57 protein-coding genes (2 of these 57 cut by a window edge) are annotated in these 54,195 nt (G+C 72.9%); 36 read left to right on the top strand and 21 right to left on the bottom strand.

From position 1 onward, the window contains the following. Nucleotides 1-568: the 5' portion of an alpha/beta fold hydrolase gene (locus ACI6QG_RS03625; protein ID WP_407023200.1), read on the bottom strand. 272 nt of this gene lie to the left of the window's left edge; 568 of the gene's 840 nt are visible here — the first part of the coding sequence; its start codon is at nucleotides 566-568; its stop codon lies off the left edge, out of view. 136 nt (nucleotides 569-704) lie between these two features. Between ACI6QG_RS03625 and ACI6QG_RS03620 the strand changes: the two genes are divergently transcribed. From ACI6QG_RS03620 to ACI6QG_RS03585, 8 genes are read left to right on the top strand one after another with little or no spacing between them, the layout of a single operon-like run. Continuing rightward, nucleotides 705-1,157 carry an SUF system Fe-S cluster assembly regulator gene (locus ACI6QG_RS03620; RefSeq protein ID WP_407023199.1) on the top strand — a complete coding sequence of 151 codons (453 nt, stop codon included), beginning with the start codon at nucleotides 705-707 and terminating at the stop codon, nucleotides 1,155-1,157. Between the two features lie 14 nt (nucleotides 1,158-1,171). Continuing rightward, a complete protein-coding gene (gene sufB / locus ACI6QG_RS03615; RefSeq protein ID WP_407023198.1) occupies nucleotides 1,172-2,671 on the top strand; it encodes a Fe-S cluster assembly protein SufB in 1,500 nt (499 codons plus the stop codon). Further along, a complete protein-coding gene (sufC, locus tag ACI6QG_RS03610; RefSeq protein ID WP_407023197.1) occupies nucleotides 2,671-3,411 on the top strand; it encodes a Fe-S cluster assembly ATPase SufC in 741 nt (246 codons plus the stop codon). Before sufB ends, sufC begins: the two co-directional genes overlap by 1 nt. Continuing rightward, nucleotides 3,408-4,664: a Fe-S cluster assembly protein SufD gene (sufD, locus tag ACI6QG_RS03605; protein WP_407023196.1), complete on the top strand. Its 1,257-nt coding sequence runs from the start codon at nucleotides 3,408-3,410 to the stop codon at nucleotides 4,662-4,664. The genes sufC and sufD overlap by 4 nt, the downstream gene beginning before the upstream one ends. A 2-nt stretch (nucleotides 4,665-4,666) precedes the next feature. After that, the gene (locus ACI6QG_RS03600) at nucleotides 4,667-5,911 is read left to right on the top strand and encodes an aminotransferase class V-fold PLP-dependent enzyme (RefSeq protein ID WP_407023195.1); all 1,245 of its coding nucleotides are present in this window, start codon (nucleotides 4,667-4,669) and stop codon (nucleotides 5,909-5,911) included. Continuing rightward, nucleotides 5,908-6,351 (top strand): Fe-S cluster assembly sulfur transfer protein SufU, encoded by a 444-nt coding sequence (gene sufU, locus ACI6QG_RS03595; RefSeq protein ID WP_407023194.1) that lies wholly within the window; start codon nucleotides 5,908-5,910, stop codon nucleotides 6,349-6,351. Before ACI6QG_RS03600 ends, sufU begins: the two co-directional genes overlap by 4 nt. Next, on the top strand, nucleotides 6,344-6,694 hold the full coding sequence (locus ACI6QG_RS03590; protein ID WP_407023193.1) for an SUF system Fe-S cluster assembly protein: 351 nt from the start codon (nucleotides 6,344-6,346) through the stop codon (nucleotides 6,692-6,694). The genes sufU and ACI6QG_RS03590 overlap by 8 nt, the downstream gene beginning before the upstream one ends. Nucleotides 6,695-6,709: 15 nt before the next feature. Next, nucleotides 6,710-7,078, top strand: a complete 369-nt coding sequence (locus ACI6QG_RS03585) for a HesB/IscA family protein (RefSeq protein WP_407023192.1) — start codon at nucleotides 6,710-6,712, stop codon at nucleotides 7,076-7,078. A gap of 1 nt (nucleotide 7,079) precedes the next feature. On the opposite strand, the gene ACI6QG_RS03580 is transcribed toward ACI6QG_RS03585, so the two are convergent. After that, nucleotides 7,080-8,369 (bottom strand): hypothetical protein, encoded by a 1,290-nt coding sequence (locus tag ACI6QG_RS03580; RefSeq protein WP_407023191.1) that lies wholly within the window; start codon nucleotides 8,367-8,369, stop codon nucleotides 7,080-7,082. Nucleotides 8,370-8,442: 73 nt separating this feature from the next. On the opposite strand from ACI6QG_RS03580, the gene ACI6QG_RS03575 reads away from it, so the two are divergent. From ACI6QG_RS03575 to ACI6QG_RS03565, 3 genes are read left to right on the top strand one after another with little or no spacing between them, the layout of a single operon-like run. Continuing rightward, the gene (locus tag ACI6QG_RS03575) at nucleotides 8,443-9,351 is read left to right on the top strand and encodes an SDR family NAD(P)-dependent oxidoreductase (protein WP_407023190.1); all 909 of its coding nucleotides are present in this window, start codon (nucleotides 8,443-8,445) and stop codon (nucleotides 9,349-9,351) included. After that, the gene (locus ACI6QG_RS03570; protein ID WP_407023189.1) at nucleotides 9,348-10,148 is read left to right on the top strand and encodes a nitroreductase family protein; all 801 of its coding nucleotides are present in this window, start codon (nucleotides 9,348-9,350) and stop codon (nucleotides 10,146-10,148) included. Before ACI6QG_RS03575 ends, ACI6QG_RS03570 begins: the two co-directional genes overlap by 4 nt. Continuing rightward, complete coding sequence (locus ACI6QG_RS03565) at nucleotides 10,141-10,761, top strand: NUDIX hydrolase (RefSeq protein WP_407023188.1); 621 nt, start codon at nucleotides 10,141-10,143, stop codon at nucleotides 10,759-10,761. The genes ACI6QG_RS03570 and ACI6QG_RS03565 overlap by 8 nt, the downstream gene beginning before the upstream one ends. Here ACI6QG_RS03565 and ACI6QG_RS03560 read toward each other — a convergent pair. From ACI6QG_RS03560 to ACI6QG_RS03545, 4 genes are read right to left on the bottom strand one after another with little or no spacing between them, the layout of a single operon-like run. Beyond that, nucleotides 10,729-11,619 carry an MBL fold metallo-hydrolase gene (locus tag ACI6QG_RS03560; RefSeq protein WP_407023187.1) on the bottom strand — a complete coding sequence of 297 codons (891 nt, stop codon included), beginning with the start codon at nucleotides 11,617-11,619 and terminating at the stop codon, nucleotides 10,729-10,731. The genes ACI6QG_RS03565 and ACI6QG_RS03560 overlap by 33 nt on opposite strands. Further along, nucleotides 11,616-12,506, bottom strand: coding sequence for a DMT family transporter (locus ACI6QG_RS03555; protein ID WP_407023186.1), 891 nt, complete (start codon nucleotides 12,504-12,506; stop codon nucleotides 11,616-11,618). Before ACI6QG_RS03555 ends, ACI6QG_RS03560 begins: the two co-directional genes overlap by 4 nt. A gap of 1 nt (nucleotide 12,507) precedes the next feature. After that, a complete protein-coding gene (locus tag ACI6QG_RS03550; RefSeq protein WP_407023185.1) occupies nucleotides 12,508-13,461 on the bottom strand; it encodes a DMT family transporter in 954 nt (317 codons plus the stop codon). After that, nucleotides 13,454-14,278 (bottom strand): HTD2 family dehydratase, encoded by an 825-nt coding sequence (locus ACI6QG_RS03545; protein ID WP_407023184.1) that lies wholly within the window; start codon nucleotides 14,276-14,278, stop codon nucleotides 13,454-13,456. The genes ACI6QG_RS03550 and ACI6QG_RS03545 overlap by 8 nt, the downstream gene beginning before the upstream one ends. Nucleotides 14,279-14,439: 161 nt before the next feature. On the opposite strand from ACI6QG_RS03545, the gene ACI6QG_RS03540 reads away from it, so the two are divergent. From ACI6QG_RS03540 to ACI6QG_RS03525, 4 genes are read left to right on the top strand one after another with little or no spacing between them, the layout of a single operon-like run. Further along, on the top strand, nucleotides 14,440-15,144 hold the full coding sequence (locus tag ACI6QG_RS03540; protein WP_407023183.1) for a class I SAM-dependent methyltransferase: 705 nt from the start codon (nucleotides 14,440-14,442) through the stop codon (nucleotides 15,142-15,144). Between the two features lie 8 nt (nucleotides 15,145-15,152). Beyond that, nucleotides 15,153-16,094: a glycosyltransferase family 2 protein gene (locus tag ACI6QG_RS03535; protein WP_407023182.1), complete on the top strand. Its 942-nt coding sequence runs from the start codon at nucleotides 15,153-15,155 to the stop codon at nucleotides 16,092-16,094. Beyond that, entirely contained in the window at nucleotides 16,091-16,426 is a 336-nt protein-coding gene (locus tag ACI6QG_RS03530) for a DMT family transporter (RefSeq protein WP_407023181.1), read from the top strand. Before ACI6QG_RS03535 ends, ACI6QG_RS03530 begins: the two co-directional genes overlap by 4 nt. A gap of 13 nt (nucleotides 16,427-16,439) precedes the next feature. Then, entirely contained in the window at nucleotides 16,440-17,774 is a 1,335-nt protein-coding gene (locus ACI6QG_RS03525) for an aspartate aminotransferase family protein (protein WP_407023180.1), read from the top strand. Nucleotides 17,775-17,819: 45 nt separating this feature from the next. Here ACI6QG_RS03525 and ACI6QG_RS03520 read toward each other — a convergent pair whose 3' ends face one another. From ACI6QG_RS03520 to minC, 4 genes are read right to left on the bottom strand one after another with little or no spacing between them, the layout of a single operon-like run. After that, entirely contained in the window at nucleotides 17,820-18,827 is a 1,008-nt protein-coding gene (locus tag ACI6QG_RS03520; protein WP_407023179.1) for a serine hydrolase, read from the bottom strand. Next, nucleotides 18,827-19,105 (bottom strand): cell division topological specificity factor MinE, encoded by a 279-nt coding sequence (gene minE, locus ACI6QG_RS03515; RefSeq protein ID WP_407023178.1) that lies wholly within the window; start codon nucleotides 19,103-19,105, stop codon nucleotides 18,827-18,829. The genes ACI6QG_RS03520 and minE overlap by 1 nt, the downstream gene beginning before the upstream one ends. Then, nucleotides 19,102-19,926: a septum site-determining protein MinD gene (gene minD / locus ACI6QG_RS03510; protein WP_407023177.1), complete on the bottom strand. Its 825-nt coding sequence runs from the start codon at nucleotides 19,924-19,926 to the stop codon at nucleotides 19,102-19,104. The genes minE and minD overlap by 4 nt, the downstream gene beginning before the upstream one ends. Nucleotides 19,927-19,962: 36 nt before the next feature. Further along, nucleotides 19,963-20,727 (bottom strand): septum site-determining protein MinC, encoded by a 765-nt coding sequence (minC, locus tag ACI6QG_RS03505; RefSeq protein WP_407023176.1) that lies wholly within the window; start codon nucleotides 20,725-20,727, stop codon nucleotides 19,963-19,965. Nucleotides 20,728-20,827: 100 nt separating this feature from the next. Here minC and ACI6QG_RS03500 point away from each other — a divergent pair, with 100 nt between their 5' ends. The 13 genes from ACI6QG_RS03500 (at nucleotide 20,828) to ACI6QG_RS03440 (ending at nucleotide 34,552) form a co-directional block, all read left to right on the top strand. Continuing rightward, entirely contained in the window at nucleotides 20,828-22,633 is a 1,806-nt protein-coding gene (locus tag ACI6QG_RS03500) for a heavy metal translocating P-type ATPase (RefSeq protein ID WP_407023175.1), read from the top strand. Beyond that, nucleotides 22,579-23,538, top strand: a complete 960-nt coding sequence (locus ACI6QG_RS03495) for a D-2-hydroxyacid dehydrogenase family protein (protein WP_407023174.1) — start codon at nucleotides 22,579-22,581, stop codon at nucleotides 23,536-23,538. Before ACI6QG_RS03500 ends, ACI6QG_RS03495 begins: the two co-directional genes overlap by 55 nt. Then, complete coding sequence (locus ACI6QG_RS03490; RefSeq protein ID WP_407023173.1) at nucleotides 23,535-24,236, top strand: hypothetical protein; 702 nt, start codon at nucleotides 23,535-23,537, stop codon at nucleotides 24,234-24,236. The genes ACI6QG_RS03495 and ACI6QG_RS03490 overlap by 4 nt, the downstream gene beginning before the upstream one ends. 140 nt (nucleotides 24,237-24,376) lie before the next feature. After that, entirely contained in the window at nucleotides 24,377-25,339 is a 963-nt protein-coding gene (locus ACI6QG_RS03485; RefSeq protein ID WP_407023172.1) for an ABC transporter substrate-binding protein, read from the top strand. Next, complete coding sequence (locus ACI6QG_RS03480) at nucleotides 25,339-26,124, top strand: ABC transporter permease (RefSeq protein ID WP_407023171.1); 786 nt, start codon at nucleotides 25,339-25,341, stop codon at nucleotides 26,122-26,124. The genes ACI6QG_RS03485 and ACI6QG_RS03480 overlap by 1 nt, the downstream gene beginning before the upstream one ends. Continuing rightward, nucleotides 26,117-26,875, top strand: coding sequence for an ABC transporter ATP-binding protein (locus tag ACI6QG_RS03475; RefSeq protein ID WP_407023170.1), 759 nt, complete (start codon nucleotides 26,117-26,119; stop codon nucleotides 26,873-26,875). The genes ACI6QG_RS03480 and ACI6QG_RS03475 overlap by 8 nt, the downstream gene beginning before the upstream one ends. Continuing rightward, nucleotides 26,872-27,738 carry a polysaccharide deacetylase family protein gene (locus ACI6QG_RS03470; protein ID WP_407023169.1) on the top strand — a complete coding sequence of 289 codons (867 nt, stop codon included), beginning with the start codon at nucleotides 26,872-26,874 and terminating at the stop codon, nucleotides 27,736-27,738. Before ACI6QG_RS03475 ends, ACI6QG_RS03470 begins: the two co-directional genes overlap by 4 nt. Further along, a complete protein-coding gene (locus ACI6QG_RS03465) occupies nucleotides 27,735-28,541 on the top strand; it encodes an alpha/beta hydrolase (protein ID WP_407023168.1) in 807 nt (268 codons plus the stop codon). Before ACI6QG_RS03470 ends, ACI6QG_RS03465 begins: the two co-directional genes overlap by 4 nt. Continuing rightward, a complete protein-coding gene (atzF, locus tag ACI6QG_RS03460; protein ID WP_407023167.1) occupies nucleotides 28,538-30,199 on the top strand; it encodes an allophanate hydrolase in 1,662 nt (553 codons plus the stop codon). The genes ACI6QG_RS03465 and atzF overlap by 4 nt, the downstream gene beginning before the upstream one ends. Before the next feature lie 303 nt (nucleotides 30,200-30,502). After that, a complete protein-coding gene (locus ACI6QG_RS03455) occupies nucleotides 30,503-32,329 on the top strand; it encodes a ribonucleoside-diphosphate reductase subunit alpha (protein WP_407023166.1) in 1,827 nt (608 codons plus the stop codon). A 63-nt stretch (nucleotides 32,330-32,392) separates the two neighbouring features. After that, a complete protein-coding gene (locus ACI6QG_RS03450; RefSeq protein WP_407023165.1) occupies nucleotides 32,393-33,445 on the top strand; it encodes a ribonucleotide-diphosphate reductase subunit beta in 1,053 nt (350 codons plus the stop codon). Between the two features lie 32 nt (nucleotides 33,446-33,477). After that, on the top strand, nucleotides 33,478-34,179 hold the full coding sequence (locus ACI6QG_RS03445; protein ID WP_407023164.1) for an SCO family protein: 702 nt from the start codon (nucleotides 33,478-33,480) through the stop codon (nucleotides 34,177-34,179). 112 nt (nucleotides 34,180-34,291) lie between these two features. After that, entirely contained in the window at nucleotides 34,292-34,552 is a 261-nt protein-coding gene (locus tag ACI6QG_RS03440) for a hypothetical protein (protein ID WP_407023418.1), read from the top strand. On the opposite strand, the gene ACI6QG_RS03435 is transcribed toward ACI6QG_RS03440, so the two are convergent. Genes ACI6QG_RS03435 through ACI6QG_RS03420 form a run of 4 tightly spaced genes read right to left on the bottom strand, consistent with a single transcriptional unit; the run spans nucleotide 34,553 to nucleotide 37,341 of the window. Next, entirely contained in the window at nucleotides 34,553-35,017 is a 465-nt protein-coding gene (locus ACI6QG_RS03435) for a peroxiredoxin (protein ID WP_407023163.1), read from the bottom strand. It lies immediately after the preceding gene. Nucleotides 35,018-35,069: 52 nt separating this feature from the next. After that, entirely contained in the window at nucleotides 35,070-35,708 is a 639-nt protein-coding gene (locus ACI6QG_RS03430) for an aspartate/glutamate racemase family protein (protein WP_407023162.1), read from the bottom strand. After that, the gene (locus ACI6QG_RS03425; RefSeq protein WP_407023161.1) at nucleotides 35,708-36,139 is read right to left on the bottom strand and encodes a hypothetical protein; all 432 of its coding nucleotides are present in this window, start codon (nucleotides 36,137-36,139) and stop codon (nucleotides 35,708-35,710) included. The genes ACI6QG_RS03430 and ACI6QG_RS03425 overlap by 1 nt, the downstream gene beginning before the upstream one ends. After that, on the bottom strand, nucleotides 36,136-37,341 hold the full coding sequence (locus tag ACI6QG_RS03420; RefSeq protein WP_407023160.1) for an MFS transporter: 1,206 nt from the start codon (nucleotides 37,339-37,341) through the stop codon (nucleotides 36,136-36,138). The genes ACI6QG_RS03425 and ACI6QG_RS03420 overlap by 4 nt, the downstream gene beginning before the upstream one ends. A 49-nt stretch (nucleotides 37,342-37,390) precedes the next feature. Here ACI6QG_RS03420 and queA point away from each other — a divergent pair, with 49 nt between their 5' ends. From queA to ACI6QG_RS03395, 5 genes are all read left to right on the top strand, one after another. Then, the gene (gene queA, locus ACI6QG_RS03415; protein ID WP_407023159.1) at nucleotides 37,391-38,428 is read left to right on the top strand and encodes a tRNA preQ1(34) S-adenosylmethionine ribosyltransferase-isomerase QueA; all 1,038 of its coding nucleotides are present in this window, start codon (nucleotides 37,391-37,393) and stop codon (nucleotides 38,426-38,428) included. Then, a complete protein-coding gene (gene tgt / locus ACI6QG_RS03410) occupies nucleotides 38,425-39,537 on the top strand; it encodes a tRNA guanosine(34) transglycosylase Tgt (RefSeq protein ID WP_407023158.1) in 1,113 nt (370 codons plus the stop codon). Before queA ends, tgt begins: the two co-directional genes overlap by 4 nt. Further along, nucleotides 39,534-39,992, top strand: a complete 459-nt coding sequence (gene queF, locus ACI6QG_RS03405) for a preQ(1) synthase (protein ID WP_407023157.1) — start codon at nucleotides 39,534-39,536, stop codon at nucleotides 39,990-39,992. The genes tgt and queF overlap by 4 nt, the downstream gene beginning before the upstream one ends. Before the next feature lie 137 nt (nucleotides 39,993-40,129). Next, nucleotides 40,130-42,211, top strand: a complete 2,082-nt coding sequence (fusA, locus tag ACI6QG_RS03400; RefSeq protein WP_407023156.1) for an elongation factor G — start codon at nucleotides 40,130-40,132, stop codon at nucleotides 42,209-42,211. A 71-nt stretch (nucleotides 42,212-42,282) separates the two neighbouring features. Beyond that, on the top strand, nucleotides 42,283-42,987 hold the full coding sequence (locus ACI6QG_RS03395; RefSeq protein ID WP_407023155.1) for a hypothetical protein: 705 nt from the start codon (nucleotides 42,283-42,285) through the stop codon (nucleotides 42,985-42,987). On the opposite strand, the gene ACI6QG_RS03390 is transcribed toward ACI6QG_RS03395, so the two are convergent. Together ACI6QG_RS03390 and ACI6QG_RS03385 are read right to left on the bottom strand one after the other, a co-directional pair. Further along, on the bottom strand, nucleotides 42,977-43,423 hold the full coding sequence (locus ACI6QG_RS03390) for a MaoC/PaaZ C-terminal domain-containing protein (RefSeq protein WP_407023154.1): 447 nt from the start codon (nucleotides 43,421-43,423) through the stop codon (nucleotides 42,977-42,979). The genes ACI6QG_RS03395 and ACI6QG_RS03390 overlap by 11 nt on opposite strands. Beyond that, nucleotides 43,420-44,688 (bottom strand): DUF445 domain-containing protein, encoded by a 1,269-nt coding sequence (locus ACI6QG_RS03385; RefSeq protein ID WP_407023153.1) that lies wholly within the window; start codon nucleotides 44,686-44,688, stop codon nucleotides 43,420-43,422. The genes ACI6QG_RS03390 and ACI6QG_RS03385 overlap by 4 nt, the downstream gene beginning before the upstream one ends. Nucleotides 44,689-44,853: 165 nt before the next feature. On the opposite strand from ACI6QG_RS03385, the gene ACI6QG_RS03380 reads away from it, so the two are divergent. After that, nucleotides 44,854-45,570, top strand: a complete 717-nt coding sequence (locus ACI6QG_RS03380; RefSeq protein ID WP_407023152.1) for a metal ABC transporter ATP-binding protein — start codon at nucleotides 44,854-44,856, stop codon at nucleotides 45,568-45,570. Then, the gene (locus ACI6QG_RS03375) at nucleotides 45,567-46,421 is read left to right on the top strand and encodes a metal ABC transporter permease (RefSeq protein ID WP_407023151.1); all 855 of its coding nucleotides are present in this window, start codon (nucleotides 45,567-45,569) and stop codon (nucleotides 46,419-46,421) included. The genes ACI6QG_RS03380 and ACI6QG_RS03375 overlap by 4 nt, the downstream gene beginning before the upstream one ends. Here the strand turns inward: ACI6QG_RS03375 and ACI6QG_RS03370 are convergent. The 3 genes from ACI6QG_RS03370 to ACI6QG_RS03360 all read right to left on the bottom strand — a co-directional run bounded on the left by ACI6QG_RS03370 (nucleotide 46,393) and on the right by ACI6QG_RS03360 (nucleotide 51,999). After that, entirely contained in the window at nucleotides 46,393-49,479 is a 3,087-nt protein-coding gene (locus tag ACI6QG_RS03370) for an efflux RND transporter permease subunit (RefSeq protein ID WP_407023150.1), read from the bottom strand. The genes ACI6QG_RS03375 and ACI6QG_RS03370 overlap by 29 nt on opposite strands. Next, a complete protein-coding gene (locus ACI6QG_RS03365; protein ID WP_407023149.1) occupies nucleotides 49,476-50,546 on the bottom strand; it encodes an efflux RND transporter periplasmic adaptor subunit in 1,071 nt (356 codons plus the stop codon). Before ACI6QG_RS03365 ends, ACI6QG_RS03370 begins: the two co-directional genes overlap by 4 nt. A 73-nt stretch (nucleotides 50,547-50,619) precedes the next feature. Next, nucleotides 50,620-51,999 (bottom strand): alpha/beta hydrolase, encoded by a 1,380-nt coding sequence (locus tag ACI6QG_RS03360; RefSeq protein ID WP_407023148.1) that lies wholly within the window; start codon nucleotides 51,997-51,999, stop codon nucleotides 50,620-50,622. 53 nt (nucleotides 52,000-52,052) lie between these two features. Between ACI6QG_RS03360 and ACI6QG_RS03355 the strand changes: the two genes are divergently transcribed. Continuing rightward, nucleotides 52,053-53,072 carry an AI-2E family transporter gene (locus tag ACI6QG_RS03355; protein ID WP_407023147.1) on the top strand — a complete coding sequence of 340 codons (1,020 nt, stop codon included), beginning with the start codon at nucleotides 52,053-52,055 and terminating at the stop codon, nucleotides 53,070-53,072. Here the strand turns inward: ACI6QG_RS03355 and ACI6QG_RS03350 are convergent. Together ACI6QG_RS03350 and ACI6QG_RS03345 are read right to left on the bottom strand one after the other, a co-directional pair. Further along, nucleotides 53,002-54,123, bottom strand: a complete 1,122-nt coding sequence (locus ACI6QG_RS03350) for a patatin-like phospholipase family protein (RefSeq protein ID WP_407023146.1) — start codon at nucleotides 54,121-54,123, stop codon at nucleotides 53,002-53,004. The genes ACI6QG_RS03355 and ACI6QG_RS03350 overlap by 71 nt on opposite strands. 23 nt (nucleotides 54,124-54,146) lie before the next feature. After that, nucleotides 54,147-54,195, bottom strand: partial view of a hypothetical protein gene (locus tag ACI6QG_RS03345; RefSeq protein ID WP_407023145.1) — the 3' end only. 242 nt of this gene lie beyond the right edge of the window; 49 of the gene's 291 nt are visible here — the last part of the coding sequence; its start codon lies beyond the right edge, outside the window — the gene reads right to left on this strand; its stop codon occupies nucleotides 54,147-54,149.

Genomic DNA, 54,195 nt, shown 5'->3' with positions numbered 1-54,195 from the left:
GCATGGTGCCGGCGCTGCCCTCGGCCGGGTGGGCGGCGAAGCGGGCGCGGAACTCGGCGTGGCCGCGCGGGTCCTTGGCGGCGAAGGTGACGCGTGCCGGGCTGGAATCGTAGCGGGCGGCGAAGGCGTCCATGCCGCCCTGGCGGATGGCCTCCGCATTGGTGCGGGCGGCGGCGGCGAACTCCGCGTGCTCCGCCGGCATGGCGCCGTAGCCGACCCCGGCGACGGTGAGCGAGCGCGCCAGGTGCGGCGCGTGCAGCCCCAGGTGCAGCGTGGCGAAGGCGCCCATGGACAGCCCCACCACATGGGCGGGCGCCAGGTCCAGCCCCTCGATGACGGCGACGAGGTCGTCGCGCGCCTGCTCCTGCCCGTAGGCGGGCGCCAGGGAGGAAGGCGGGTAGCCGCGGGCGGCGTAGGTGATGCAGCGGAAGCGCCGGGCGAAGAACCGCATCTGCGGCTCCCAGGAGGCGGCGTCGCCGGCGAATTCGTGCACGAACACCAGCGGCCGGCCGCGGCCCGCCTCCTCCACGTGCAGGTCCACCCCGTCCCTGGTGCGAATCAGCGGCATGCCCGTCCCCCAGCTTGAAGCCGGAGGGTGCGGCGCGCCCCGACGCCATGCAAGGCGGGCATGGGAAGCCTTCCCGCCGCCCCCCTGGAAAGAGGACGCGAGGGGTCCTATTTCAGCGGCGTCGAGGAGAGAACCGGTGCTCAAGCTGTCCCGCCTGACGGACTATGCGGTGGTGGTGCTGGCCCGCATGGGCGAGGCCCCCGATGCGCGGCAGAGCGCGCCGGAGCTGGCCGCGCGCACCGGCCTGGCCGAGCCCACCGTGGCCAAGGTGCTGAAGATCCTGGCGCAGTGCGGCCTGGTGGTCGGCCTGCGCGGGGCCCGCGGCGGCTACGTGCTGGCCCGCCCGCTGGGGGCGATCCGCCTCAGCGAGGTCATCACCGCCTTCGACGGCCCGATCGCGCTGACCGCCTGCGTCGAGGGCGGCGGCGGCGGCTGCGAGGCCGGCGGCGGCTGCCCGGTGCGTGGCCGGTGGGAGCCGGTGAACGCCGCCATCCGCGACGCGCTGTCCGCCGTCACCATCGCCGAACTGGCCGGCCCGCGGCCGGTCGCCTTCATTCCCGAGGCGGAGATCCGCCTCGCCGCCGAATAATCCAGGGAGCCGTCATGCCCGCCGTCGCCGAGACCATCGAGACCGTCCAGGCCGCCCAGGAAGGCGGCTACAAGTGGGGCTTCGAGACCGACATCGAGATGGAGTTCGCCCCCAAGGGGCTGAACGAGGACATCGTCCGCTTCATCTCCGCCAAGAAGAAGGAGCCCGCCTGGCTGCTGGAATTGCGGCTGAAGGCCTTCGCGATGTGGCAGAAGATGGAGGAGCCCGACTGGGCCGCCGTCAACTACCCGCGCATCGACTACCAGGACGCCTACTACTACGCGGCGCCCGTGAAGAAGGCCGGCCCGAAGTCCCTGGACGAGGTGGACCCGGAGCTGCTGAAGACCTACGCCAAGCTGGGCATCCCGCTGAAGGAGCAGGCCATCCTGGCCGGCGTCGAGGGCGCGGGCGACAGCCCGTCGGATTCCGGCCGCATGCCGGTGGCGGTGGATGCGGTGTTCGACAGCGTCAGCGTCGCCACCACCTTCCGGGGCGAGCTGGCTAAGCACGGCATCATCTTCTGCTCGATCAGCGAGGCGGTGCAGGAGCACCCGGAGCTGGTCCGGCAATACCTGGGCAGCGTGGTGCCGCAGGGCGACAATTTCTTCGCCTGCCTGAACAGCGCCGTCTTCACCGACGGCTCCTTCGTCTACATCCCCAAGGGCGTGCGCTGCCCGATGGAGCTGAGCACCTATTTCCGCATCAACGCCAAGAGCACCGGCCAGTTCGAGCGCACGCTGATCATCGCCGACGAAGGCTCCTACGTCTCCTACCTGGAGGGCTGCACGGCGCCGCAGCGCGACGAGAACCAGCTGCACGCCGCGGTGGTTGAGCTGGTGGCGATGGACGACGCCTCCATCAAGTATTCCACCGTGCAGAACTGGTACCCCGGCGATGCCGAGGGCAAGGGCGGCATCTACAACTTCGTCACCAAGCGCGGCGCCTGCCGCGGAGCGCGCTCCAAGATCTCCTGGACGCAGGTGGAGACGGGGTCGGCCGTCACCTGGAAGTATCCCTCCTGCATCCTGCAGGGCGATGATTCGGTGGGCGAGTTCTACTCGGTGGCGGTGACCAACAACTTCCAGCAGGCCGACACCGGGACCAAGATGTTCCACATCGGGCGGAACACGAAGTCCACCATCGTCTCCAAGGGCATCAGCGCCGGGCGCAGCCAGAACACCTATCGCGGCCTGGTGCGCATCGGCGCCAAGGCCAAGGGCGCGCGCAACTTCACGCAGTGCGACAGCCTGCTGATCGGCGACCAGTGCGGCGCGCACACCGTGCCCTACATCGAGAACCGCTGCCCCTCCGCCAAGGTGGAGCACGAGGCGACCACCTCGCGCATCGCCGAGGACCAGCTGTTCTACTGCCGCGCCCGTGGCCTGAACGAGGAGGAGGCGGTGGGCCTGATCGTCAACGGTTTCTGCCGCGAGGTGCTGAAGGAGCTGCCGATGGAGTTCGCTGTCGAGGCGCAGAAGCTGCTGGCGATCAGCCTGGAAGGGAGCGTTGGGTGATGCTGAAGATCGAAGGGCTGACCGCCGAGGTCGAGGGCAAGCAGATCCTCAAGGGCGTGGACCTTGAGCTGCCGCAGGGCGAGGTGCACGCCATCATGGGCCCCAACGGCTCGGGCAAGTCCACCCTCTCCTACGTGCTGAGCGGGCGGGAGGGCTACGAGGTCACCGGCGGCTCCGTCACCTGGAACGGGCAGGACCTGCTGGCGATGGAGCCGGAGGAGCGCGCGGCCAGCGGCGTCTTCCTGGCCTTCCAGTACCCGGTGGAGCTGCCCGGGGTGGGCAACGCCAACTTCCTGCGCACCGCGCTGAACGCCCAGCGCCGCGCCCGCGGCGAAACCGAGGTGGACGCCATGGCCTTCCTCAAGCTGGCGCGGGAGAAGCTGAAGGCGCTCAAGATGAGCGACGAGATGCTCAAGCGCAACGTCAATGTCGGCTTCTCGGGCGGCGAGAAGAAGCGCAACGAGGTGTTGCAGATGGCGCTGCTGAACCCGTCCCTCGCCATCCTGGACGAGACGGATTCGGGCCTGGACATCGACGCCCTGCGCATCGTCAGCGAAGGCGTGAACGCGCTGCGCGGCCCGTCCTTCTCCGCCCTGGTCATCACGCACTACCAGCGCCTGCTGTCCTACATCGTGCCGGATCGCGTGCACGTGCTGATGGGCGGGCGCATCGTGCGCTCCGGCGGCAAGGAGCTGGCGCTGGAGCTGGAGGCGCAGGGCTACGGCGAGGCGGCGGCATGAATGCCCTGACCGCCGGCTCCGCCGCCTTCCTGGCGCGCTACGAAGGGCTGCGCGCCCGCCTGCCCGGCCCCGCCGCGCTGCGCGAGGATGGCGCCGCCCTGCTGCGCGAACGCGGCCTGCCCGGCCGCCGCGTGGAGGAATGGCGCTACACCGACCTCGGCGCCCTGGCGCAGATCGGCTTCACCGAGGCGCTGACCGAGGCGGTGGAGCACCCTGCCCTGCCGCCGATGCGCGCCGCGCATCGCGCCGTCTTCGTGGATGGGCGCTTCTGCGCGCACCTGTCCGCCCTGCCCGCCTGGGCTGCTTCCCTGCCGTCGGCGCTGGACGCCGCCGCGCCGCTGCTGCGCGGCGCCGAAGGCCAGCCCCTGGCGGCGCTGAACGCCCTGCTGTGGGAGGACGGGCTGTTCCTGGACCTGACGGCCGGCACCGAGGGCGGCACGCTGGAGCTGCTGTCGCTGGCGGCCCACGCCGCCCGGCCCATCGCCTTCCACCCGCGCCACGTGCTGCGCCTGGCCGCCGGCGCCAGCCTGACCCTGCTGGAAACCAGCCTGGGCCCGGCCGGCGCCACCTACCTGCATAACCCCGTCTTCGACGTCACGGTGGCCGAGGGCGCGGCGCTGACCCATGTTCGCGTGCAGCGCGAGGGGCGGGGCGCCTTCCACCTGGCCACGGTGCGCGCCGACGTCGCGGCGGGCGGCACCTATGACAGCTTCACGCTGAACGCCGGCGCCCGGCTGGCGCGCGGCGAGATGCACGTGGCGCTGAACGGCCCCAGGGCGGCGGCGCACCTGAACGGCGCGCAGCTTGCGGCGGACGGCCAGCACGCCGACATCACCACCTTCCTGGACCACGCGGCCCCCGATTGCCCCAGCCGGCAGACGGTGAAGACCGTGCTGGCCGGCCGCGCCCGCGGGGTGTTCCAGGGCAAGATCCTGGTGCGCCAGGCGGCGCAGCGCACCGATGGCTACCAGATGAACCAGGCGCTGCTGCTGAGCGAGGAGGCGGAGATCAACGCCAAGCCGCAGCTGGAGATCTACGCCGACGACGTGAAGTGCAGCCACGGCGCCACGGTGGGCGCGCTGGACCCCGACCAGCTGTTCTACCTGCGCGCCCGTGGCGTGCCGGAGCGCGAGGCGCGCGCCCTGCTGGTGCAGGCCTTCCTGACGGAGGCGGTGGAGGGCGTGACCGACCCCGCCGCCCGCGCCGCGCTGGACGAGGCGGTGGCCGGCTGGTGGGAGCGGGAGGCGGCCTGACCATGGACATGCCCCTGCCCGCCTTCGACGTCGCGCGCATCCGCCAGGACTTCCCCATCCTGGCGCAGCCGGTGCATGGCCGCCCGCTGGTGTTCCTGGACAGCGGCGCCTCCGCCCAGAAGCCGCGGCAGGTGATGGACGCCATGCGCGCCTGCATGGAGACGGCCTACGCCAACGTCCACCGCGGCGCCTACCACCTGAGCGAGCTGGCGACCGAGAAGCATGAGGCCGCGCGGGAGGCGGTGGCCCGCTTCCTCAACGCCGCGCGGCCGGAGGAGATCGTCTTCACCGGCAGCAGCACCAACGCCATCAACCTCGTCGCCCATTCCTTCGGGCGCGGGATGCTGAAGCCCGGCCAGCGCGTGCTGGTGAGCGAGATGGAGCACCACGCCAACCTGGTGCCCTGGCAGATGCTGCGCGACGCCGGGCTGGGCATCGGCCTGGGCCACGTGCGCATCACCGATGCGGGCGAGCTGGACCTGGATTCCCTCCGGGCGGAGTTGGCGAAGGGCGATGTCGGCCTCGTCGCCGTCACCCACATGTCCAACGTGCTGGGCACCGTCACCCCCGCCGCCGCCATCGCCCGCCTGGCGCACGAGGCCGGGGCGCGGGTGCTGTTCGACGGCTCCCAGGCCGCGGTCCACCGGCGGGTGGACGTGCAGGCGCTGGACGCCGACTTCTACGTCTTCACCGGACACAAGCTCTACGGCCCGACCGGCATCGGCGTGCTCTACGCCAAGCGCGAGCTGCTGGAGGCCATGCCGCCCTTCCTGGGCGGCGGCGACATGATCGAGACGGTCACGCTGGACGGCTTCACCTGGGCCGCCCCGCCCGCCCGCTTCGAGGCCGGCACGCCGCCCATCATCGAGGCGCAGGGCCTCAAGGCCGCGGTGGAGTACGTGGAGGCCATCGGCCTGGACGCCATCGAGGCGCATGAGCGCGCCCTGGTGGACCACGCCATGCGCGTGCTGCCGGAGGTCGAGGGCCTGTCGTTGGTGGGCGCCGCGCAGGACCGCGGCGGCGTCTTCGCCTTCGCGCTGGACGCGGCGCACCCGCACGACCTGTCCAGCTTCCTGGACCGCCGCGGCGTGTGCATCCGCGCCGGGCGCCATTGCGCCGAGCCGCTGCACGCCCGGCTGGGGCTGGAGTCCGGCAGCGCCCGCGCCTCCTTCGGCCTCTACACCACCAGGGAGGAGGTGGACGCCCTGGCGGAGGCGCTGCGCGAGGCGCGGCGGTTCTTCGCGTGAGCGACGCGGCGCTGGAGGGCCTGTACGCCGCGCCCATCCGTGACCACGCGCGCCAGCCGCGCCACCGCGCCCGGCTGGAATGCGCCGACGCCACGGCGCGCGGCGACAACCCGCTGTGCGGCGACCGGGTGGAGGTGTTCCTGGCGCTGGAGGGCGGGCGCATCGCCCGCGCGTCCTTCCTGGGGCGCGGCTGCGACGTGTCCCAGGCCAGCGCCGACCTGATGGCGGGCGCCCTGCCGGGGCTGGACGCCGCGGGCGCCCGCGCCCTGTCGGCGCAGGTGCAACGGATGGCGCGCAGCGGCGAGGCCGGCGGCGTGCCGGAAGGGCTGGCCGCCCTGGCGGCGGCGGCGCGTTTCCCCAGCCGGGTGAAGTGCGCGACCCTGCCCTGGGTGACCCTGGAAGCCGCGCTGGACGGCGCGCGGGAGGCGAGCAGTGAGTGAACCCGTGACGACCTGGACCCCGGATGGCGAGGTGAGCCGCGCCCTGCGCGAGGAGCAGGTGATCGAGGCGCTGAAGACCGTCTTCGACCCCGAGATCCCGGTGGACATCTTCGAGCTCGGCCTCGTCTACGCCATCGAGCTGGACGACGCCGGGGCGGTGACGGTGGAGATGACGCTCACCACCCCTTCCTGCCCCTCGGCCCAGGAACTGCCGGCGCAGGCGGAGGAGGCGATCCGCCAGGTGCCGGGCGTGACCGATTGCCGGGTGGAGGTGGTCTGGGACCCGCCCTGGGACCAGTCGCGGATGAGCGAGGACGCCCGCCTCGCCCTCAACATGTTCTGACCGAAGGAGGCCCGAATGGACATGACCACGCCCATCGCCCGGCCCAAGCGCGAGCTGCCGCCGTTGCTGACCCTGTCCGACGCGGCGGCAGAGCGGCTGCGCGCCCTCTACGCCAAGGCGGAGGGCGGCAAGCTGCTGCGCATCGGGGTGAAGACCAAGGGTTGCTCCGGCATGGCCTATGACCTCGACTTCGTGGACGCCGCGGGGCCGGGGGACGAGGTGGTGAAGGACAAGGGGCTGACCCTGCTGGTGGACCGCAAGGCCTCGCTCTACCTGATCGGCACGGTGATGGACTACGAGGTGAAGGCGATGAGCGCCGGCTTCTCCTTCACCAACCCGAACGAGAAGGGCCGCTGCGGATGCGGCGAGAGCTTCCACGTCTGAGTCACGGGCGCCCGGCGCAGGCGTGGCGGGCCACCGCTGCGCGCGTCGCCCCCGGCAGGGCGCGGCCTGACGCCGCGTTGCGGCGGGCCTGGGCGCAGCCGAACCAGAAGTAGTCGCTGGCGGGGTCCACCACCAGCCGCGCCGGCGCCAGGCCGGGCGCGAGCATCACCGACAAGAAGGGCAGCGTGCTGTGCCACGCGAAGGGCGCGCTGGCGGCGGGCAGGACCGTGCCGGCGATGGGCCCGGCGCCGGGCGTGGCGGCCAGCGCCCGCACCGCCGCCGCGTGGCCCAGCCAGCCCGCGGTGAAGCGCGCCGCCTCTCCTGCATGCACCAGCGTCACCAGCAGCAGCGCCGGGCGCCAGTCCCGCCGTGGCCGCGGCAGCCAGCCGCGCGCGTGCAGCGCCGCCCCGAAGGCCAGCAGCGCCGCGCCGAGGAACAGCAGGGTGCGCGCGAAGTACCGCCCCTCGGCGTGCAGCGGCGCCAGGCCGGAGGCCCACCAGGCCACCAGCGCCGCCGCCACCAGCACCGGCGCCCAGCGCGTGAGCGGCGCCAGCAGCAGCCAGCCGCTTAGCACCGCGGCGATGGTCAGCAGCAGGGGGGCGAGGGCCGGGCGCCACTGGAAGAACCCGGCGCCCACCCGGCCCATCACCTCCGCCACGTAGGGGTCGGGGCGCACGGCCAGCTTCAGCAGCGCGAAGCCCGCCAGGGCCGGCAGCAGCGCCAGCGCCCCGCGCCGCAGCGGCCGCCAGCCCGGCGCCAGCGCCAGCAGCCCCACCAGCCCAACCGCCCACAGCAACCCGGCCTCGTGCGACAGCGCGGTGATGCCCAGCGCCAGCGCCAGCCACGGCAGCGGTGCCGCGTGCCAGCCCAGCGCCAGGGCGGGCCAGAAGGCGGCGTGCGCCACCCACAGCTCGGTGGGGAAGCCGAAAACCAGCGGCAGCAGCAGCGCGGCGGAGGCGCAGGCCCAGGGAAGGATGCGCCCCGTGCGGTCGGCGGCCAAGGTGGCGGCCAGCCCCAATGCCGGCAGCGCCAGGAAGGCCGCATGGAAGGCCAGCACGCCCGCTTCCGGTGCCCCGGCCAGGCGCGTGACGGCCTCGCCCAGCCCCGCCGTCAGCGCCCAGGCGGCGGCGCGGGCGGGAATCTGGCGGAAGTGGAAGTCCCACGAATCGGCGGCGGCCACGGCGTAGGAGAACAGCGCGCCGTCGCCGAACAGCAGCAGCCCGGCGCCCAGCCCGGCCAGCGGGAAGGCGGCGCACCAGCCCCAGGCCAGCACCGCCAGCATGCGCGTCATCTCCTGGTGGCCTTTCCCTGCGCCGCCACGGCGTCTAGCCTCCGCACCGCATAACGGGAAGGAAGCAGCATCCATGATGCTCGAAGGCAAGGTCGCGGTGGTCACGGGGTCCGGGGGCGGCATCGGGCGCGAGATCGCGCTGGCGATGGCAGAGGCCGGCGCGAAGATCGTCATCAACGACATCGGCGCCAGCCTGGGCGGCGAGGGCTTCTCCGCCACCCCGGCCGAGCAGACCAAGGGCATCATCGAGCAGAAGGGCGGCCAGGCCGTCATCAACACCGACAGCGTCAGCGAGTGGGCCAACGCGCAGAAGATCGTGCAATGCGCGATGGACAATTTCGGCCGCGTGGACATCGTGGTGAACAACGCCGGCATCCTGCGCGACCAGATCTTCCACCGCATGTCACCCGAGGAATGGCTGGCCGTCATCAACGTCCACCTCAACGGCTCCTTCTTCGTCTCGCGCGCCGCGGCCGAGGTGTTCCGCAAGCAGGAAAGCGGCGCCTTCGTCCACATCACCAGCACGAGCGGGCTGATCGGCAATTTCGGACAGGCCAACTACTCGGCGGCCAAGCTGGGGATCGTGGCGCTGAGCAAGTCCATCGCGCTGGACATGAAGCGCTACAACGTGCGCTCCAACTGCCTCGCCCCCTTCGCCTGGAGCCGCATGACCAGCTCCATCCCCGCCGAGACGCCGGAGCAGAAGGCGCGCGTGGAGCGGCTGATGCGCATGGGGCCGGAGAAGAACGCGCCGCTGGCGGTGTTCCTGGCCTCCGACGCGGCGAAGGAGGTCTCGGGCCAGATCTTCGCCCCGCGCATGCACGAGCTGTTCCTGTTCTCGCAGAACCGCCCCATCAAGTCGGTGCACAGCGAGAGCGGCTGGACGCCGGAGAAGATCGCCGAGATCGCCCTGCCGGCGATGCGCACCGCCTTCACGCCGCTGGAGCGCTCGGGCGACGTCTTCTCCTGGGACCCGGTGTGACGGAGGCGCTGCGGGCGCGCTACGGCTTCCTTCCCTTCGCGCCGCCGGAGGGAAGCGAGGCTCTGCGCCCGCTGCTCGACCGCCGCGTCACCCGGCGCTTCACCGCGCAGGAGGTGCCGGACGGCCTGCTGCGCATGGTCGTCGCCGGCGCGCAATCGGCGCCGAGCAAGAGCGACCTGCAGCAATACTCCATCATCGCCATCCGCGGGCACGCCACGCGCGCGCGCATCGCCCAGGCCATCGGCACCATGCCCTGGATCGCTGAGGCGCCGGTCCTGCTGCTGTTCTGCGGCGACCTGCGGCGCAACCGTCTGGTCGGCGCGCGCGCCGGCCTGCCCAACGCCAATGACAGCGTGGACAGCTTCATCAACGCCACCGCCGACGCCGCGCTGGCGCTGGGCTTCGCCGTCATGGCGGCGGAGGCGCTGGGGCTGGGCAGCTGCCCCGTCTCCTACGTGCGCAACCACCTGGACCTGGTGCGCGACCTCTGCGCGCTGCCCGCGGGCGTGTTCCCCCTGGCCGGGTTGGCGCTGGGCTGGCCCGCGGCGCGCAACGAGGTGTCCGCCCGCCTGCCGCCCGAGGTGGTGCTGCACGCCGAGCGCCACGCCGACGCCGACCCGGCGGCCATCGCCGCCTACGACGCCCGCCGCCCGCCGGCGAAGCCGCGCTACCCCGAGGTGCACGGCGCGGCCCCTGGGGGCTGCCGCTGGAGCGAGAACGTCGCGCGCCAGCTCTCGGTGCCGGAGCGGCCGGGAACGCGGGACTGGCTGGCCGGCCATGGCATCGCGCTTGGCTGAGCGCGCGGCGGCGAGCGGCGGCAATCGCCCGGCGCCGGCGCGCGACGCCTCCTCCCTGCTGCTGTGGCGGGAAAGCCGCGGGCGGGGGCTGGAGCTGCTGATGGGCCGGCGCCACCGCGCGCTGCGCTTCATGCCCGGCATGCTGGTCTTTCCCGGCGGGCGGGTGGACCGGGCCGACTACCGCGCGCCGGCCGCCAGCGAGCTGCCCACGGACACGCTGGCGCAGCTCGGCTATTCCGCGCGGCCCAGCCTGGCGCGCGCCCTGGGCGTGGCGGCGGCGCGGGAGCTGCTCGAGGAGACCGGCCTGGTGCTGGAGGGCCTGGCGCCGCTGCGCTACCTGACGCGCGCCATCACCCCGACCGACCGGCCGCTGCGCTTCCACGCCCGCTTCCTGCTGGCCCCGGCGGAGGCCGCCACGGGCAGCCTCCAGGGGTCGGGGGAGCTGGAGGAGCTGCGCTTCTTCACCCCGGAGGAGTTCGCCGCCGCGCCGCATGCCGCCATCACGCGCATGATCGTGGACGAGTTCCTGCGCTGGCGTGCCGACCCGGCGCGCCCGCTGGTGCGCATCATCGGCCGCGATTCACGCCGGCCGGAGAAGCCGCCAAAGCCCTGAGTCGCAGGCCGCCGCGCCGTCCTCCTCCAGCATCAGCAGGTGGGCGAGCATGGAGCGCGCGGCGGCGCGCACCAGCCGCGGGTCCAGCGGGCCGTAGACCGGGCCGACCAGCGCCTCCAGCGGCGCCGGCCCGTGCTCGCGCAGCGCCTTGAGGATGCGCCCCTCGCGCTTCTGCCGGTGGGCCGAGAGCGCGTCCAGGAAGGGCATCGGCTCGGGCAGGCGCGGGCCGTGGCCGGGGAGGTAGAGGCGGTCCTGCCCCTCGCGCTCGCGCAGCCTGCCCAGGCTGCGCATGTAGTCGCGCATGGAGCCGTCGGGGGGCGAGACGACCGAGGTGGACCAGGACATCACGTGGTCGGCGCTGAGCAGGATGCCGGTGCCATCCAGCGCGAAGCACAGGTGGTTGCCGCAATGGCCGGGGGTGAACAGCGCCGTCACCCGCCAGTCCGCCCCTTCCAGCGCCGCGCCGTCGGCCAGGCGGTGGTCGGGCTGGAAGTCGTGGTCGCCGCCCTCCTGCCCGGCATCCTTCGGCGTGGCATGCGGGCCGTGGGCGTAGCTGGGGGCGCCGGTCAGGCGTTGCAGCTCGCGCACGCCGGGCGAATGGTCGTTGTGGGTGTGGGAGACGAGGATGTGGGTGATGCGCTCGCCCGCCGTGGCGGCCAGGATGGCCTGCAGGTGGCGCGGGTCCGCCGGGCCGGGGTCCAGCACCGCCACCGAGGCGCCGCCGCCGATGAGGTAGGTGTTGGTGCCGCGGAAGGTGAAGGCGGAAGGGTTGTCGCACAGCACGCGGCGCAGGCCGGGCGCCACCTGCTCCACCTCGCCGGGCGGCAGCGCGTCCTCGCGCAGGAAGGGCACGTTCATCGGGGTTTCCTGCGCATCTCGTGGCGCATGATGAGCAGCCCGGCGCCGACGATCAAGGCGGCGCCGGCCAGCGTCCACGCGCTCGGCCGGTCGCCGAACACCACCAGGCCGAAGGCCACCGACCACAGGATGCCGCTGTAGGAGAAGGCGCCCAGCGCCGAAACCTGGGCGGAGGCGTAGGCCTCCGTCAGCAGCACCTGCGCCACCCCGCCCACCAGCCCGATCACCAGCAGCCACAGCCAGCCCCCCGCCGAGGGCGTGACCCAGACCAGGGGCAGCGCCGCGCCGGTGAAGGCGGTCATCAGCAGGGATTGCCACAGCACGATGGTGCCCGAGCGCTCCGTCGAGGAGAGCGAGCGCACCAGCAGCGTGGTCGCGGCCGAGAACACCCCGTGCGAGACCGCCACCGCCATCCCCCAGGCGGCGGCCGCGTCCACCGCGCCGCCGAAGGCCCCCTTGCCCAGCGCGATGACCAGGATGCCGGCGAAGCCCAGCCCCACCGCGGCGAAGCGCGCGCCGCCCACGCGCTCGCCCAGGAAGGGGATGGCCAGCAGCGTCACGAACAGCGGGGTGGCGTAGGTCAGCGCCGCCTGCTCGGCCAGCGGCAGCAGGGTGAGGGAATAGAAGGAGCAGGCCATGGCGGTGGTGCCGGTCAGGGCGCGCAGCGCGTGCTGGGGCAGGCGCCGGGTGCGCAGGCTGGGCCGGTCCTTGCCGCGCAGCACCAGCAGCAGCACCACCGGCACCGCCAGCAGCGAGCGGAAGAACATCACCTGCAGGAAGTGCAGATCCGCGCCCGCCAGCTTGACGAAGACGTTCATCACGGAGAACAGCGCCGTCGCCGCCAGCATGCACAGCGCCCCGCGGCGGATGTCGTGGCGCAGCGCCATCTCAGCGCGGCGGGCCGGCGGGCAGCGGCGGGACGGCCGGCGGGCGCAGCCGGCCGCGCTCCTCCGCCCGGCGCACCCTTTCGCGGTGCACGTTGTACAGGCCCGCCGCCACCACGATGGCGGCGCCCCCCAGCGTGGTCCAGGCCGGCACCTCGCCGAACAGGACGAAGCCCAGCCCCACGCCCAGCAGCAGCGGCGTGTATTCCAGCGGCGCCAGCGCGGCGATGCTGGCCATGGCGAAGCCGCGCGCGAACAGCAGGTGGGCCAGGGCGTTGGCCATGCCGAAGAACACCAGCAGGCCCACCAGCCAGCCGGGGAACAGCTCTGGCCCATCGGCGTCTGGCCACAGCGCCTCCACCGGCAGCAAGGCCAAGCCGAAGGGGATGTGCATCAGCATCAGCCAGAAGGCGATGGCCTGCGGCGTGTCGGTGCTGGCCAGGGTGCGCGTCCAGATGCGCGACAGCGCCATGCCCAGCACGCCGACCAGCAGCAGCGCCGTTTCCCACCGCCACAGCTCGCCGCCCGGCTGCAGCATCACCAGCACCCCGGCGAAGCCGAGCAGGCAGGAGGTCCAGCGCCGCCAGCCCACCTTCTCGCCCAGCAGCGGGATGGCCAGCAGCGTCATCAGCAGCGGCGATGCGGCCGCGACGGCGTAGCTGTCGGCCAGCCCGACCCCCGACATCCACACGAAGTACCAGATGACCGAGACGCAGCAATGCATGGCCGAGCGCCCCAGCACCAACGGGGCCCGGCGCGGCCGCAGCCCGCGGAACCCCGCCATGGCCGCCACCGCCAGCGCGCCGACGCCGCCGCGCCACAGCATGGCGCCGGCCACGCCGATGGCGGGCAGCATGGCCTTCACCGCCGCGTCCGCCAGGGTGATGACGCCGTAGCCCATGAAGGCGAACAGCAGCCCGCGGACCGCCGCCTCGCCGGAGGTCTGGCGTTCAGGCAAGCGTGGCTTCCGCCGCCATGCAGGTGGCGCCCGAGGGGTCGCGCGTCTCGGCGCGCGCGGCGTCGCCCTCCACGCGGGCCAGCACGCGCAGGGGGTGGCCGGCGAAGGCGGGGCGGGCGCCGCGGAAGGCGAAGCGCGCCAGCCGCCGGCCCGGCGCCGCGGCCAGCACGGCGGCGGCCATGAAGGTGCCCTGCAGCGGCCCGTGCACCACCAGCCCGGGATAGCCTTCCTCCTGCGTCACGTAGGGCAGGTCGTAGTGGATGCGGTGGCCGTTGCCCGTCAGCGCCGAATAGCGGAACAGCATCAGCGCGTCGGGATGCTCCACCCGCTCCAGCGCCGGGCCGAAATCGGCAGCAGCGGCGGCGGGCTTCACCGCCGCGCCCTCGGCGCCGCGGTAGACGATGTCGTGCTCCTCCGTCAGCACCGGGCCGCGGTCGTTCGCCAGCGCGTGCTGCACGGTGACGAAGACCAGCCGGCCGGAGCCGCCCGTCTTCTCGCGCACCGCGAGGATGGTAGAGCGGCGGGTCACCCGGTCCTCCGCCCGCAAGGCGTTGGCGGTGAACTCCAGCCGGCCGCCGGCCCACATGCGGCGCGGCAGGTCGTGCACGGGGGGCAGGAAGCCGCCGCGGCGCGGGTGGCCGTCGGGGCCCACGCCGGAGGGGCGGCGCCAGTCCTGGAACAGCATCCAGTGCCACAGCGGCGGCACGTCGCCCTGCGGCACCTCCAGGTCCAGGGTCGCGGCCAGGCCTTGCACCAGGCGGGGGTCCAGCCGGTCCTCCGCCGTCTCGGTCTTGCCGATGAATTCCTCGAATGCCATGCGCGCCCTTCCCCCCGCTTGGTTGCTCCGGTGCGGGGGCATCCTCCCCGCGCCCGGCCGGGGCGTCCAGCGCCACCGCCACGGGACCGCCATGCGCCGGACTTGCCGCCGCCGCGATTGGAGGCGAGAGAAGGAGGGTGGACCCGCGGGAATACGCGCTGATGGATGCGGTCGAGGACCGCATGTGGTGGTACCGCGCGATGCACGCGCGGGCCGCGGCGGCGCTGCACGCGCTGCCGCCGGGCGCGGCGGTGCTGGATGCCGGCTGCGGCACCGGCGGCTTCCTCGCCCGGCTGGGGGCGGAGCGGCCGGACCTGCGGCTGCACGGCGTGGAGTACGCGCCGGAAGCCGCCGGGCGCGCCGCCGCCAAGTCCGGCGCTGCGCTGGTGGCCGGCAGCGTCAACGCCCTGCCCTTCGCCGATGCCAGCTTCGACGCCGTGGCCAGCCTGGACGTGCTGTGCCACCGGGCGGTGGACCAGGGCGCCGCGCTGGGCGAGTTCCGCCGCGTGCTGCGCCCCGGCGGCGCGCTGCTGCTGAACCTGCCGGCGCACGAGTGGCTGCGCTCGGCCCATGACGCCCGCGTGCACAGCGACCGCCGCTACAACCGCGCCGGGCTGCGGGCGGCGCTGGCGGGGGCGGGCTTCGGGGAAGCGCGCTGCTGGCACTGGAACTCCCTGCTGCTGCCGCTGATGGCCGCCCAGCGCAAGCTGCTGACGCGGCGCGCGGACGCGGCCTCCGACGTCACGGAATACCCGCGGTGGCTGGACGCCGCGCTGTTCGCCGCAACCGAGGCCGAGCGCGCGCTTTCGGGGCTGGGGCTGCGCTTCCCGGCCGGCGGTTCGGTCATGGCGCTGGCGCGGCGATAGGACCAAGGATGGACATGCAGCACCCGGTCGGCCTCTCGGTCGTCATCCCCGTCTATCGCGGCGCCGCCACCATCGGGCGGCTGGTGGAGGCGCTGAGCGCCCTGCGGCCGGAGGGCGGGCTGGAAATCGTGCTGGTGAACGACGGCAGCCCGGACAACTCGGGCGAGGTGTGCCGGGAACTGGTCCGCACTGCCACCGTGCCCATCACCTTCATCGAGCACGCCCGCAACTTCGGCGAGCACAACGCGGTGATGACCGGCTTCCGCCACGCCCGCGGCGCCTACGTCATCAACATGGACGACGACCTGCAGAACCCGCCGGAGGAGGTGGTGCGCCTGTACGACCACTGCCGCCTGGGCAACTGGGACGTGGTCTACACCACCTACGCCAAGAAGGAGCACGAGGGCTGGCGCAACCTGGGCTCGCGCTTCGCCAACCGGGTGGCGGACGCGCTGCTGGACAAGCCGCGCGGGCTCTACCTCTCCTCCTTCCGCTGCTGCGCGGCGCTGGTGGTGCGGGAGGTGACGAAGTACGAGGGCCCCTACCCCTACATCGACGGCCTGATCATGCAGGTGACGCAGCGCATCACCACGCTGGAGGTCAAGCACTACGCCCGCGCCGAGGGGCAGAGCAACTACACCATGCGCCGGCTGGTGCGGCTGTGGCTGAACCTCGCCACCTCCTTCTCCCTGCTGCCGCTGCGGCTGGCGATGTTCGCCGGGGCGGCGATGGGCGTGCTGGGGCTGCTGCTGGCGCTGTTCGTCATCATCGAGGCGATGTTCATCGAGACGCCCTCCGGCTGGGCCTCCACCATGACGGTGATGCTGCTGATCGCCGGGGTGCAGTTCCTCATCCTGGGCGTGATGGGCGAATACCTCGGCCGCGCCTTCCTGTCGGCCAACGGCAAGCCGCAGGGCGTGGTGCGCGTGGTCCAGCGGGGCGGGCCGTGAACCCCTACTGGGGCGCGCTGGCGGGGGCCATCACCTCCTCCATGGTCGGGCAGGTGCTGCTGAAGGCCGGCGCGGGGGGCGAGGGCGGGTTCCTGGCGCAGCTGTTCCGCCCCTCCACCGTGGTCGGGCTGGGCTTCTACGGCGTCGGCGCGCTCCTCTACATCGTGGCGTTGCGCAAGATCCCGATGAGTGTGGCGCTGCCCTGCACCGCCGCGTCCTACGCGCTGATCGCGCTGATCGGCTGGCAGTTCTTCGGCGAGGCGATGGGGATGCAGAAGCTCGCCGCCATCGCCCTCATCATGGCGGGCGTTGCGCTGCTGGCGAGCGCCTGACACCCTGCGGGGCATGGCCTCGCGCATCCTCCACCGCTCCCGCCAGGACCCGCCCCGCGCCGTGGGCGGCCATGGCTCCTGGCTGCTCGAGGAGGGCGGGCGCGAGGTGCTGGACGCCTCCGGCGGCGCCGCCGTCGCCTGCCTGGGCCACGGCCACCCGCGCGTCATCGCGGCCATCAAGGCGCAGCTCGACCGCGTCTGCTACGTCCACACCTCCCTGCTCTCCAACGACCCGGCGGAGGAGCTGGCCGAGGCGCTGGTGGGGCACGAGCCGGGCGGGCTGGCGCGCGCCTATTTCGTGTCCGGCGGCTCGGAGGCTGTGGAGGCGGCGCTGAAGCTGGCGCGGCAATACTTCGTGGAAATCGGCCAGCCGCAACGCAGCCGCATCATCGCGCGGCGGCAATCCTATCACGGCAACACGCTCGGCGCGCTCTCGGCCGGTGGCAACGTGGCGCGGCGGGCGCTCTACGCGCCGCTGCTCTCGCCCGCCTTCTCCCACGTGTCGCCCGCCTTCTCCTGGCGGGAGATGCGCGAGGACGAGGACGAGGCCGCCTATGTCGCGCGCCTCGCCGCCGAGCTGGAGGCGGAGTTCCAGCGCCTCGGCCCCGACACCGTCGCCGCCTTCATCGCCGAGCCGGTGGTGGGCGCCACCACGGGCTGCGTCACCGCCCCCGCCGGCTACTTCCCCGCCATGCGCGAGGTCTGCGACCGCCACGGCGCGCTGTTGATCCTGGACGAGATCATGTGCGGCATGGGCCGCACCGGCACGCTGCACGCCTGGGAGCAGGAAGGCGTGGTGCCGGACCTGCAATGCGTGGCCAAGGGGCTGGGCGGCGGCTTCCAGCCGATCGGCGCACTGCTGGTCTCGCGCCGCGTCGCCGAGGGGATGGCGGCGGGTTCCGGCGCCTTCCAGCACGGCCACACCTACCAGGCGCATCCCGTCGCCTGCGCCGCCGCCCTGGCGGTGCAGCAGGTGATCGCCGAGGACGACCTGCTGCCCCGCGTGCGGGCGATGGGCGCGCGGCTGGAGCAACGGCTGGTGGAGCGCTTCGGCAACCACCGCCACGTGGGCGACATCCGCGGCCGCGGCCTGTTCCGCGCCATCGAGCTGGTGGAGGACCGCGCCACCAAGGCGCCCTTCGACCCCGCCCATGCCCTGCACGCCCGCGTGAAGGCCGAGGCCTTCGCGCGCGGCCTGGCCTGCTACCCCACCGGCGGCACCGCCGATGGGGTGGCCGGCGACCACGTGCTGCTGGCCCCGCCCTACATCATCACCGAGGCCGAGGTGGACCTGGCGGTGGAGCGGCTGGGCGAGGCGGTGGACGCCGCCCTGCTGGGCTGCCGCTGAGCGGCCGATTCACCGCTCCGGGCTTCGCCCTGCGCGGATCGGGCGCTATCCGGCCCTGACGCGCTCCACGTAGCCGGGCAGCGCCGCCGGATCGAGCCAGCGGGACACGCTGACGATCTCGCCCTCGGGCTCCATCCAGGTGGTGTGGCCGCCGGCGCCGCTGAAGCAGGCGCTGCTGCGGCTGGCCGCCGGCCACTTGGCGCCGTCCGAGTTCAGCCAGAACAGGAAGCCGTAATGCGGGTTCAGCGCGCAGGGCGTGCGGCACATCCGCAGCCATTCGCCGCGCACCAGCCCCTTGCCCTCGGCGGCCACCATCAGGCCGATGCGCGCCTGGTCCTCGGCCGAGATCACCACGCCGCCGCCCCAGTGGCCGCCGCCGGAGACGCTTTCCATCTCCTCGCCATCCACCTCGATGGTGGAGGTGGAGTAGCCGCGCCAGGACCATGAGTCCGAGCAGCCCAGCGGGTCGGCGATGCGCTCGCCGAACACCACCGGCAGGGGGCGGCGGAACACCAGCAGCAGCGCCAGCGCCAGCGCGTTCACCCGGACGTCGTTGTATTCCCAGTACTCGCCCGGCGCGTGCAGCGGCCGGGCGGAGCGCTTGGTCCCCTGCCCCTCCACGCCCAGGTTGCGGCCGCGGTCAATGAGGTCGCTCTTGCCCCAGAGCGTGCCTTCCCACTCGGAGGTGTTGGTCAGCAGGTGCCGCCAGGTGACGCGGCTGTTCTGCGCGCCCTCGAAGGCCGGGTGGGCGGCGCGCTTCAGCACCGCCTCGTCGAGGTCGGGGATGCGGCCATCGGCCCAGGCCAGCCCGGCCAGCAGCGCGAGGTAGGACTTCGCCACGCTGAAGGTCATGTCCGGGCGCTGGGTGTCGCCCCATTCGGCGACGCGGATGCCCTTGCGGAACACGATGCCCGCCGGCCCGCCGCGCGGCGGCGCCGGGCCGAGCACCTCGTTGTCCGGCGGCCCCTCGAAGAAGCCGCCCTGGAGGTGCGCCAGGATGTCGCGCGGCCAGGGCGTCTCGTGCGCCTGGGCCCACTCCACCGCGGCGCGCATCAGTGCGCCGTCGCCTTCGGCCCCGGCAGCTCAATGTCGATGGACAGCGCCGAGACGTCGCCCCCGCGCTCCAGGTTCACCTGGACCTTGTCCGGGTCGATGGCGACGTAGCGGGCCACCACCTGCACCAGCTCCTGCTGGAGCTTGGGCAGGAAGTCCTCGCGCCCGCGGCCCACGCGCTCGTGGCTGATGATGACCTGCAGCCGGTCCTTCGCCGCGGCGGCGGAGGAGGCGGGCTGCTCGCGCTTCTGCTTCTGGAAGAAGGACAGCCAGCTCATGCCGCCCTCCCGCCGCCGAACAGGCGCCCGAAGAAGCCCTGCTTCTTCGGCGGCTCCAGGAAGCGGTGCGGCCGCTCCTCGCCCAGGAAGCGGGCCACGGCGTCGGCATAGGCCTGACCGGCGTTGCTCTCGGCGTCCATGATGACCGGGTTGCCGGAGTTCGAGGCCTTGAGCACGCTCTCGCTTTCCGGGATGACGCCCAGCAGCGGGATGGCCAGGATGTCCAGCACGTCGTCCAGCTTCAGCATCTCCTGCCGCTCGACGCGCGCGGGGTCGTAGCGCGTCAGCAGCAGGTGCTGCTTCACCGGGTCCTTCTTCTCCTCGGCGCGCTTGGACTTGCTTTGCAGCACGCCCAGGATGCGGTCGCTGTCGCGCACGCTCGACACCTCGGGGTTGGTCACCACGATGGCCTGGTCCGCGAAGTACAGGGCCAGCAGCGCGCCCTTCTCGATGCCCGCGGGGCTGTCGCACAGGATGTAGTCGAACTCCTTGCCCAGCTCCTCGATGATGCCGGCCACGCCTTCCTTGGTCAGCGCGTCCTTGTCCCGGGTCTGGGAGGCGGGGAGGATGTAGAGGCCCTCCACCCGCTTGTCCTTGATCAGCGCCTGCTGGAGCTTCGCCTCGCCGCTGATGACATTGACGATGTCGAACACCACGCGCCGCTCGACGCCCATGATGAGGTCGAGGTTGCGCAGCCCGACGTCGAAGTCGATCACGACGGTGCGCTTGCCGCGCTGCGCCAGCCCGGTGGCGATGGCGGCGCTGCTGGTGGTCTTGCCCACGCCCCCCTTGCCCGATGTGACGACGATCACCTGCGCCATGGTTGTCCTGCCCCCTGTCCTGCCCTGTGCCGCGCCTCAGACCAGCGGGTCGAAGCGCAGCTGCTCGCCATCCAGCCGCACCGCCACGGCGCGGCCGATATCCGTGTCCTGGAACCCTTCGCGCACGGCGTAGAACCCCGCGATCGCCACCAGCTCCGGGTCGAAATGCGTGGCGAAGATGCGCGCCTCCGCGTCCTCCTGCGCGCCGGCCACCGCGCGGCCGCGCAGCGCGCCGTAGACGTGGATGTTGCCGTCCGCCAGCACCTCGGCGCCCGCGTTCACCGCGCCCATCACCACCAGGTCCGCCCCCTGGGCGTAGATGCGCTGGCCGGCGCGCACCGCCTGGGTCACCAGCATCGTCTTGGCGGCGGCCGGGCGCGGCGGCGCCGGCGCGGCCACCGGCACCACCGGGGCCACGGCCACCGCCACCCCGCCGGCCGCGCCCATCGGCGCCACCTCGCCTCCGCCGCCCGCGGCGCGCAGCAGCGGCAGCCCGGCCGCCGCGGCGTCCGCCCGCAGCGCCTGCCCGCCCCCGGTGACGCCCACGGGAATGATCTCCAGCGCCCGCAGCCCGTCCACCAGCGCGGCGAAGTCCACCTGCTGGCCCTCCACCTCGTCCAGCCCGATGGCGATGGGGGCGAAGCGCAGGAAGCCCGGGGCCTTGCGGAACTGCTCGCCCAGCGCCGGCAGCACATCCTCCGCGCGCGGCGACACCAGGCGCAGCGTCAGCAGCGAATAGGTGCCGGCGCGCAGCCGGAAGCTGTCGGGCAGGCTGGCGGCGGGCCGCGCCTCGGCGGTCATGGCGATCGGGGCTTCCTGTTCGAGAAACTTCGGCGAAGCCTCCACATAGCCGCCCGGGGCGCCCTGGCGAAGCCCCCTTTCGCGGGGCACGATGGGAAGGATGCGCCGCCTGCTGCCCGTGCCGCCGCTGCTGGGGCTGGTGCTCGGCCTGGCGGGCTGGGCACCGGGCTTCCTGCTGGGCGCCGCGCCGGTGCTGGGCTTCCTGCTGTGGGACATGGCGCAGTCCCTGCGCCGCGGCGCCTTCGGGCTGGACGCCATCGCCGGGTTGGCCATGGGCGCGGGCCTGGCCATGGGCCAGGGGCTGGCGGCCTGCGTGGTGGCGCTGATGTACGCCGGCGGCCAGTTCCTGGAGGCCCATGCCCAGCGCCGCGCCGGGCGCGAGATGGCGGCCCTGCTGGCCCGCCAGCCCCGCACAGCCCTGCGCGACGGCCCGGACGGGCTGGAGGAGGTGCCCATCTCCGCCCTGCGCCCCGGCGACCGCCTGCTGGTGCCGCGCGGCGCCGTGCTGCCGGTGGACGCGGTGCTGGAGGACGACCTCGCCACGCTGGACGAATCCGCCCTGTCCGGCGAGGCGATGCCGGTGCGCCACGCGGCCGGCGACGCGCTGCTGTCGGGCGCCACCAATGCCGGCGACGCCTTCCGGTGCCGCGCCACTACCGACGCCCAGGCCAGCACCTTCGCCGGCATCCTGCGCCTGGTGCGCGCGGCACAGGAGGCGCGGGCGCCGATGGCCCGCCTGGCCGACCGCTGGGCGCTGGGCTTCCTGCTGTTCACCCTGGCGCTGGCCGGGCTGGCCTGGGCGGCCTCGGGCAGCGCGGAGCGGGCGCTGGCGGTGCTGGTGGTCGCCACCCCCTGCCCCTTGATTCTGGCGGTGCCGGTGGCGCTGATGGCCGGCGTCTCGCGCTGCGCCGCGCTCGGCCTGCTGGTGAAGTCGCCCGCCGGGGTGGAGGCCCTGGCGCGCATCCGCGTGGTGGTGCTGGACAAGACCGGCACGCTGACGCGCGGCGCGCCCGAGGTGGACCCGGCGGCGGACCGGGAAGCGCTGCGCCTCGCCGCGGCGTTGGACCAGGGCAGCACCCACCCGGTGGCGCACGCGCTGGTGGCCGCCGCCCGCGCCCGCGGCCTGGCCCTGCCGGTGCCCGCGCAGTTCACCGAGACGCCCGGCGAGGGCGTGGCCGGCCTGGTGGACGGCGTCCCGGCCCGGGCCGGCGGCGCCGCCTTCGCCGGCGTGCCGCCGCCGGAGGTGCCGCCGGGCGCCATGGCGGTCAGCGTCAGCCGGGCCGGCGCGCCGCTGCCGGCGCTGCTGCTGCACGACCCGCTGCGGCCGGAGGCGGCGGACACCCTGGCGGCGCTGCGGGCCCAGGGGGTGCGCCGCTTCGTGCTCGCCTCCGGCGATGCGCCCGGGCCGGTGGCGGCGGTGGCCCGGGCGCTGGGGCTGGCGGAATGGCACGCGGCGATGGACCCCGCCGGCAAGGCGGCGCTGCTGCCGGCGCTGCGCGCCGACGGCCCGGTGCTGATGCTGGGCGACGGGGTGAACGACGCCCCGGCCCTGGCGGCGGCCGACCTGGGCGTGGCGGTGGCGGCGCGCGGCGCGGCGGCGGCCGACGCGGCGGATGCGGTGCTGGTGGCCGGCGGCCTGCGCCCGCTGCCCGGGGCCATGCGCGCCGCCCGCCGCGCCGTGGCCATCGCCCGCCAGGGTGTGCTGGTGGGCATCGGCCTCTCGGCGCTGGGGATGGTGGCGGCGGCGCTGGGCTGGCTGACGCCGGTGCAGGGCGCGCTGATCCAGGAGGGCATTGACGTGGCGGTGATTCTGAACGCCCTTCGCGCGCTGAACGACGGAGGGACACCGACATGCCGCAGGTCAAGCGCCTCGCCATCCTCGACGACTACCAGGACGTCACCTTGAGGTTGGGCCCCTGGGACCGGCTGCCGCACCTGGAAACCGTCGTGTTCCGCGACACTCTGGCGGAGGAGGACGCCATCGCCGCGCGGCTGGCCGGCTTCGACGCCGTGCTGGCGATGCGCGAGCGCACGCCCTTCCCGGCCAGCCTGCTGGCGAAGCTGCCCGACCTGAAGCTGCTCATCACCACGGGCGAGCGCAACCGCGGCATCGACGCCGCCGCCTGCGCCGCGCGGGGCATCACCTTCTGCGGCACCCCCTCCTTCGGCGCGCCGACGGTGGACCTGACCTGGGCGCTGATCCTCGGCCTGGCGCGGCGCATCCCGGAACAGCAGGCGGCGCTGCGGGCCGGCCAGTGGCAGACCGCCATCGGCACCGGGCTGGAGGGCAAGACGCTTGGCCTGCTGGGCTTCGGCAAGCTGGGCCGGCGCGTGGCGGCGGTGGGCCAGGCGCTGGGCATGCGCGTGGTGGCCTGGAGCGCCAACCTGACGGAAGACGCCGCAGCGGCCGGCGGCGCGGCCTTGGTGAGCAAGGAGGCGCTGTTCCGCGACTCCGACGTGGTGAGCATCCACTACATCCTGTCCGAGCGCTCGCGCGGGCTGGTCGGCGCGGCGGAGCTGGCGCTGATGAAGCCCACCGCGTTGCTGGTGAACACCTCGCGCGGGCCGATCGTGGAGCAGGAGGCGCTGCTGGCGGCGCTGCACGAGGGGCGGATCGGCGGCGCGGGCATCGACGTCTACGACGTGGAGCCGCTGCCCTCCGGCCACCCGCTGCTGGCCGCCCCGCGCACCCTGCTGACGCCGCACCTGGGCTACTCGACCGAGGAGAACTACCGCGCCTATTTCGCCGGCGCGGTGGAGGCGATCGAGGCCTTTGAGCGTGGCGCGCCGGTGCGGGTGATCAACGGGTGAGCGCGGAGGCGGCGCGACTGGCCGAATATGCGGCGCTGCGGGCGGAAATTCTGCAAGCCGAAACGCGCGCGCGCGACGTGCTGATCTACGTCAGCGGCGCGGTGGGGGCCATCCTGGCCCTGTGGCTGGGCATGGTCGGCGCAAATGACCGGGACGACCTGCTTCCCGCCGGCCAGTTCCTGTTCGCCGTCGTGACCGTCACCCTGGCCCTGCTGGCGACTTGGGTGGCCCGCACGATGGTGGTTTCGTACCGCCGCTCCGCCTGGCGCATCGCCACCTACATGCTTGTCTTCCTGGAACCGCGGGTCGAGGGCCTGGGCTGGGAGACACGGCTGGAGGGCGCCGCCCGCCTGGGCAAGGCGCCGGGCGGGCCGGAATACCAGGGCAGCAGCGGCGGCCTCGGGGCGGACGGCGCGGTGCTGGTCTTCCTGCAACTCATCTGCCTGGCCGCCATCATCCTGCTCGCCTTCGTGAAGTGGGCTGCGGTGAACAAGGGCCTCGCCAGGCTGGACCTGCCGCCACCGGAGCTGTGGAACTATCGGCTCGGCATGGCGCTGGTGGTGGTGCATGGGGTCCTGGTCGCGTGGCTGGTCTGGTCCACCGCCCGCATCTTCCGGGCGCTGGGACGCGCCGGCCCGGTGCGCGGCGCGTTCATGGCCCGCTGGCAGGCACTGGCCGAGCGCGGGCCGCCGGGCTGACTGCCCGCTTGCGCGCCGCCTTTGCCCAGCGGCTGGGCAAAGGCGGCGTAGCCCGCGGGGAAATGCCGCGATCCACCGTTGATGCCCCCGCGCGCATCGGCAGAGTTCCCCGGTCCAACCGCCAGGGAGCCCCCGCCGCCATGAGCCTGCATCGCCGCACCCTGCTGGCCGCCCCCCTCGCGGGTGGCTTGGCCGGAGCCCTCGCCACCCCCGCCCTGGTCGCCGCGCAGGGCACGCGCGTGCGCATGGGGGCGCTGCGCCTCATCCACTCCATCACGCCCTTCTTCTACGAGCGCTTCATGCCCGAGGGCATGACGGTCGAGGTCATCCCCTTCGAGAGCCCGACCGAGGGCAAGAACGCCGTCGTCACCCGCAGCGTGGATTTCGGCGCCTTCGGCATCGCCGCCGGCATCCTGGGCAGCGCGGCGCGCGAGCCGGTGGTGGTCATCGGCTCCTGCTGCGACAAGGGTATGGCGGTGGTGGCGCGGCGCGACGGCCCGGTGAACACGCTGGCCGACCTGCGCGGCCGCCGGGTGGGCATCTGGCCGGGCTCGACGCAGGAGGTGTTCATCCGCGAGCGCCTGCGGATGGAAGGCATGACCATCCGCGACATCCAGAGCATCCGGGTGAGCTTCAGCGAGATGCACGCCGCCCTGGCCCGCGGCGACATCGACGCCTATGTGGGCGCCGAGCCGGGGCCGGGCATCAGCGTCACCTCCGGCATCGGCAAGATCGTGGAGTTCCCCTACTCCACGCCGATGGGCACGCTGAACATGATCTTCGCCACCCATCACGAAACGACGCAGCGCAACCCGCAGCTCTGCGCCGCCATGATGCGCGTGCACCGCCGCGCCAGCGAGTTCGCGCAGAACAACCGCGCCGCCGCCATCGAGATGGCGGTGGCCCGCCTGGGCATGAACCGCGAGGCCCTGGCGGTGAGCATCGAGAATGTCGAGCTGAACTGGCGCATGAGCCCGGAGATGATCCAGCGCTCCCGCACCTACGCCCAGCACATGCTGGAGCTCCAGCAGATCCGCGCCCTGCCGGACTTCAACACCTTCTTCAACACCCGCTTCAGCGACGACGAGGCGCGCGTTTCCTGATGCAGGCGGCGCGGTGGCGCGCGGCGGGGCTCGCGCTCGCCGCGCCGCTTCTCTTCCTGGCATTCTGGCACCTGTCCACCGCGGGGCGTGCCTTCTCCCTCATCCCGCCGCCGCTCGAGGTCGGGCGCCAGATGTGGGACCTGGCCTTCGGCGGCGTGTGGGACGACCTGTATTCGCGCACGCTGGCCGAGCACGCCTTCGCCAGCGTGTCGCGCGTCTATGGCGGCTTCCTGCTGGCGGCCGCCTGCGCGCTGCCGCTGGGCATGCTGATCGGTCGCATCGCCCTGGTGCGCGAGGCGCTGGACCCGACGCTGCAATTGCTGCGTCCCATCCCCGTCACCGCCTGGCTGCCGCTGGCGATGATCGTCTTCGGCATCGGCCCGCGCTCGGCCTTCTTCCTGGTGTTCCTGGGCGCCTTCTACCCGATCCTGGTCAACACGGTGTTCGGCGTGCGCAACGTCGAGCCGCGGCTGTTCGAGGCCGCGGCGATGCTGGGCGTCTCGCCATCGGCCGTGTTCTGGAAGGTCGTGCTGCCGGCCGCCCTGCCCTCCATCTTCACCGGCCTGCGGCTGGGGCTTGGCTTCGCCTGGGTGGTGATCGTGGTGGGCGAGATGACCGGCGTGCAGACCGGGCTGGGCGCCATCATCATGGAGGCGCGCCAGTTGAGCCGCACCGAGATCGTCATCAGCGGCATGATCGCCATCGGCCTGCTGGGCTTCGCCTCCGACGCGCTGGTGCAGGCGCTGGGCCGCCGTCTGCTGCGCTGGAGCCCGCAGCATGGCTGAGCAGCCCCTGCTGGCCGTGGAGGGCGTTACCAAGCGCTTCTCCTTCAACGGCGCGCCGATCACCGCGCTGGAAGGGGCGAACCTGAGCATCCGCAAGGGCGAGTTCGTCTGCCTGATCGGCCCCTCGGGCTGCGGCAAGTCCACGCTGCTGCGCATGGCCGGCGGCTTCGAGACGCCGAGCGAGGGCACGCTACGCATGTGGGGCGCGCCGATCGCGGCGCCGGGGCCGGATCGCGGCATGGTGTTCCAGGACTACGGCCTGTTCCCCTGGCTGACGGTGGCGGGCAACATCGGCTTCGGCCCGGCCGCCCGCGGCCGCCCGCGCGCCGAGGTGGCCGCCACCACCCGCCGCTTCGTGGAGATGGTGGGGCTGGGCCGGTTCGCCGACGCCTATCCGCACCAGCTTTCGGGCGGGATGAAGCAGCGCGTCGCCATCGCCCGCGTGCTGGCGAACGAGGCCGAGCTGGTGCTGATGGACGAGCCTTTCGGCGCGCTGGACGCCATGACGCGCGAGAACCTCCAGCGCGAATTGCTGGAGATCTGGGAGCGCACCAAGCTGACGGTGATCTTCGTCACCCATGCCATCGAGGAAGCCATCCTGCTGGCCGACCGCATCGTGGTGATGTCCAGCGGCCCGGGGCGCATCGTGGCCGACGAGGCAGTGCCGCTGCCCCGCCCGCGCGACCCCACCAGCCCGGAATTCAACGCGCTGCGCCGGCGCTTCTCCGCCATGCTCGGGAGCCACCATTGAAGCCGGTTGACCGCCTGGAATACGCCGCCCCGCAGGACCGCGCCCCGCGCCCCGGCCCCGATGGCGCCAGGGTGCTGGTGTTCTTCGTCGTCAACGTCGAGGAGTGGGCCATCGAGCGCCCGATGCCGCGCCAGGTGCTGCCGGCGCCGACCAATGCGCCCGTCCTGCCGGATCTCGCCAACTGGGCCTGGCACGAATACGGCATGCGGGTGGGCTTCTGGCGCATGCTCAAGGCCTGCGAGGCCCGTGGCATCCGCCCCACCCTGTCCGTCAACGGCCGCGTGCCCATCGCCTATCCGCGCGTGGCGGCGGCGGCACGCGACGCCGGCTGGGAGTTCATGGGCCACGGCTTCCGCCAGGTGCCCACCCACAGCCTGCACGACCAGGAGGGCATGGTGCGCGAGGCGGTGGCCGCCATCACCGCCTGCACCGGCACGCCGCCCGTCGGCTGGCTGGCCCCCGGCCTGACGCAGACGCTGGAGACGCCGGACCTGCTGGCCAAGCACGGCATCCGCTACTGCGCCGACTTCGTGGTGGATGACGTGCCGGTGCCGATCCGCACCGCGCATGGCCCGCTCTGGTCCATGCCCTACAGCGTCGAGCTGAACGACATCCCGATGATGATGGTGCAGCACCACCGGGCGGAGGAGCTGCACGACCGCACCTGCGCGCAGCTCGACCGGCTGCTGGCGGAAAGCGCCACCGAGGGTTGCAAGGTGATGGGCCTCGCCGTGCACCCCTACATCTCCGGCGTGCCGCACCGCATCGGCGTGCTGGAGCGCACGCTGGATTCCATTGCCAGGCGCCCCGGCGCGGTGTTCGCTCAGGGCCGCGAGATCCTGGAATGGTGGGAGCGGGGATGATCGAGGCCTGGGCGGCGCTGAGCCGGCGCGAACGCGACGCCGCCTACAACAACACCGAGGCGGTGCCCGACAGCGCCGCGCTGATCGAGGCGCGGGTCGCCGCCTCCGCCGCCTTCCGCGCCAGCGCGCGGGCGACGCTGGACGTGCCCTACGGACCCGGCGAGCGCGAGGCCTGGGACATCTTCCACGGCCCCGACCCCGGGGCGCCCACCCTGGCCTTCATCCATGGCGGCTACTGGCAGCGCAACCGGCGCGAGGACTTCGCCGTGCTGGCCGAGGGCGCGCTGGCCATGGGCTGGAACGCGGCGCTGTGCGGCTACACCCTGGCGCCGGAGGCGCGGCTGTCGCGCATCTGCGGCCAGGTGACGACGGCGCTGGACGCGCTGGCGCCGCGGCTGCACGGCCCGCTGGTGCTGTCCGGCTGGTCGGCCGGCGGGCACCTGGCGGCGATGGGCGCGGCGCATCCGGCGGTGGCGGCGGCGCTGTGCATCTCGGGCGTCTATGAGCTGGGTCCGGTGCGCGACACCTACCTCGACACCGCCCTGAAGCTGACGGACGAGGAGATCGCCACCTTGTCGCCGCTGCGCCTGCCGGCGGTGATGAAGCCGCACTGCATCGCCTATGGCGCGAAGGAACTGCCGGCGCTGTGCCAGCATTCGCGCCACTTCCACGGCATGCGGGCTGAGGCGCAGGCGCCCGGCCCCCTGCTGCCCATTCCCGGCGCCGATCATTTCCGGGTGCTGGACGGGCTGCGCCGCCCCGGCAGCGCCCTGCTGCGCGCTGCGGCGGACCTGCTGGCGTGACGCTGGCCGAGGCCCTGGCCCTGCCGCGGGGCGAGGCCGCCCGCCTCGCCTGCCGCCGCGCCGCCGAATGGGCCGACCCCGCCCTGTTCCTGCACCTGCGCCCGGAAGCCGAGGTCGTCGCGGAGGCCGCTTCCGCCACCGGCCCCCTGGCCGGCGTGCCCTTCGTGGTGAAGGACAACATCGCCGTCGCCGGCCTGCCGATGACGGCCGCCTGCCCCGACTTCGCCCATGTGCCGGCAGAGGACGCGCCCGCGGTGGCGCGGCTGCGCGCGGCCGGCGCGGTGGTGCTGGGCAAGGTCAACCTGGACCAGTTCGCCACCGGGCTGAACGGCACGCGCTCGCCCCACGGCACGCCGCGCAACGCGCGCGACCCGGCGCTGATCCCCGGCGGTTCCTCCTCCGGCTCGGCATCGGCGGTGGCGGCGGGAATCGTGCCCTTCTCGCTGGGGACGGACACCGCCGGCTCGGGCCGGGTGCCGGCGATGGCGCAGGGGCTGGTGGGGCTGAAGCCCTCGCTGGGCCTGGTGCCGACGCGCGGCCTGGTGCCGGCCTGCCGCTCGCTGGATTGCGTGTCGGTGTTCGCGCACACGGTCGCCGATGCCGCCGCCGTGCTGGAACACCTGGCCGGGCCGGACGCCGAGGACCCATACTCCCGCCCACCGCCGCCGCACTGGCGGGCGCAGGAGGCCGCGCCGCCGGCCTGGACCCTGGCGGTACCCCATGAGGACCAGCTGGTTTTCGACTCCGGCGCGGAGGAGTTCGCCGCCGTGGTGGCCCGCGCCGGGGCGCTGGGCGCCCGCGTGGTGCGCGTGGACATCGCGCCCTTCCTGGACGTGGCGCGCCGCCTCTACGACGGCGCCTGGGTGGCCGAGCGCACCAGCGCCCTGCGGCAGCGCGTGACGGAACGGCCCGACACGCTGCACCCCATCACCCGCGCCATTCTCCAGGGCGGGCTGTCGCGCCTGGCGGTGGACGCCTTCGACGACTTCCACGCCGCCGCCGGGGCGCGGCTGCTGGCGCGGCGCCTGTTCGCCACGGCCGACGCGCTGCTGCTGCCCACCGCCCCCGGCATTCCGAGCGTGGCGGCCATGCTGGCCGATCCGGTGGCGCTCAACAGCCGGCTGGGCACCTACACCAACTTCGTGAACCTGTGCGACCTGGCGGCGCTGGCGGTGCCGGCTGGGGCGGGCGTGACGCTGGTCGGGCCGGCCTTCTCCGAAGGGAGGCTGGCGGGACTCGGGGCGGCGTTGCTCGGCGAGTCCCTGCCGGACCGCCCGCTGGCGCCGGGCGAGGCGGAGCTGTTCTGCATCGGTGCCCACATGGCCGGCCTGCCGCTCAACCATCAGGTGACGGCGCTGGGCGGCCGCTTCCTGCGCGCGGCCCGCACTGCGCCCCAGTATCGCCTGCACGACCTGGGAAGCCGCCCCGGGATGCTGCGCGGCGCGCCCGGCGCCGCCATCGCCGGCGAGGTCTGGGCGCTGCCGGAGGCGGCCATCGGCGCGCTGCTGGCCCAGGTGCCGCCGCCTCTGGGCTTCGGCCGGGTCAGCCTGGAGGACGGCACCGCGCCGCTGGGCTTCCTGGCCGAGGCGGCCGGAGTCGAGGGGGCGGCGGACGTCACGGCGCTGGGCGGCTGGCGGGCGGTCCTGGCGGCGCGCTGACGCCGCTTGACGTGGCGGAAATGTTCATGTTTTGTTTGCGTCGTCTTGTGGATCACGGGGACAAGTGACGCAGCATCTTGTGTCCCGCGGGCCCGGTGCGGCAGACATGATCCCGGCCTCCGCGACGGGCCGGAACCGCCTTGCCGGCTGCGAATCCCAGCATCTTCCGCGAGTCGCGCTCGATGACAGATTTTCGCAACCACATACCGCATCTAGTCGTTCCTATGGCCATGGACCGCAACATGTAGTAAGCGTGCCGGCCGGCCCTGCGGGGGCGGGCCGGAAAATTGAGGGGAGATTGCCGTGTTCGACGCCGTTCAGCTTCAGGGCCATGGCCAGGTGCAGGTGGACCGCTCGCGGGACGCGCTGCTGACGGATTTCGGGCGCGCGACGCTCGATGACCGCTACCTGCTGCCCGGCGAGTCCTACCAGGACCTGTTCGCCCGCGTGGCCTCGGCCTATGGCGACGACACCGCCCATTCCCAGCGCATCTACGACTACATCAGCAAGCTGTGGTTCATGCCGGCCACCCCGGTGCTGTCCAATGGCGGCACCACGCGCGGCCTGCCCATCTCCTGCTTCCTGAACGAGGCGAATGACAGCCTCGAATCCATCGTGGGCCTGTGGAACGAGAATGTATGGCTGGCCTCCAAGGGCGGCGGCATCGGCTCGTACTGGGGCAACCTGCGCTCGCTGGGCGAGAAGGTGGGGCAGAACGGCAAGACCTCGGGCATCGTGCCCTTCATCCGGGTGATGGACAGCCTGACCCTCGCCATCTCCCAGGGGTCGCTGCGGCGCGGCTCGGCCGCGGTCTACCTGCCGGTGAGCCACCCGGAGATCGAGGAGTTCATCGAGATCCGCCGCCCCACCGGCGGCGACCCGAACCGCAAGGCGCTGAACCTGCACCACGGCATCCTGCTGCCTGACGCCTTCATGCGCGCGGTGGAGGCGGACGAGGCCTGGGCGCTGACCAGCCCGAAGGACCACGCGGTGGTCAAGACCGTCTCCGCGCGCTCGCTGTGGATCCGCATCCTCACCGCGCGCATCGAGACCGGCGAGCCCTACATCATCTTCTCCGACCACGTGAACAACGCGCGGCCGGAGCACCACAAGCTGGCCGGGCTGGAGGTCAAGACCTCCAACCTGTGCTCGGAGATCACCCTGCCCACCGGGCTGGACCAGCACGGCGAGAACCGCACCGCGGTCTGCTGCCTGTCCTCGCTGAACCTCGAGACCTGGATGGAGTGGCACAAGGACCCGCTGTTCATCCCGGACGTGATGCGCTTCCTGGACAACGTGCTGCAGAACTTCATCGACACCGCGCCGGACTCGATGGCGCGCGCCAAGTATTCGGCGATGCGCGAGCGCTCGGTGGGGCTGGGCGTGATGGGCTTCCACTCCTTCCTGCAGAAGATGGAGGTCCCGTTCGAGAGCGCGGTGGCCAAGGCCTGGAACAAGCGGATGTTCAAGCACATCCGCGGCCAGGCCGACGTCGCCTCCCGCCTGCTGGCCGAGGAGCGCGGGCCCTGCCCCGACGCCGCCGAGTACGGCTTCATGGAGCGCTTCTCCAACAAGATGGCGATCGCGCCGACGGCGTCGATCTCCATCATCTGCGGCGGCGCCTCGCCGGGCATCGAGCCGATCGCGGCCAACGTGTACAACCACAAGACGCTGTCGGGCTCCTACATCGTGCGCAACCCCTACCTGAAGGCGGTGCTGGCGCGGCACGGGCGCGACGACAGCGACACCTGGACCACCATCACCGTCAACAAGGGCTCGGTGCAGCACCTCGCCTTCCTCAGCGAGGACGAGAAGTCGGTGTTCAAGACCGCCTTCGAGCTGGACCAGCGCTGGGTGGTGGAGCACGCGGCCGACCGCACGCCCTTCATCTGCCAGGCGCAGTCGCTTAACGTGTTCCTGCCCGCCAACGTCCACAAGCGGGACCTGCACCAGATCCACCTGATGGCGTGGAAGAAGGGCGTGAAGTCGCTCTACTACTGCCGCTCGCTCTCTTTGCAGCGCGCGGACGCCATCAGCGAGAAGGCCGTGGCCATCGAGGTCGCGCCGCAGGCCGCGGTGGCGGCCCAGGCGAACGCGACCAACTACGAGGAATGCCTGGCCTGCCAGTGAGCCGGCGCGGGGGCCCGGCCCCCGGCCTTTCGTGAACCTGACCCATCATCGGACACCCAGACCATGCCGGACGGAATCTCCCTCGACGACAAGCCGCAGCGGATGGACCTGCTGACCGCGAACCCGGTCTACAAGCCCTTCCGCTACCCCTGGGCCTACGAGGCCTGGCTGCAGCAGCAGCGCATCCATTGGCTGCCGGAGGAGATCCCGCTGGCCGATGACGTGAAGGATTGGCAGAAGAACCTGACGCCCGGGGAAAGGAACCTGCTGACGCAGATCTTCCGTTTCTTCACCCAGGCCGACGTCGAGGTGAACAACTGCTACATGAAGCACTATTCGCAGGTCTTCAAGCCGACGGAAGTGCTGATGATGCTGAGCGCCTTCAGCAACATCGAGACCATCCACATCGCCGCCTACTCGCACCTGCTCGACACCATCGGGATGCCGGAACTGGAATACAGCGCCTTCCTCCAGTACAAGGAAATGAAGGACAAGTACGACTACATGCAGAACTTCTCGGTCGAGAACAAAACCGAGATCGCCAAGACCCTGGCCGCCTTCGGCGCCTTCACCGAGGGGCTGCAGCTCTTCGCCTCCTTCGCCATCCTCATGAACTTCCCACGCTTCAACAAGATGAAGGGCATGGGCCAGGTGGTGAGCTGGAGCGTGCGCGACGAGACGCTGCACTGCCTGTCGGTGATCCGCCTGTTCCGCACCTTCGTGCAGGAGAACCCGGAGATCTGGAACGAGGAGCTGCGCCGCGACCTCGCGGAGATCTGCGCCACCATCGTCGAGCACGAGGACGCCTTCATCGACCTCGCCTTCGAGATGGGCGGCGTCGAGGGGCTGACGGGCGAGGAGGTGAAGCGCTACATCCGCTTCATCGCCGACCGCCGGCTGCAGCAGCTGGGCCTGGAGCCGATGTACCACATCGAGAAGAACCCCCTGCCCTGGCTGGACGAGATGCTGGGCGCGGTGGAGCACACCAACTTCTTCGAGAACCGCGCCACCGAGTACTCCCGCGCCAGCACGGAGGGCACGTGGGAGGAGGCGTTCGGCGCCGCCACCTTCACCTCCGCCCAGCCGGAAGGGCAGATCTTCGGCGCGACGCATTGAAGCGCATGGGCATGGCGGGCTAGACCCCCGCCATGCTGAAGGTCATCCGCTATTCCAGCCTCGCGCTGCTGGCCGTGGTCGCCGGGCTCTGGGCCTGGGCCTGGGTCTCGCGCGCGCCGGGCGAAAGCGTGGGCGAGGCCTTCGCCCAGCGCCTGGCGGGGGTGTTCGGCCAGCAGCTGCCGGTGCCGGCCGCCGGCGGCGGTGCCGGCGGCATGCAGCTGCCGCCCGGCATCTCGCTGGGCGGCGCCTTCTCCCTGGTCAACCAGGACGGCGTGGCGGTCACCGAGCGCGACTTCGCCGGGCGCTGGATGCTGGTCTATTTCGGCTTCACCTATTGCCCCGACGTCTGCCCCACCGAGCTCGGCACCATCGCCGCCGCGCTGGACACGCTGGGCCCGGCCGGCGAGCAGGTGGTGCCCGTGCTGGTTTCCGTGGACCCGCAGCGCGACACGCCGGCCCAGCTGAAGGACTACGTCTCGCGCTTCCACCCGCGCCTGCAGGGCCTGACCGGCACGCCGGAGCAGGTCGCGGAGGCCGCGCGCCGCTACCGCGTCTACTACGCGCGCGCGCAACGCCCGGACCAGTCGGATTACACCATGGACCATTCCAGCTTCATCTACCTGGTGGGTCCGGATGGGCGCGTGCGGAGCATGTTCCGCCCCGACACCTCGCCCGACGCCATCGCCGCCGCGGTCACGGGACAATTGCGTAGCGGTTCACGCGGATCTTCCTGAGGAAATTACCGCCGCCTATAACGCGGCAACCTTGAATTTTTGAGAGCCCGCGCGACACTCGTTGCAGGGGCGGATGGAGTTGCGGATGTCTGAACAGGGGGAGCGGGACACGATGCAGGAGGAGCCGGGCCGCTTGCCACCCGGCATCCGCCAGGGCCGCCGGCTGTCGGACAAGATCCTCGTCGCCTTCCACCAGGCCTGCGACCAGGGCGACTTCGAGGTGGCCGAGCAGCTGCTGCGCGTGCTGGAGATGATGCTGACCCGCCGCCCGGTGACGCCCGACACCAACCGCCGCCGCAACATCGAGACGCTGGTGGCGGCGCATGAGCGGCTGTGGCACCTGCGCCACCCCGACGCCGCCCTGGAGGACTGACTACAGTCCCTTCGCGGCTTCCAGCACCTGCGCGGCGTGCTGGGCCGGCTTGACCTTGCGCCACACCGCCGCGATGCGCCCGTCCTTGCCCACCAGGAAGGACGAGCGCTCCATGCCCATGTAGCGGCGCCCGTACATGCTCTTCTCCACCCAGGTGCCGTAGGCTGCGGCGGCGGACTTCTCCGCGTCCGAGGCCAGGGGGAAGGAGAGCGCATGCTTGCGCGCGAAGCGCTCGATGGCCGGCAGCGGGTCGGGGCTGACGCCGATCACCATCAGGCCCAGCGCGCCCAGCTCCGGCAGCGCCTCCTGCACGCCGCAGGCCTGCTGCGTGCAGCCCGAGGTGTCGGCCTTGGGGTAGAAGTAGAGGAGGTAGGGCCGCCCGGCCAACGCCGCGCTGGCGGCGCGGCCGGTGGTGGCGGGCAGGTCGAAGGCGGGCGCGACGTCGCCCACCTGCAGCTCGGACATGCGGATTCTCCCGGTTGGGTGCGCGCGCAGGATGCCCATGCCGGGCGCGGTTTCAACCGCCCAGGCGCGCCTTCAGCATCCGCACCGCGCTGCCGGGGGTGCTGAACACCGGGCGGCCGGTGGCGGCCTGCACCGCCGGCGCCACATGCGCCAGGCTGAACTGCCCCAGCGCGATGGCGTCGCAACCGGCCAGCCGCGCGCCGGCCTCCGCCACCAGCCGGTCATGCGCGGCGGCGTCGCCGGCGTCCAGCGCGGCCAGCGCGCCCTCGGCCAGCATCGGCACGATCTTCACCCCGGGCGGGAACTCGGGCGGCATGGAGGACAGCGTGCCGGGGAACGAGGCCAGCAGCCCGACCCGGCGCGCGCCGGAGGCCGCGACCTCGGCGATCATCGCCTCGTTGGGCTTCAGCACGGGAATGGCGGGGTGGGCGGCAGCCACCGCCTCGATGCAAGGCCCGAAGGCGGAGCAGGTGAACAGGATGGCCTCCGCCCCCGTGCCCACCGCGTAGCGCGCCAGCTCCAGGAAGCGCGCCGCCATCGCCGGGGTCAGCGCGCCGTCGCGCGCCAGATCGGCCGAAAGGCTGTCATCCAGCAGGTTCATCAGCCGCTGGCCCGGCCAGATGGCGGCGAAGGCGGCCTCCACCGGCGGCGGCGAGTGCCGCAGCGCGTGGATCAGGGCGATGCGGCGCATCAGCCCTTGCAGCGGCGCAGCGGGAAGGGGAAGTCGGTGCAGCCGACCAGGGCGATCTCGTCCGCGCCGCGGCGGGCGACGCGCAGCAGGTCCGGGCTGCCGCCGCAGCCGAAGCCGGCTTCCGGCGGCGGGCGGCCGGGCACCGGCAGCAGGCGGATCTCCACCCCGTCGGGAGTCAGCGCCACCGACTCCACCAGCCGCTGCCGGTAGGCGACGTCCAGCGAGGAGGCGCGCATCACCACGTCGGGCGCCACGATCAGCGTCACGGCGCCGAAGCAGGCCGGGCCCTCGGTGTCGGTGGCCGGGAACAGCCCGCCGGTCCAGGAGCCGAACAGGAAGCCATGCGGCGGCAGCGGGCGCTGCGCCAGCGCGGGCGCCGCCAGCAGGCCGAGGCCCAGCAGCGGGAGGGAGCGTCGGGTCAGCAGGGTCATGCCGCCTTCGTAGCAGGGGCGCCGCCCGGCGTCATGCCGTCGCGCACCGGCAGGTGGACCAGCGCCGCGAAGGCGGCCATGGCGATGGCAAAGGACCACATGAGGTCGTAGGAGCCGGTGCGGTCGAACACCAGCCCGCCCAGGAAGGCGCCGGTGAAGCCGCCGATCTGGTGGCCCAGGAACACCAGCCCGAAGATGGTCGCCAGCCAGCGCGTGCCGAAGTTGCGCGCCACCAGCGCCACCGTCGGCGGCACGGTGGAGAGCCAGAGCAGCCCCATCAGCGCCGAGAAGACCAGCACCGTGCCGGCCGTCTTCTCCACCAGCATGAAGCCGGCCATCAGCACCCCGCGCGCGGCATAGATCGCCACCAGCAGCTCGCGCCGCTTCCAGCGCGAGGAGAGCTCGCCCGCGACCAGCGAGCCCACCACGTTGAACAGCCCGATCAGCGCGATGGCCCCGGCGCCCACCGCCGCGTGCAGCCCGCACCAGGCCACGAAGCCCGGCAGGTGCACCGAGAGGAAGGAGACGTGCACGCCGCAGACGAAGAAGCCGAAGAACAGGAACCAGAAGGTCGGGGTGCGGAAGGCGCGGCGCAGCGCCTCGCCGGCCGTCTCCTCCGTGGTGCCGGCGGCGGGGGCGGCCGGCTGGTCGTTCAGCGGCAGCGCCAGCGGGATCATCAGCAGGGCGGCGCCGGCCATCAGGAACAGCGCCCCCTGCCAGCCGGCGGTGATGATGCCCAGCTGGGCCAGCGGCACCACCAGGAACTGCCCGAAGCTGCTGCCCGCCGTGCCCAGCCCGACCGCGCGGCCGCGCTGCGCCTCCGGCAGCAGCCGCGTCAGCGAGGCGATGATGACCGGCATTCCGGCCGCCGACACCGCCACGCCCATGACCAGCCCGGCGAAGAAGGTGAAGAGGGGCAGCCCGTCGGTCAGCGCCATGCCCAGGATGCCCAGCGCGTAGAGCGCCGCCCCGCCCATGATGACGACGCGCCCGCCCACCCGGTCGGCGATCTGCCCGCAGATGGGCTGGGAGACGCCGTTCAGCAGCACCTGCAGGGCGATGGCGAAGGCGAAGCCCGAGGCCCCCCAGCCATGCGCCTCGGTCATCGGAGCCAGGAAGAGGCCGAAGCTCTGGCGCAGCCCCATGGCGAGGGCGGCGCAGAGCACGGCGCAGGTCATCAGCAGGGCGGCGGGGCGGGTCATGCGGCGCAACGTTGCATGGCGCGCCCGCCCGCGCTACGGCCCGCCGGCCATGCTCGCCCTCTATGACTACCACCTGCCCGATGCGCTGGTCGCGCAGGAGCCGGCGCGCCCGCGCGACAGCGCCCGCCTGCTGGTGGTGCGCGAGGCGCTGGAGGATCGCGGCGTGCTGGACCTGCCGGATTTCCTGCGCCCCGGCGACGTGATGGTGGTGAACGACACCCGCGTGATCCCCGCCCGGCTGCGCGCCCGCCGCGGCGAGGCGCGCGTCGAGGTCCTGCTGAACCGCGCCGAGGGCGACGGCACCTGGCACGCCCTGCTGCGCAACGCCCGCCGGGTGAAGGTGGGCGACACCCTGGCCATCGAGGGCAGCGAGGCCATCGCCCGCGTTCTGGCCCGCCCCGAGGGCGGCACCGCCATCCTGGATTTCGGCAGCGACCCGGCCGCGCTGGAACAGGCGCTGGCGGCCGGCGAGATGCCCCTGCCCCCCTACATCCACCGCGACGCCCCGCGCGGCGCCGACCGCGAGGACTACCAGACCCTCTTCGCCGCCAGGCCCGGCGCCGTGGCCGCGCCCACGGCCAGCCTGCACTTCACCCCGCGCCTGCTGGCCGCGCTGGAGGCGAAGGGCGTGCAGCGCGCCACCGTCACCCTGCACGTGGGCGCCGGCACCTTCCTGCCGGTGCGCGACGACGACATCGGCAAGCACCGGATGCACGCGGAATGGTGCGAGCTGACGGAAGCGGCCGCCGCCACGATCAACACCGCCCGGGCCGAGGGCCGGCGCATCCTGTGCTGCGGCACCACCGCCCTGCGGCTGCTGGAAACCGCGGCCATGGGCATCGAGGACCGCCGCAGCCCCATCCCGCCGTTCCGCGGCCTGACGGAATTGTTCATCACGCCCGGCTTCCGCTTCCGCGCGGCGGACCTGCTGCTGACCAACTTCCACCTGCCCAAGTCCACGCTGATGATGCTGGTCGCCGCCTTCGCCGGCCTGGGGCGCATCCAGGCCGCCTATGCCCATGCCGTCGCCCAGGGCTACCGCTTCTTCTCCTACGGCGACGCCACCCTGCTGGAGCGCGCGGCATGACCCTGCATTGGCGGCACGAGGCCAGCGACGGCCGCGCCCGGGCGGGCGTGCTCCACACCGCCCATGGCGAAGTCCTCACGCCGGTCTTCATGCCGGTCGGCACCGCCGGGACGGTGAAGGGGATGACGGCGGATGGCGTGCGCAGCACCGGCGCCCGCATGGTGCTGGGCAACACCTACCACCTGATGCTGCGCCCCGGCGCCGAGCGCGTGGCGCGGCTGGGCGGGCTGCACGCGCTGATGGACTGGCACGGCCCCATCCTGACCGATTCCGGCGGCTTCCAGGTGATGTCGCTGGCCGCGCTGCGGAAGATGGACGAGGACGGCGTCACCTTCCGCTCCCACGTGGACGGCTCCAAGCACCGGCTGACGCCGGAGCGCTCCATCGAGATCCAGCATCTGCTGGGCGCCGACGTGACCATGTGCTTCGACGAATGCACCCCCTTCCCGGCGACGGAGGAGGAGGCGGCGCGCTCCATGCGCCTGTCCATGCGCTGGGCCGCGCGCTCCCGCGCCGCCTTCGCGCCGCGCGAGGGGCATGGGCTGTTCGGCATCGTCCAGGGCAGCACCTTCGAGGCCTTGCGCGCCGAGAGCGTGGCGGCGCTGGCCGCCATCGGCTTCGAGGGCTACGCCATCGGCGGGCTGGCGGTTGGCGAGGGCCAGGCGGAGATGTTCCGCGTGCTGGACTTCACCACGCCGCTGCTGCCGCAGGACAAGGCGCGCTACCTGATGGGGGTGGGCATGCCGGCCGACCTGCTGGGCGCGGTGCGGCGCGGGGTGGACATGTTCGACTGCGTGATCCCCACGCGGTCGGGCCGGATGGGGCGCGCCTACACCTCGCGCGGGAACCTGAACCTGCGCAACGCCCGCCACGCCGATGACGCCCGCCCGCTGGACGCCGATTGCCCCTGCCCGGCTTGCCGGCGGCACTCCCGCGCCTACATCCACCACCTGCTGAAATGCGACGAGATGCTGGGGCCGATCCTGCTGACCTGGCACAACATCCATTACTACCAGGACCTGATGGGGCGGATGCGGGCGGCCATCCTCCAGGGCCGCTTCGAGGCCGAGGCCGCCGTCATCGAGGCCGATTGGACGAAGGGCGAATGACGGACGTATCCAGCCTGACCATGCTCGGCCGCCCGACGGCCCAGCCCGCCAGCCCGGAGGAGGCGGTGCTGGAGCGCGTGCCCAACCCCGAGCCCGGCATGGCCTATTGCGTGCGCTTCGCCGCGCCCGAGTTCACCTCGCTCTGCCCGCTCACCGGGCAGCCGGACTTCGCGCATCTGGTGCTGGACTACGTGCCGCGGGACTGGATCGTGGAATCCAAGAGCCTCAAGCTGTTCCTGGCCTCCTTCCGCAACCACGGCGCCTTCCACGAGCACTGCACGCTCCTAATCGCCAGGCGGCTGGTGGACCTGCTGGACCCGGCCTGGCTGCGCATCGGCGGCTACTGGTACCCGCGCGGCGGCATACCCATCGACGTGTTCTTCCAGACCGGCGAGCCGCCCAAGGGGGTATGGATCCCCGAGCAGGGGGTGCCCGGTTATCGCGGGCGGGGGTGAGGCATGCGCCTCCGGCGCTTGCAAAACCGCGCCGGAAGGGGCAGATGCGCCTCAGTTGACGACCTGATCCAGATTCACTGACGGGCAGGCGGGGTCCAAGCACGGCCCCGGCCTGCCTTGCCGCATGGAGGCCCGACGTGGCGCGCACTGCTCTCGAGAAGATCCGCAACATCGGCATCACGGCGCACATCGACGCCGGCAAGACGACGACGACGGAGCGAATCCTCTACTACACCGGCAAGTCGCACAAGATCGGCGAGGTGCATGACGGCAACACCACGACCGACTACATGGAGCAGGAGCGCGAGCGCGGCATCACCATCACCTCCGCGGCGGTGACGGCGGTGTGGAACGACTACCGCATCAACGTGATCGACACCCCGGGCCACATCGACTTCAACATCGAGGTCAACCGCTCGCTGCGCGTGCTGGACGGCGCGGTGTTCATCATCGAGGGCGTGGCCGGCGTGCAGCCGCAGAGCGAGACCAACTGGCGCCTCGCCGACCGCTACAACGTGCCGCGCATCATCTTCATCAACAAGCTCGACCGCACCGGCGCCGATTTCTACAAGGCCGCCGCCACGCTGACCGAGAAGCTGGGCATCAACTGGGTGGCCCTTCAGCTGCCCATCGGCATCGAGGACCAACTCAAGGGCGTGGTGGACCTCGTCGAGATGAAGGCGCTGATCTGGGAAGGCGACGAACTGGGCGCCAAGTACCACGAGGCCCCGATCCCCGCCGACATGGCCGACAAGGTCGCCGAGTACCGCCAGAAGCTGCTCGACACCGCGGTGGGCATCGACGAGACGGCGATGGAGGAGTACTTCGACAAGGGCGACGTCTCGGTCGAGACGCTGAAGAAGTGCATCAAGAAGGGCACCATCTCCGGCGAGTTCCGCCCGGTGTTCTGCGGCTCCGCCTTCAAGAACAAGGGCGTGCAGCCGCTGCTGGACGGCGTGGTGGACTACCTGCCCTCCCCGGTGGACATCGAGGGCATCAAGGTGGCGCCGGAGGAAGGCCAGGACGAGTCGGCCGAGCGCCGCGTGATCCCGGCCGACGAGAGCGCGCCCTTCGCCGGCCTGGCCTTCAAGATCATCAACGACAAGTACGGCAACCTGACCTTCGTGCGCGTCTACCGCGGCACCCTGAAGCAGGGTGACATGGTGATGAACACCACCAAGGGCCACCGCGAGCGCATCGGCCGCATGTTCCAGATGCACGCCGACAAGCGCGAGGAGATCAAGGAGGTCTTCGCCGGCGACATCGCCGCCTTCGTGGGCCTGAAGGACACCGGCACCGGCGACACGCTGGCCGATTCCGCCGATCCGGTGGTGCTGGAGCGCATGGCCTTCCCCGTGCCAGTCATCGACATCTCCGTCGAGCCCAAGACCAAGGAAGCCGTGGAGAAGATGACCATCGGCCTGCAGAAGCTGGCCGGCGAGGACCCCTCCCTGCGCCTGCGCACCGACCAGGAGACCGGCCAGACCATCCTGTCCGGCATGGGCGAGCTGCACCTGGAGATCATCGTGGACCGCCTGCGCCGCGAATACGGCGTGGACTGCAACATCGGCGCCCCGCAGGTCGCCTACCGCGAGACCATCACCAAGTCCCACACCGAGACCTACACCCACAAGAAGCAGTCGGGCGGCTCGGGCCAGTACGCCGAGGTGAAGATCACCTTCGAGCCGAAGGAGCGCAACGAGGGCATCGAGTTCGTCAACGCCGTGGTCGGCGGCGCGGTGCCCAAGGAATACATCCCGGCGGTGGACAAGGGCATCAAGGTGCAGGCCGACACCGGCGTGCTGGCCGGCTTCCCCACGGTGGACTTCAAGTTCACCCTGGTGGACGGCAAGTACCACGACGTCGACTCCTCCGCCCTGGCGTTCGAGATCGCCGGCAAGGCCTGCTTCCGCGAAGGCATGAAGAAGGCCGGCCCGGTGATCCTGGAGCCGATCATGGACGTGGAGGTCACCACCCCGCAGGACCATGTGGGCGACGTGGTGGGCGACCTGAACCGCCGCCGCGGCGTGATCCAGTCGCAGGACATGGCCGGCACCTCGGTGATCGTGCGCGCGCACGTCCCGCTGAAGGAGATGTTCGGCTACATCTCCAACCTGCGCGGCATGACGAAGGGGCGCGCCTCCTTCTCCATGCAGTTCCACCACTACGATCCGGTGCCGCGCAACGTGGCGGACGAGATCATGAAGGCCGCGGGCTGAGCTTCCCGCGCTGACGCTGGAAGGGGGCGGTGCCGGAGACGGCGCCGCCCCTTTCTGCTTTGATGCGGCGCATGACCGACCTCGCCGCCGCCCTCCTCGACGCCTGGAACGGGGGCACGGCCGTGCCCGCCACCACCCCGCCCCCGGCCGACGAGGCCGCGGCCTGCGCGGTGCAGGAGGCGATGGTGGCCGCACTCGGCGGCATCGGCGGCTGGAAGGTGGGCGCCTCCAGCCCGGTGGCGCCGCCGGGTTCCTCGCCGCTGCCGGCGCCTTGCCTCATCCCCTCCGGCAGCGCCTTCACGGGCCGGATGCGTGGGGTGGAGCTGGAACTGGCCCTTCGCCTGAGCCGCGACGTGCCCGCCGGCGCCGCGCTGGCACTGGAGGATTTCGACGCCGCCCTGCCGGTGCTGGAGCTGGTGGAAACCCGGCTGGACGACTGGCCCGCCGCCCCCGCGCTGCTGAAGGCGGCCGATCTGGGCAACCACGGCGCGCTGGTGCTGGGCGCGCCGGTCCCTGGCCCCTTCCCCACCCTGGCGAGCCTGGACGCCGAGCTGCGCTTCGACGGCGCGGTGGTGGCGCACACGGTCGGCGGCAGCACCGCCGGCACGCTGGAGCACCTGCTGGCCGGCCTGTCTCGCCGCCCCGGCGCCCGCTTCCTGAAGGGCCAGGTCGTCACCACCGGCGCGCTGACCGGGCTGCTCTTCGCGCCCGTCGGGGCCGCCATCACCGGGACGCTGAAGGGCGTCGGCACCGTGGAGGCGCGCTTCACTCCCTGAGGAACTGCGTGCCTTCCATGGTGATGACCACGGCGCCATCCGCCAGCCGCGTGCCGGTGTAGCGCATCGTCACCACCCCCATGCCGGGGCGCTTGCGGTGCGCCTCGGCCGCCAGCACCTCGCCGTGCAGGGCGAATGCCTCGTCCGGGCGCAGGGCGTTGGGCCAGCGCGTGTCGATGCGCGAACCGCCCAGCGACACCTCGGCGAACAGGCCGCAGCCCATGATGCGGCCGAAGCACGCGCCCATGGTGTGCAGCCCGCTGGCGACCAGGCCGCCGAACAGCGGCGCGTGCCTGGCCGCCTCGGGGTCGGTGTGGAAGGGCTGGGGGTCGAACTGGCGGGCGTAGGCGATGATCTCCGCCTCGGGCAGCGACAGCGTGCCGAAGTCGAAGCGCAGGCCGGGTGCGAGTTCCCGCCAGGAGCGCAGCGGGGTCAATGCAGCACCCGCCCGCCGGTGAGGGCGTGGATCAGCAGGAACAGCACGCCGCCGGCCAGGAAGCCGACCACCGTGCCGTTCATCCGCACGTATTGCAGGTCCTTGCCGACGCGCAGCTCGATCTTCTCCGTCACCTCGGCGGTGTCCCAGGAGGCGACGACGCCGGCGATGAAGTCGGCCAGCCGCGCCTGGGCGGAGGGCAGCAGCGTGTTCAGCGTGCGCTCCACCGCCGCGTTCAGCTTCTGCCGCGCCGCCTGGTCCTCGGCCAGGAAGCTGCCGGCATTGGCCAGCGCCGATTCCAGGATGGCGGCGGTGCGGCCATCCGGGCGGGCGGCGTCGGCGGCCAGGGTGGCGCGCAGGCGGTTCCACACGTCGCCCAGCCACTCGGCCACTGCGGGGTGGGACAGCGCGTCGCGGATGGCGCGGCCGAGGGCGGCGGCGCGCTCGGGGTCGGTTTCCAGGCGGCCGATCTCGGCATGCAGCCACTCCTCGATGGCCTGGCGCACGGAGGAATCGCCGGGCTCCATCTTCGCCAGCTCGGCGTTGATCGCCTCCAGCACGCGGTTGGCCACGTAGGCGCCGCCCAGCCAGCCCACCACCTTGCCGCCGGATTCGCGCACCCGGTCCTTGATGGCTTCGCGCAGGGCCTCCTGCCGCTCGGCCAGCACTTCCTTCACCTTGTCCAGCGCCAGGTCCAGCACCGCCTGGTGGCGGCCGCCGGCCAGCAGGGCGCGCAGGGCGCGGGCCACCACCGGGGCGGCGCCGGGCCCGCCCGCCATGCGGGGCAGCAGCCGCGTCACCAGCCGCTTGGCGCGCCCGTCCTCCAGCGTCGTCAGCAGGCGCGGCAGGGCGGCGGCCAGCGCCTGGGCGGCCGGACGGCTAGCCTCGCGGTCGGCCAGGAAGTCGCCGATGATGCGCGCCACGTCCAGCCTGGCGATCACGCGCGCCACCTCGCCCTCGGTGAACACGTGGTTGGCGACGAAGCGGCCCAGCCCCTGCCCCAGCCGCTCCTTCTGGCGGGGAATGATGGCGGTGTGCGGGATGGGCAGGCCCAGCGGCCGGCGGAACAGCGCCGTCACCGCGAACCAGTCGGCCAGCCCGCCGACCACGCCGGCCTTGGCCGAGGCCGCCAGCAGCTCCGCCCCGAAGGAGGGCGGCAGCCAGTAGGCCAGGATCATCAGGGCGGCCATCAGCAGCAGCAGGAAAGTGGCGAAGGCCCGGTGCCGGGCCAGGGCGGCGCGCAGCGCCTCGTCCTGGGCATTCATGCAACCAGCATGGAGAGCGCGCACTTGGCCTGCAAGCCACGCGATGTTATATGGTAACGCCATGACCCACCCGCTGGACCTCGCCGCGCCGGCCGCCGCCCGGCTGGCCCTCGCCGCCGCGCTGCTGGCCGCGCTGTGGGCAGCCGTCGCCTGGGCGCTGGCCGCATGAGCCTGTCCGTTCGCGACCTCACCGTCAGCCATGACCGGCGGCCGGCGGTGCATCACGTCTCCTTCGATCTCCCCTCGGGCGGGCTCCTGGCGGTGGTGGGGCCGAACGGTGCCGGCAAGTCCACCCTGCTGCGCGCCATCGCCGGCGTGCAGCGCGCCGAGCACGGCCACGTCGCCGCCGGCGGGCGCATCGCCCTGCTGCCGCAGCAGGCCGGGATGGACCGCGCCTTTCCCCTGCGCTGCCGCGACGCCGTGCTGCTGGGCCTGTGGAACGAGGGCGGCGCCTTCGGCCGCCTGCGCGACGACGGCCGCGTGGGCGACGCCATGGACGCGGTGGGCCTGCGCGGCCTCGCCGACCGCCCGGTGGGCAGCCTGTCCACCGGCCAGTTCCAGCGGCTGCTGTTCGCCCGGCTGCTGCTGCAGGACGCCCCGGTGATCCTGCTGGACGAGCCCTTCAACGCGCTGGACGCCCGCACCGCCGCCGACCTGCTGGCCGTGGTCCGCCGCTGGCATGGCGAGGGCCGCACCGTTTGCGCCGTGCTGCACGACCTCGACCTGGTGCGCGACGAGTTCCCCCACACCCTGTTGCTGGCGCGCGAGGCCATCGCCTTCGGCCCGACCGCCCAGGCCCTTTCCGCGGCCAACCGCCTGAAGGCCCGCCAGATGGCCGAGGGCTGGGACCCGCATGCGGAGACCTGCGCGCGGGCGGCATGACCTTCGACATCCTCGACTACGGCTTCATCCGCCGGGCCCTGGTCGGGTGTTTCGCGCTCTCGCTCTCGGCGCCGCCGCTGGGGGTGTTCCTGATGCTGCGGCGGATGTCCCTGGCGGGGGATGCGCTGTCGCACGGGCTGCTGCCGGGGGTGGCGGTGGCCTTCGCGCTGTGCGGCCTGTACGTGCCGGCGCTGGCGCTGGGCGGGCTGCTGGCCGGGCTGGTGGTGGCGCTGGGCGCCGGCGCGCTGGCGCGCGGCACCGGCGGGCGGGAGGACTCCACCCTCGCCGCGCTCTACCTCACGGCGCTGGCGGCGGGGGTGGTCATCATCTCCTGGCGCGGCTCGGCGGTGGAGCTGACGCAGCTGCTGTTCGGCTCGGTGCTGGGCGTGGACGACTGGGCGCTGGTGCTGATGGCAGGCGCGGCCAGCCTGACGCTGCTCTTCCTCGCTCTCGCGTGGCGGCCGATGGTGCTGGAATGCTTCGACCCCGCTTTCGCCCGCGCCGTGGGGTTGCGCGGCAGCCTGTGGCACCTGGGCTTCCTGGCGCTGGTGGTGGTGAACCTCGTCGCCGGCCTGCAGGCGGTCGGCAGCCTGATGGCGGTGGGGCTGATGATGCTGCCCGCCATCGCCGCCCGCCACTGGGCGCGCGGCATCGGCGGGGTGGTGGCGGTTTCGGTCGGCCTGGCGATGCTGGCCAGCGTGACGGGGCTGGCGGTCTCCGCGGTGATGGACGTGCCCAGCGGCCCGGCCATCGTGCTGGCCGCCGCCGCCTTGTGGCTGCTCTCCGCCCTGCTGGGGCCGGTGGACGGGGTGGTGGCGCGGCTCAGGCCGCGCCGGCACCTGTCCGGCTGAGGGGGTCCGCGGCGCCTGTGCGGGTCGGCTGCCGCCCGAACACCGCCATGTAGAGCGCCGGCAGCACCAGCAGCGTCAGCAGCGTCGCCACCAGCAGCCCGCCCATCACCGCGAAGGCCATCGGCCCCCAGAACACCGTGGGCGCGATCGGCAGCAGGCCGAGCACGGTGGAAAGCGCCGTCAGCAGCATGGGCCGCAGGCGCGAGGAGCAGGCGGCCACCACCGCCTCCACCACCGGCAGGCCACGCGCCCGGTCCTCCTCGATCTGCACGATGAGGATGATGGCGTTCTTCGCCACCATGCCCAGCAGCGACAGCACGCCCAGGATGGCGACGAAGCCCAGCGGCCGCTGGAACAGCAGCAGCGTCAGCACCACGCCGATGATGGAGAGCGGCAGGATCGCCACCACCAGCCCCAGGCGGCGGAAGCTTTGCAGCTGGAACATCATCAGCGTCAGCATCAGCCCCAGCATCAGCGGCACCACGGCGATGACGCTGGCCTGGCCGACGGCGGATTCCTCCGCAGCCCCGCCGGTCTCCAGCGTGTAGCCGGCGGGCAAGGTGGCCGCGAACTCGGCCAGGGGCGCGACCATGCGGTTCACAACCGTGTCGGGCAGCACGCCGCGCGGCACGTCGGCGCGCACCGTCAGCGTCGGCACGCGGTTGCGGCGCCAGATCACCGCGTCCTCCTGCCCGTCCTCCACGCTGGCGAACTGCGCCAGCGCGACGGAGCGCCCGCCCGGCAGCATCACCTGGGCGTTGCGGATGGCGTCCAGGCTGGCGCGCTCCTCGCCCGCCGCCCGCGCCACCACCTCGATCAGGTAGATGTCGTCGCGCAGCTGCGTCACTGGGGTGCCGGTGACGATCTCGTTCAGCGCCGCCGCCACCTGGGCGGAACTCAGGCCCAGCCGCCGCGTCTCATCCTGATTGACGCGGATGCGCAGCTGGCGGGACGGCTCCATCCAGTCGAAGTTGACGTGGCGGGCATCGGGGTCCTGGCCCAGCCGCTGGGCCAGGCGCATCGCCAGGGTGCGCAGCGTGTCGGGGTCCGGGCCGCTGAGGCGGTACTGCACCGGGTAGCCCACGGGCGGGCCCATCTCCAGCGGCGAGACGCGGCCCAGCGCCTCGGGGAACTCCTCGGCCAGGATGCGCTCGATGCGGGTCTGCACGCGGTCGCGCGCCGCGAGGTCCTTGGCCACCACCACCGACTGCGCGGTGAAGGGGTCGGCCATCAGCACGTTCAGCGGCAGGTAGAAGCGGATGGCGCCCTGGCCGACATAGGTGGAGAAGCGGAGGATCTCGCGGTCCTCCTTCAGCCGCGCGTCCAGCCGCGCCGCCGCGGCCTCGGTCTGGGTGATGGAGGAGCCCTGCGGCAGGATCAGGTCCACCGTCAGCTCCGGCCGGTCGCTGGAGGGGAAGAATTGCGAGGGCACGAAGCGGTTGAGGAAGACCGCCGCCGCGAAGGCCCCCACCGCCACCGCCAGCGTGATCCAGCGGAAGCGGATGGCCGTGCGCAGCAGCGATTCATAGCCGCGCAGCACCCGGCCCTTCGCCGGCTCGGCGCCGGCATCCTTGGGCGCCTTGAGGATTGCCATGCCCATCAGCGGCGCGAACAGCACGGCGACGAACCAGGAGACGATGAGCGCGATGCCCACCACCGCGAACAAGGTGAAGGTGTATTCGCCCGCGGTGGAGGCCGCGAAGCCGATCGGCACGAAGCCGGCGATGGTCACCAGCGTGCCGGTCAGCATCGGCGCGGCCAGAGCCTTGTAGGCGAAGGTGGCGGCGTCCTCCATGCGGTCGCCGGCCGCCAGCCGGCGCAGCATGGCGTCGATGGTGGTCATCGCGTCGTCCACCAGCAGCGTCAGCGCGATGATCAGCGCGCCCAGCGAGATGCGCTGGAAGTCGATGTTCACCACCTGCATCACGGCGAAGACGATGGCCAGCGTCAGCGGTATGGCCAGCGCCACCACCAGCCCCGCCCGCACGCCCAGGGCGAGGAAGCTGACCGCCATGATGATGAGGATGGCCTGCCACAGGCTGTCGGTGAAATCGCCGATGGCGAGGTCCACCACCTGCGCCTGGTCGGCCACCATCACCGGCTCGATGCCCAGCGGCAGGTCGGCGCGGATGCGCGCCATCTCGGCGCGGATGTTGCCGCCCAGCTCCAGCACGTCGCCGCCCTGGCGCATGGAGACGGCAAGCCCGATGGCCGGCTGGCCGTTGACGCGGAACATCGGCTGCGGCGGGTCCGCGAGGCCGCGGGTGACGGTGGCGATATCGGCCAGCCGCACCAGCCGCCCGCCGGCGCTGATGTTGGCCGCGGCCAGCCCCACCTCGTCCTCGAAGGCGCCGGAGACGCGCAGCGCCACGCGCTCATTGCCCGTCTCCACCACGCCGGAGGGGCGCACGGCGTTCTGCGCCTGCAGCTGCGCGATCACCTGCGCCATGGAAAGCCCCAGGCTCGCCAGCCGGTCGGGGCTGAACTCGATGAAGACGCGCTCATCCTGCGCGCCCAGCACGATGACCTTGCTCACGTCCTTCACCCGCAGCAGGCGGGAGCGCGCATCCTCCACCGCGTCGCGCAACTCGCGATGGGTGAAGCCGTCGGCGGTGAAGCCGAAGATCAGGCCGAAGGTGTCGCCGAAATCATCGTTGAAGCCGGGGCCGATGACGCCCTGCGGCAGGGTCAGCCGCATGTCGCCGATGCGCTTGCGCACCTGGTACCAGGATTCCGGCACCTCGCCGGGCGGGGCGCTGCCCAGCAGGTCCACGAAGATGATGGTGCGCCCCGGCGTGGTGACGGAGCGGATGCGGTCGAGGAAGGGCGTCTCCTGCAGGGTGCGCTCGAGGCGCTCCGTCACCTGGGAAAGCGTGTCCTCCATGGTCGCGCCCGGCCAGGCGGCGGAGACGATCATGGAGCGGAAGGTGAAGGCCGGGTCCTCGTCGCGGCCCAGCCTGATGAAGGACATGATTCCGGCGCCCAGCGCCAGCAGCATGAGGAACAGCATCAGCGAGCGGCGCCGGATGGACCACTCCGAAAGGTTGGGTCCGATCATCGGGCCTCACCCAGCAGGCGCACCACCTGACCGGGGCGCAGCGCCTGCACCCCCGCCGTCACCACCGCCTCGCCGGCCTCGACGCCGCGCGCCAGGGTGATGCGCGTGGTGCCGTGGCGCGCGACCTCGACCGGGCGCAGCGCCACCGCCTTGGAGCGGGGGTCCACCACCCAGACCGCCGCCCCGCCCTCGCCGCGCACCAGCGCGCTGGCCGGCAGCTCGATGCCGCCGCCCTCGCTCACCTGCATGCGGCCGGTGACGGTGGCGCCCAGGCGGAGGCCGTCGGGCGGGTCGATCAGCCCCACCCGCACCTCGAAGGCGCCGGTCACCGGGTCGGCGCGGGGCGAGACCTCGCGCACGCGGCCGCGCGCGGTGACGTTCGGGTTGTCGGACAGCGCGACGGAGATCTCCGGGTTGGCCGGCGCGGCGTCCTTCAGCGCGGCGGGCACGGCGAAGACGGCGTCCCGCCCGCCCTCGCGCGCCAGCACGAACACGGTCTGGCCGGCGGCCACCACCTCGCCCGGCTCGGCGCGGCGGGTCAGCACGGTGCCGGGCGCGTCGGCCACCAGCTCGGTGTAGCCCACCCGGTCCTCGGCCACCGCGAGCTGCGCCTGCGCCGCCTCGACGCTGGAGGTGGCGGAGGTGAACTGCTGCACCGCCTGGTCGTAGCGGACGCGGGTGGTGAAGCCGGTGCGCAGCAGCTCGGCCTGGCGCCACTGGTTGTTGCGCGCCTCCACCAGCTGGGCCTGGGCGGCGACCAGCGCGGCGCGGGCGGCGCGCAGGTTGTTGTCCTCGTTCTCGCGGTCCAGCCGGGCCAGCACCTGCCCGGCCTGCACGCGGTCGCCCTGGTTCACCAGGCGCTCGGCGACGCGGCCGGGGATGCGGAAGCCCAGGTTGACCTCGGCCTGGGGCTGCACCGTGCCGGCGAGCGAGACCACCTCGCCGCCCGTGCGGGTCTCGGCGGTGGCCACGCGCACCGGGCGCGGCGGCTCGGCGGGGGGCGGCGCGGAATCGCCGCAGCCGGCCAGGAGCGCGGCGGCGAGCAGCGGGGACAGGTGGCGCATCATGGGGCGGACCCTAATCCGCCCCGCCGCGCCGCCGCATGGGCAAGCCGTCCCGGCGCTGGTTCCCGCGTCCCGCTCATCGCAGCCCCTCCAGCAGCTTCGCCGCCAGCAGCGGCCAGAAGGGATTGGAGGTCAATCGCCCGCCGCCGTCCACGCCCGGCAGCAGCACCCCCCGCTCGCCGCGCGGCGCCAGCGCGCCCAGGTTCAGCCCCTGCCGGTCCGCCGGGTCGGGCGCCAGGCCGTACAGCCCGTCCGTCACCGGGAAGGGCAGCGCGACGTGGCTGAGCGAGAACACGCCCGGCGGCCAGCGCAGCCCGGTGGGGGTGCCGTTCGCCGCCACCTCCTGCGTGCCCGGGCCGGCATTGCTGACCAGCGTCAGCGTCCAGGCGCGCGGCCCGGCCGGCACCAGGGCGTCCGCCGCGTCCACCGCCCCGGGGCGCAGCAACGGACCCAGCGCTTCCGCACGGTTCAGGTCGTGCAGCACCAGCTCCGACCCGTTGGCCGGCAGGCGGCCGAACAGCGCCTCCACCACCGCGCGCGACGACACGGTGGCGTCCGCCGCCGACTGGAAGGCCAGCACAGGCGGGAAGCGCGCGAGGTCCTGCCCGGCCAGCCGCCGCTGCACCTCGGAGGAGAGCAGGAAGGACTGCCGCGCCGCGTTCACCGGAAAGGAGTTGAACTTGAACGGGTTGAACTCCGGCAGGATGTCCAGCCACGCGGCGGCGGCGAAGCGCGGCAGCGCCGCTGGCCAGCCGGCGATGCCGGCGAAGCGCGCGAAGGGGGTGACACCCACCATGGGCGACAGCAGCACCAGCCGCTGCGCCCGTGGCAGCCGCGGGTCGGCCTGGCCGTCCAGCGCCGCCTGCAGCGCCAGCGCCCCGCCATTGGAGTAGCCGACCAGGTGGATGGGCCCCTGCCCCGCCCGGTCCCGAGCCGCGCGCAGCGCCATGCGCACGGTGGCGCGCCACTCGCCCACCGTGGCGCGGGACAGCCCGCCGGGGGTGATGCCGTGGCCTGGCAGGCGCGGGGCCAGCACCACGAAGCCCGCCCCGGCGTAGAGCGCCGCCAGGTGGCGCATCGAATAGGGCGCGTCGGTCAGCCCGTGCAGCATCACCGCCGCGCCGCGCACCGGCCCCGCCGGCTCCAGCACGAAGGAGCGGTTCCAGTCCCGCGCGAAGCCCGCGGGATCCAGCGGGCCGCCGGGGGTGAAGCGGCTGGCCGCCACGCGCAGGGCGGGCGGCAGCGCGGCGTCCAGCTCGGTGCGCGCGGCGGCGAAGGCGCGGGATTCCGCCGCCATCCAGGCGGCCCACGACATGGCCTCGGTATCCGCCGCCGCCGGTTCCGGCGCGACGACCTTGTGCCAGGGCGCGAGGCCCGGGCCGCGCTCCACCATCACCGCCCGCGCCACCACCACCAGCGCCAGCGCACCGGCCAGCGCCCAACCGGCGCGCCGCAACCACCGCCTCATGCCCGCTTGCCCCCGCCTCGCATCGCCATCACGCTGCCACGATGGCAGACCGCGCGACACCCGTCCTCCTCGCCGTGATCGCGGCGGTGCTCGGCGCCGCGGCCCTCTCGCTCGCCGGGGCGGTGCTGGCGCCGGTGGCCTTCGCCCTGTTCGTCATCGCGCTGGCCTGGCCGGTGCAGGAGGCGGTGCAGCGCCGCCTGGGCGCCACGCTGGGCCTGCTGGCGGCCATGCTGGCGGCGATGCTGTGCATCATGGCGCTGGCGCTGGCCACCGGCTGGGCGGTGGCGCGGGTCGGTGGCTGGGTGGCGGCCAATGCCGGGCTGCTCCAGGCGCTCTACCTGCAGAACGTCGCCTGGCTGGAGGCGCGCGGCTTCGAGGGCGCCTCCGAACTCGGCGGCCAGCTCGACCTGCGATGGCTGCTGCGCCTGGCGCAGAACGTCACCGCGCAGCTGCAGGGCAGCGTGTCCTTCGCCGTGGTGACGATCGTCTTCGTCATCCTGGGCCTGCTGGAGGTGGAGGTGGTGGCGCGCCAGCTCGTCGCGCGGGGCACGCCGGCGACGATGGCGGTGCTGGGCGCGGCGCGGGAATCGGCGCGCAAGCTGCGCTTCTACATGCTGGTCCGCACGGTGATGAGCGTGCTGACCGGCCTCGCCGTCTGGGGCTTCGCCCGCGCGGTGGGGCTGGAGCTGGCGGTGGAATGGGGCGTCATCGCCTTCGCGATGAACTACATCCCCTTCATCGGCCCGCTGGTGGCGACGCTGTTCCCCACCCTGTTCGCCGGGTTGCAGTTCGGCTCCTGGCAATCGGCCATCACGGTGTTCGCCGCCTTGCAGGTCATCCAGTTCCTGTCGGGCTCCTACATCGAGCCGCGGGTGGCGGGGCGCTCGCTCGCGCTCTCGCCCTTCATGGTGCTGGTGGCGGTGTTCCTCGGCGCGCTGCTGTGGGGCATCCCCGGCGCGCTGATCGGCGTGCCGGTGCTGATCGCCCTGGTCACGCTGCTGGAGCACGTCCCTTCCGGGCGCTTCGCGGCGGCGCTGCTGTCGGGGCGGGCGCCGCCATAGCCTGCAGCCGGGCGGCGACCTCGTCCTCGCCCAGCCCGTCCTCGTCCAGCGCCAGGCGCTCGATGGGCAGGGTGGAGCGCTTTCCCAGCGCGTCGGCGTGCTCGGCCAGGAACTCGGCGGCGGCCTCGCGCCCCTTGTCGCGCAGCATGGTGAGGAAGGCCCATTCGGCGTTGAGCTTGGAGGAGTAGCCCAGCCCCGCCATCACGCCGTTGCGCACGGAATGGATGCGCATGCGCGCCCAGGCCCCGGCCTCGCCCTTCAGCGCGCCGGGCGGCAGCTGCGCCGCCACGCCGCGCAGCAGCGCGATCATCCGCAGCTCCTTCAGCAGCACCGCGTTGAAGGACACCTCGTTCAGCCGGTTGAGGATGTCGCGCGCGCTGGTGGGGGTGCCCGGCCGCTCTATGGGGTTGATGGGGACGATGATGGTGTCCGACGCCTCGTGCGCGCTGATCAGCGGCGTCATGGTCGGGTTGCCGGAGTAGCCGCCGTCCCAGTAGGCCTCGCCCTCGATCTCCACCGCCTGGAACATGGTGGGCAGGCAGGCCGAGGCGAGCAGCGCCTGCGGCGTCACCGCGCCGGCGCGGAAGATGCGCGGCCGGCCGGTGCGGACGTTGGTGGCGGTGACGTAGAGCCGGACCGGGCTGTCCGCCAGCGCGGCGAAATCCACGCACTCGGCCAGGATGGCTTCCAGCGGGTTGGCGGCGAAGGGCGCCAGCTCGTAGGGCGAGAAGACGCGTGCCATCAGGTCCATCGCCAGGAAGGTGGGCGAGTGGTCCAGGCTCCAGCGGCCCATCGCCACGTCCAGCGGCGTGCGCTGGAAGGGCGAGAAGGCGGCGGCCACCGACACCTTGCGCCAGAAGCCCTCCAGCGCCTCGCGCGCCTGGGTGCGGCCGCCGGTGGCCAGGGCGCCGGCCAGCACCGCCCCGTTCATCGCGCCGGCGGAGGTGCCGGAGATGGCGTCCAGCGTCAGCCACTCCTCCTCCAGGAAGCGGTCGAGCACGCCCCAGGTGAAGGCGCCGTGCGCGCCCCCGCCCTGGAGCGCCAGGTCCACCAGGACCGGCTCGCGCGCCACCCTCAGGCGCCCAGCTTGCCGTTGAGGCGCTTCAGCGCGCGGGCGAAGACC

Source organism: Sabulicella flocculans, from assembly GCF_045449635.1.
Classification (GTDB): domain Bacteria; phylum Pseudomonadota; class Alphaproteobacteria; order Acetobacterales; family Acetobacteraceae; genus Roseococcus.
The sequence above is the reverse complement of the archived record's forward strand: the minus strand, read 5'-3'. Positions and strand labels throughout refer to the sequence as shown.

Bases quoted from the DNA above. Each gene is read 5' to 3' on its own strand.
- sufB (WP_407023198.1), top strand. From the start codon at position 1,172: ATGCCCGCCGTCGCCGAGACCATCGAGACCGTCCAGGCCGCCCAGGAA.
- sufC (WP_407023197.1), top strand. From the start codon at position 2,671: ATGCTGAAGATCGAAGGGCTGACCGCCGAGGTCGAGGGCAAGCAGATC.
- sufD (WP_407023196.1), top strand. From the start codon at position 3,408: ATGAATGCCCTGACCGCCGGCTCCGCCGCCTTCCTGGCGCGCTACGAA.
- ACI6QG_RS03600 (WP_407023195.1), top strand. From the start codon at position 4,667: ATGGACATGCCCCTGCCCGCCTTCGACGTCGCGCGCATCCGCCAGGAC.
- ACI6QG_RS03585 (WP_407023192.1), top strand. From the start codon at position 6,710: ATGGACATGACCACGCCCATCGCCCGGCCCAAGCGCGAGCTGCCGCCG.
- ACI6QG_RS03580 (WP_407023191.1), bottom strand. From the start codon at position 8,369: ATGACGCGCATGCTGGCGGTGCTGGCCTGGGGCTGGTGCGCCGCCTTC.
- ACI6QG_RS03575 (WP_407023190.1), top strand. From the start codon at position 8,443: ATGATGCTCGAAGGCAAGGTCGCGGTGGTCACGGGGTCCGGGGGCGGC.
- ACI6QG_RS03560 (WP_407023187.1), bottom strand. From the start codon at position 11,619: ATGAACGTGCCCTTCCTGCGCGAGGACGCGCTGCCGCCCGGCGAGGTG.
- ACI6QG_RS03555 (WP_407023186.1), bottom strand. From the start codon at position 12,506: ATGGCGCTGCGCCACGACATCCGCCGCGGGGCGCTGTGCATGCTGGCG.
- ACI6QG_RS03545 (WP_407023184.1), bottom strand. From the start codon at position 14,278: ATGGCATTCGAGGAATTCATCGGCAAGACCGAGACGGCGGAGGACCGG.
- ACI6QG_RS03540 (WP_407023183.1), top strand. From the start codon at position 14,440: ATGGATGCGGTCGAGGACCGCATGTGGTGGTACCGCGCGATGCACGCG.
- ACI6QG_RS03535 (WP_407023182.1), top strand. From the start codon at position 15,153: ATGGACATGCAGCACCCGGTCGGCCTCTCGGTCGTCATCCCCGTCTAT.
- ACI6QG_RS03525 (WP_407023180.1), top strand. From the start codon at position 16,440: ATGGCCTCGCGCATCCTCCACCGCTCCCGCCAGGACCCGCCCCGCGCC.
- ACI6QG_RS03520 (WP_407023179.1), bottom strand. From the start codon at position 18,827: ATGCGCGCCGCGGTGGAGTGGGCCCAGGCGCACGAGACGCCCTGGCCG.
- minE (WP_407023178.1), bottom strand. From the start codon at position 19,105: ATGAGCTGGCTGTCCTTCTTCCAGAAGCAGAAGCGCGAGCAGCCCGCC.
- minD (WP_407023177.1), bottom strand. From the start codon at position 19,926: ATGGCGCAGGTGATCGTCGTCACATCGGGCAAGGGGGGCGTGGGCAAG.
- minC (WP_407023176.1), bottom strand. From the start codon at position 20,727: ATGACCGCCGAGGCGCGGCCCGCCGCCAGCCTGCCCGACAGCTTCCGG.
- ACI6QG_RS03500 (WP_407023175.1), top strand. From the start codon at position 20,828: ATGCGCCGCCTGCTGCCCGTGCCGCCGCTGCTGGGGCTGGTGCTCGGC.
- ACI6QG_RS03495 (WP_407023174.1), top strand. From the start codon at position 22,579: ATGCCGCAGGTCAAGCGCCTCGCCATCCTCGACGACTACCAGGACGTC.
- ACI6QG_RS03485 (WP_407023172.1), top strand. From the start codon at position 24,377: ATGAGCCTGCATCGCCGCACCCTGCTGGCCGCCCCCCTCGCGGGTGGC.
- ACI6QG_RS03480 (WP_407023171.1), top strand. From the start codon at position 25,339: ATGCAGGCGGCGCGGTGGCGCGCGGCGGGGCTCGCGCTCGCCGCGCCG.
- ACI6QG_RS03475 (WP_407023170.1), top strand. From the start codon at position 26,117: ATGGCTGAGCAGCCCCTGCTGGCCGTGGAGGGCGTTACCAAGCGCTTC.
- ACI6QG_RS03465 (WP_407023168.1), top strand. From the start codon at position 27,735: ATGATCGAGGCCTGGGCGGCGCTGAGCCGGCGCGAACGCGACGCCGCC.
- ACI6QG_RS03450 (WP_407023165.1), top strand. From the start codon at position 32,393: ATGCCGGACGGAATCTCCCTCGACGACAAGCCGCAGCGGATGGACCTG.
- ACI6QG_RS03445 (WP_407023164.1), top strand. From the start codon at position 33,478: ATGCTGAAGGTCATCCGCTATTCCAGCCTCGCGCTGCTGGCCGTGGTC.
- ACI6QG_RS03440 (WP_407023418.1), top strand. From the start codon at position 34,292: ATGCAGGAGGAGCCGGGCCGCTTGCCACCCGGCATCCGCCAGGGCCGC.
- ACI6QG_RS03435 (WP_407023163.1), bottom strand. From the start codon at position 35,017: ATGTCCGAGCTGCAGGTGGGCGACGTCGCGCCCGCCTTCGACCTGCCC.
- ACI6QG_RS03430 (WP_407023162.1), bottom strand. From the start codon at position 35,708: ATGCGCCGCATCGCCCTGATCCACGCGCTGCGGCACTCGCCGCCGCCG.
- ACI6QG_RS03425 (WP_407023161.1), bottom strand. From the start codon at position 36,139: ATGACCCTGCTGACCCGACGCTCCCTCCCGCTGCTGGGCCTCGGCCTG.
- ACI6QG_RS03420 (WP_407023160.1), bottom strand. From the start codon at position 37,341: ATGACCCGCCCCGCCGCCCTGCTGATGACCTGCGCCGTGCTCTGCGCC.
- queA (WP_407023159.1), top strand. From the start codon at position 37,391: ATGCTCGCCCTCTATGACTACCACCTGCCCGATGCGCTGGTCGCGCAG.
- tgt (WP_407023158.1), top strand. From the start codon at position 38,425: ATGACCCTGCATTGGCGGCACGAGGCCAGCGACGGCCGCGCCCGGGCG.
- queF (WP_407023157.1), top strand. From the start codon at position 39,534: ATGACGGACGTATCCAGCCTGACCATGCTCGGCCGCCCGACGGCCCAG.
- ACI6QG_RS03395 (WP_407023155.1), top strand. From the start codon at position 42,283: ATGACCGACCTCGCCGCCGCCCTCCTCGACGCCTGGAACGGGGGCACG.
- ACI6QG_RS03385 (WP_407023153.1), bottom strand. From the start codon at position 44,688: ATGAATGCCCAGGACGAGGCGCTGCGCGCCGCCCTGGCCCGGCACCGG.
- ACI6QG_RS03380 (WP_407023152.1), top strand. From the start codon at position 44,854: ATGAGCCTGTCCGTTCGCGACCTCACCGTCAGCCATGACCGGCGGCCG.
- ACI6QG_RS03375 (WP_407023151.1), top strand. From the start codon at position 45,567: ATGACCTTCGACATCCTCGACTACGGCTTCATCCGCCGGGCCCTGGTC.
- ACI6QG_RS03370 (WP_407023150.1), bottom strand. From the start codon at position 49,479: ATGATCGGACCCAACCTTTCGGAGTGGTCCATCCGGCGCCGCTCGCTG.
- ACI6QG_RS03365 (WP_407023149.1), bottom strand. From the start codon at position 50,546: ATGATGCGCCACCTGTCCCCGCTGCTCGCCGCCGCGCTCCTGGCCGGC.
- ACI6QG_RS03355 (WP_407023147.1), top strand. From the start codon at position 52,053: ATGGCAGACCGCGCGACACCCGTCCTCCTCGCCGTGATCGCGGCGGTG.